At 55.7% G+C, this 56915-nt stretch carries 54 protein-coding genes and 1 riboswitch (2 of these 55 cut by a window edge); of the genes, 33 read left to right on the top strand and 21 right to left on the bottom strand.

From position 1 onward, the window contains the following. The 3 genes from L1047_RS09885 to L1047_RS09875 form a co-directional block, all read right to left on the bottom strand. Positions 1–146, bottom strand: partial view of a type II toxin-antitoxin system HicA family toxin gene (locus L1047_RS09885; RefSeq protein WP_235278687.1) — the 5' portion only. Its footprint begins 64 nt before the window's first position; 146 of the gene's 210 nt are visible here — the first part of the coding sequence; the start codon lies at positions 144–146; the stop codon falls past the left edge of the window. Next, positions 143–346 carry a type II toxin-antitoxin system HicB family antitoxin gene (locus L1047_RS09880; RefSeq protein WP_235278686.1) on the bottom strand — a complete coding sequence of 68 codons (204 nt, stop codon included), beginning with the start codon at positions 344–346 and terminating at the stop codon, positions 143–145. Before L1047_RS09880 ends, L1047_RS09885 begins: the two co-directional genes overlap by 4 nt. A 192-nt stretch (positions 347–538) precedes the next feature. Next, positions 539–4156, bottom strand: a complete 3618-nt coding sequence (locus L1047_RS09875) for a helicase-related protein (protein ID WP_235278685.1) — start codon at positions 4154–4156, stop codon at positions 539–541. A 188-nt stretch (positions 4157–4344) separates the two neighbouring features. Here L1047_RS09875 and L1047_RS09870 point away from each other — a divergent pair, with 188 nt between their 5' ends. The 7 genes from L1047_RS09870 to L1047_RS09845 all read left to right on the top strand — a co-directional run bounded on the left by L1047_RS09870 (position 4345) and on the right by L1047_RS09845 (position 11896). Further along, positions 4345–5355, top strand: a complete 1011-nt coding sequence (locus L1047_RS09870; protein ID WP_235278684.1) for an NAD(P)/FAD-dependent oxidoreductase — start codon at positions 4345–4347, stop codon at positions 5353–5355. A 227-nt stretch (positions 5356–5582) separates the two neighbouring features. Continuing rightward, positions 5583–7685 carry a CSLREA domain-containing protein gene (locus L1047_RS09865; RefSeq protein WP_235278683.1) on the top strand — a complete coding sequence of 701 codons (2103 nt, stop codon included), beginning with the start codon at positions 5583–5585 and terminating at the stop codon, positions 7683–7685. A 257-nt stretch (positions 7686–7942) separates the two neighbouring features. Further along, positions 7943–8071, top strand: a complete 129-nt coding sequence (locus L1047_RS16515; protein WP_268836295.1) for a hypothetical protein — start codon at positions 7943–7945, stop codon at positions 8069–8071. A 103-nt stretch (positions 8072–8174) separates the two neighbouring features. Continuing rightward, positions 8175–9074, top strand: a complete 900-nt coding sequence (locus L1047_RS09860; protein ID WP_235278682.1) for a PspA/IM30 family protein — start codon at positions 8175–8177, stop codon at positions 9072–9074. 84 nt (positions 9075–9158) lie between these two features. Continuing rightward, positions 9159–9755 carry a chromophore lyase CpcT/CpeT gene (locus tag L1047_RS09855; RefSeq protein WP_235278681.1) on the top strand — a complete coding sequence of 199 codons (597 nt, stop codon included), beginning with the start codon at positions 9159–9161 and terminating at the stop codon, positions 9753–9755. A gap of 51 nt (positions 9756–9806) precedes the next feature. Next, positions 9807–11129: a TAXI family TRAP transporter solute-binding subunit gene (locus L1047_RS09850; RefSeq protein ID WP_235278680.1), complete on the top strand. Its 1323-nt coding sequence runs from the start codon at positions 9807–9809 to the stop codon at positions 11127–11129. Continuing rightward, positions 11126–11896 carry a glycerophosphodiester phosphodiesterase gene (locus L1047_RS09845; RefSeq protein WP_235278679.1) on the top strand — a complete coding sequence of 257 codons (771 nt, stop codon included), beginning with the start codon at positions 11126–11128 and terminating at the stop codon, positions 11894–11896. Before L1047_RS09850 ends, L1047_RS09845 begins: the two co-directional genes overlap by 4 nt. On the opposite strand, the gene L1047_RS09840 is transcribed toward L1047_RS09845, so the two are convergent. Next, positions 11893–12483 (bottom strand): protein-L-isoaspartate(D-aspartate) O-methyltransferase, encoded by a 591-nt coding sequence (locus L1047_RS09840; protein WP_235278678.1) that lies wholly within the window; start codon positions 12481–12483, stop codon positions 11893–11895. The genes L1047_RS09845 and L1047_RS09840 overlap by 4 nt on opposite strands. A gap of 575 nt (positions 12484–13058) precedes the next feature. Here L1047_RS09840 and L1047_RS09835 point away from each other — a divergent pair. Then, positions 13059–14939 carry an AMP-dependent synthetase/ligase gene (locus tag L1047_RS09835; protein ID WP_235278677.1) on the top strand — a complete coding sequence of 627 codons (1881 nt, stop codon included), beginning with the start codon at positions 13059–13061 and terminating at the stop codon, positions 14937–14939. Between the two features lie 63 nt (positions 14940–15002). Here L1047_RS09835 and L1047_RS09830 read toward each other — a convergent pair whose 3' ends face one another. Continuing rightward, a complete protein-coding gene (locus L1047_RS09830) occupies positions 15003–15323 on the bottom strand; it encodes a hypothetical protein (RefSeq protein WP_235278676.1) in 321 nt (106 codons plus the stop codon). A gap of 155 nt (positions 15324–15478) precedes the next feature. Here L1047_RS09830 and L1047_RS09825 point away from each other — a divergent pair, with 155 nt between their 5' ends. The 5 genes from L1047_RS09825 to L1047_RS09805 all read left to right on the top strand — a co-directional run bounded on the left by L1047_RS09825 (position 15479) and on the right by L1047_RS09805 (position 19759). Next, positions 15479–15730, top strand: coding sequence for a hypothetical protein (locus L1047_RS09825; RefSeq protein WP_235278675.1), 252 nt, complete (start codon positions 15479–15481; stop codon positions 15728–15730). A gap of 63 nt (positions 15731–15793) precedes the next feature. Further along, positions 15794–17140, top strand: coding sequence for a (Fe-S)-binding protein (locus L1047_RS09820; RefSeq protein WP_235278674.1), 1347 nt, complete (start codon positions 15794–15796; stop codon positions 17138–17140). Positions 17141–17309: 169 nt separating this feature from the next. Beyond that, positions 17310–18134: an ABC transporter substrate-binding protein gene (locus L1047_RS09815; protein ID WP_235278673.1), complete on the top strand. Its 825-nt coding sequence runs from the start codon at positions 17310–17312 to the stop codon at positions 18132–18134. A gap of 2 nt (positions 18135–18136) precedes the next feature. Further along, a complete protein-coding gene (locus L1047_RS09810) occupies positions 18137–19015 on the top strand; it encodes an amino acid ABC transporter permease (protein ID WP_235278672.1) in 879 nt (292 codons plus the stop codon). Next, positions 19016–19759 (top strand): amino acid ABC transporter ATP-binding protein, encoded by a 744-nt coding sequence (locus L1047_RS09805; RefSeq protein ID WP_235278671.1) that lies wholly within the window; start codon positions 19016–19018, stop codon positions 19757–19759. Positions 19760–19782: 23 nt separating this feature from the next. On the opposite strand, the gene L1047_RS09800 is transcribed toward L1047_RS09805, so the two are convergent. Further along, the gene (locus tag L1047_RS09800; protein WP_235278670.1) at positions 19783–21003 is read right to left on the bottom strand and encodes a serine hydrolase; all 1221 of its coding nucleotides are present in this window, start codon (positions 21001–21003) and stop codon (positions 19783–19785) included. Between the two features lie 135 nt (positions 21004–21138). Next, positions 21139–21957: an RNA methyltransferase gene (locus L1047_RS09795; RefSeq protein WP_235278669.1), complete on the bottom strand. Its 819-nt coding sequence runs from the start codon at positions 21955–21957 to the stop codon at positions 21139–21141. 30 nt (positions 21958–21987) lie between these two features. On the opposite strand from L1047_RS09795, the gene L1047_RS09790 reads away from it, so the two are divergent. From L1047_RS09790 to lpxB, 5 genes are all read left to right on the top strand, one after another. Continuing rightward, the gene (locus L1047_RS09790) at positions 21988–22575 is read left to right on the top strand and encodes a hypothetical protein (RefSeq protein WP_235278668.1); all 588 of its coding nucleotides are present in this window, start codon (positions 21988–21990) and stop codon (positions 22573–22575) included. Then, a complete protein-coding gene (gene lpxC / locus L1047_RS09785) occupies positions 22572–23438 on the top strand; it encodes a UDP-3-O-acyl-N-acetylglucosamine deacetylase (protein ID WP_443081691.1) in 867 nt (288 codons plus the stop codon). The genes L1047_RS09790 and lpxC overlap by 4 nt, the downstream gene beginning before the upstream one ends. A gap of 94 nt (positions 23439–23532) precedes the next feature. Then, positions 23533–24033, top strand: a complete 501-nt coding sequence (gene fabZ, locus L1047_RS09780; RefSeq protein ID WP_235278935.1) for a 3-hydroxyacyl-ACP dehydratase FabZ — start codon at positions 23533–23535, stop codon at positions 24031–24033. Between the two features lie 241 nt (positions 24034–24274). Beyond that, complete coding sequence (lpxA, locus tag L1047_RS09775; protein WP_235278667.1) at positions 24275–25204, top strand: acyl-ACP--UDP-N-acetylglucosamine O-acyltransferase; 930 nt, start codon at positions 24275–24277, stop codon at positions 25202–25204. Further along, a complete protein-coding gene (lpxB, locus tag L1047_RS09770) occupies positions 25201–26424 on the top strand; it encodes a lipid-A-disaccharide synthase (protein WP_235278666.1) in 1224 nt (407 codons plus the stop codon). The genes lpxA and lpxB overlap by 4 nt, the downstream gene beginning before the upstream one ends. On the opposite strand, the gene L1047_RS09765 is transcribed toward lpxB, so the two are convergent. After that, complete coding sequence (locus L1047_RS09765; RefSeq protein WP_235278665.1) at positions 26411–27961, bottom strand: NAD(P)/FAD-dependent oxidoreductase; 1551 nt, start codon at positions 27959–27961, stop codon at positions 26411–26413. The genes lpxB and L1047_RS09765 overlap by 14 nt on opposite strands. Positions 27962–28226: 265 nt before the next feature. Between L1047_RS09765 and L1047_RS09760 the strand changes: the two genes are divergently transcribed. Further along, positions 28227–30005, top strand: coding sequence for a response regulator (locus tag L1047_RS09760; RefSeq protein WP_235278664.1), 1779 nt, complete (start codon positions 28227–28229; stop codon positions 30003–30005). On the opposite strand, the gene L1047_RS09755 is transcribed toward L1047_RS09760, so the two are convergent. Then, on the bottom strand, positions 29995–30498 hold the full coding sequence (locus tag L1047_RS09755) for a DUF4168 domain-containing protein (RefSeq protein ID WP_235278663.1): 504 nt from the start codon (positions 30496–30498) through the stop codon (positions 29995–29997). The two genes, L1047_RS09760 and L1047_RS09755, sit on opposite strands and share 11 nt — an antisense overlap. 701 nt (positions 30499–31199) lie before the next feature. Between L1047_RS09755 and L1047_RS09750 the strand changes: the two genes are divergently transcribed. From L1047_RS09750 to L1047_RS09740, 3 genes are all read left to right on the top strand, one after another. Further along, positions 31200–31541 (top strand): DUF3155 domain-containing protein, encoded by a 342-nt coding sequence (locus L1047_RS09750; RefSeq protein WP_235278662.1) that lies wholly within the window; start codon positions 31200–31202, stop codon positions 31539–31541. A 193-nt stretch (positions 31542–31734) separates the two neighbouring features. Then, positions 31735–31992, top strand: a complete 258-nt coding sequence (locus L1047_RS09745) for a DUF3146 family protein (protein WP_235278661.1) — start codon at positions 31735–31737, stop codon at positions 31990–31992. A gap of 185 nt (positions 31993–32177) precedes the next feature. Further along, positions 32178–33497: an AmpG family muropeptide MFS transporter gene (locus L1047_RS09740; protein WP_235278660.1), complete on the top strand. Its 1320-nt coding sequence runs from the start codon at positions 32178–32180 to the stop codon at positions 33495–33497. A gap of 272 nt (positions 33498–33769) precedes the next feature. Here the strand turns inward: L1047_RS09740 and L1047_RS09735 are convergent, their stop codons facing one another. The 8 genes from L1047_RS09735 to L1047_RS09700 all read right to left on the bottom strand — a co-directional run bounded on the left by L1047_RS09735 (position 33770) and on the right by L1047_RS09700 (position 39642). Further along, on the bottom strand, positions 33770–34258 hold the full coding sequence (locus L1047_RS09735) for a DUF3368 domain-containing protein (RefSeq protein WP_235278659.1): 489 nt from the start codon (positions 34256–34258) through the stop codon (positions 33770–33772). After that, positions 34255–34506: a UPF0175 family protein gene (locus tag L1047_RS09730; RefSeq protein WP_443081690.1), complete on the bottom strand. Its 252-nt coding sequence runs from the start codon at positions 34504–34506 to the stop codon at positions 34255–34257. The genes L1047_RS09735 and L1047_RS09730 overlap by 4 nt, the downstream gene beginning before the upstream one ends. A gap of 267 nt (positions 34507–34773) precedes the next feature. Next, entirely contained in the window at positions 34774–35118 is a 345-nt protein-coding gene (locus L1047_RS09725) for a hypothetical protein (RefSeq protein ID WP_235278657.1), read from the bottom strand. A gap of 101 nt (positions 35119–35219) precedes the next feature. Then, on the bottom strand, positions 35220–35870 hold the full coding sequence (locus L1047_RS09720) for a TetR/AcrR family transcriptional regulator (RefSeq protein WP_235278656.1): 651 nt from the start codon (positions 35868–35870) through the stop codon (positions 35220–35222). Between the two features lie 87 nt (positions 35871–35957). Continuing rightward, positions 35958–36449 carry an IS630 family transposase gene (locus L1047_RS09715; RefSeq protein ID WP_235278655.1) on the bottom strand — a complete coding sequence of 164 codons (492 nt, stop codon included), beginning with the start codon at positions 36447–36449 and terminating at the stop codon, positions 35958–35960. Continuing rightward, the gene (locus tag L1047_RS09710) at positions 36446–36970 is read right to left on the bottom strand and encodes a helix-turn-helix domain-containing protein (protein WP_235278654.1); all 525 of its coding nucleotides are present in this window, start codon (positions 36968–36970) and stop codon (positions 36446–36448) included. Before L1047_RS09710 ends, L1047_RS09715 begins: the two co-directional genes overlap by 4 nt. 159 nt (positions 36971–37129) lie before the next feature. Beyond that, positions 37130–39085 carry a bifunctional metallophosphatase/5'-nucleotidase gene (locus L1047_RS09705; RefSeq protein WP_235278653.1) on the bottom strand — a complete coding sequence of 652 codons (1956 nt, stop codon included), beginning with the start codon at positions 39083–39085 and terminating at the stop codon, positions 37130–37132. Between the two features lie 203 nt (positions 39086–39288). Then, complete coding sequence (locus L1047_RS09700; protein WP_235278652.1) at positions 39289–39642, bottom strand: MGMT family protein; 354 nt, start codon at positions 39640–39642, stop codon at positions 39289–39291. A 137-nt stretch (positions 39643–39779) separates the two neighbouring features. On the opposite strand from L1047_RS09700, the gene L1047_RS09695 reads away from it, so the two are divergent. The 7 genes from L1047_RS09695 (at position 39780) to L1047_RS09665 (ending at position 48094) form a co-directional block, all read left to right on the top strand. Beyond that, positions 39780–40292, top strand: a complete 513-nt coding sequence (locus L1047_RS09695; protein WP_235278651.1) for a hypothetical protein — start codon at positions 39780–39782, stop codon at positions 40290–40292. Positions 40293–40426: 134 nt separating this feature from the next. Continuing rightward, positions 40427–40569, top strand: a riboswitch (cobalamin riboswitch). Between the two features lie 27 nt (positions 40570–40596). Continuing rightward, positions 40597–41274: a HupE/UreJ family protein gene (locus tag L1047_RS09690; protein ID WP_235278650.1), complete on the top strand. Its 678-nt coding sequence runs from the start codon at positions 40597–40599 to the stop codon at positions 41272–41274. A gap of 94 nt (positions 41275–41368) precedes the next feature. Further along, a complete protein-coding gene (gene ndk, locus L1047_RS09685) occupies positions 41369–41818 on the top strand; it encodes a nucleoside-diphosphate kinase (RefSeq protein ID WP_235278649.1) in 450 nt (149 codons plus the stop codon). Between the two features lie 127 nt (positions 41819–41945). Continuing rightward, entirely contained in the window at positions 41946–43328 is a 1383-nt protein-coding gene (rimO, locus tag L1047_RS09680) for a 30S ribosomal protein S12 methylthiotransferase RimO (RefSeq protein WP_235278648.1), read from the top strand. 144 nt (positions 43329–43472) lie between these two features. Next, the gene (rpiA, locus tag L1047_RS09675) at positions 43473–44165 is read left to right on the top strand and encodes a ribose 5-phosphate isomerase A (protein ID WP_235278647.1); all 693 of its coding nucleotides are present in this window, start codon (positions 43473–43475) and stop codon (positions 44163–44165) included. 516 nt (positions 44166–44681) lie between these two features. Continuing rightward, positions 44682–46598 carry an NHL repeat-containing protein gene (locus tag L1047_RS09670; RefSeq protein WP_235278646.1) on the top strand — a complete coding sequence of 639 codons (1917 nt, stop codon included), beginning with the start codon at positions 44682–44684 and terminating at the stop codon, positions 46596–46598. Between the two features lie 47 nt (positions 46599–46645). Continuing rightward, the gene (locus L1047_RS09665; RefSeq protein WP_235278645.1) at positions 46646–48094 is read left to right on the top strand and encodes an ion transporter; all 1449 of its coding nucleotides are present in this window, start codon (positions 46646–46648) and stop codon (positions 48092–48094) included. Between the two features lie 182 nt (positions 48095–48276). Here the strand turns inward: L1047_RS09665 and leuC are convergent, their stop codons facing one another. Beyond that, positions 48277–49680: a 3-isopropylmalate dehydratase large subunit gene (leuC, locus tag L1047_RS09660; protein ID WP_235278644.1), complete on the bottom strand. Its 1404-nt coding sequence runs from the start codon at positions 49678–49680 to the stop codon at positions 48277–48279. A gap of 307 nt (positions 49681–49987) precedes the next feature. Here leuC and rlmN point away from each other — a divergent pair, with 307 nt between their 5' ends. After that, positions 49988–51055, top strand: a complete 1068-nt coding sequence (gene rlmN, locus L1047_RS09655) for a 23S rRNA (adenine(2503)-C(2))-methyltransferase RlmN (RefSeq protein ID WP_235278643.1) — start codon at positions 49988–49990, stop codon at positions 51053–51055. Positions 51056–51248: 193 nt separating this feature from the next. Here rlmN and L1047_RS09650 read toward each other — a convergent pair whose 3' ends face one another. Beyond that, a complete protein-coding gene (locus L1047_RS09650) occupies positions 51249–52706 on the bottom strand; it encodes an NAD(P)H-hydrate dehydratase (protein WP_235278934.1) in 1458 nt (485 codons plus the stop codon). Positions 52707–52840: 134 nt separating this feature from the next. After that, the gene (locus tag L1047_RS16660; RefSeq protein ID WP_328286047.1) at positions 52841–53485 is read right to left on the bottom strand and encodes a VOC family protein; all 645 of its coding nucleotides are present in this window, start codon (positions 53483–53485) and stop codon (positions 52841–52843) included. A gap of 125 nt (positions 53486–53610) precedes the next feature. On the opposite strand from L1047_RS16660, the gene L1047_RS09640 reads away from it, so the two are divergent. From L1047_RS09640 to L1047_RS09630, 3 genes are all read left to right on the top strand, one after another. After that, positions 53611–54306 (top strand): Uma2 family endonuclease, encoded by a 696-nt coding sequence (locus tag L1047_RS09640; protein ID WP_235278642.1) that lies wholly within the window; start codon positions 53611–53613, stop codon positions 54304–54306. A gap of 151 nt (positions 54307–54457) precedes the next feature. Beyond that, a complete protein-coding gene (locus tag L1047_RS09635; protein ID WP_235278641.1) occupies positions 54458–55807 on the top strand; it encodes an adenylosuccinate synthase in 1350 nt (449 codons plus the stop codon). Between the two features lie 149 nt (positions 55808–55956). Then, a complete protein-coding gene (locus L1047_RS09630) occupies positions 55957–56640 on the top strand; it encodes a molecular chaperone DnaJ (RefSeq protein WP_235278640.1) in 684 nt (227 codons plus the stop codon). A gap of 76 nt (positions 56641–56716) precedes the next feature. Here the strand turns inward: L1047_RS09630 and L1047_RS09625 are convergent, their stop codons facing one another. Next, positions 56717–56915, bottom strand: the end of a protein-coding gene (locus tag L1047_RS09625) for a pseudouridine synthase (RefSeq protein ID WP_235278639.1). The gene runs 401 nt beyond the window's last position; the window shows 199 of its 600 coding nt (coding positions 402–600); its start codon lies beyond the right edge, outside the window; the stop codon is at positions 56717–56719.

The following is a 56915-nucleotide window of genomic DNA, read 5'->3' as shown; positions in this document are numbered from 1 at the left end:
AGGTCTTTATTGCCGTGGATTGGGATAGAGATGCGGACTGACTCACCGGGCTTTGTGTAAATGTGATAGCTGCCCTGTACCTGAATTAATTGCCATTCCTTACGCTCCAAAATCTTGGCAAACTGCTTGCCCAAAATGGATTTCATACCGCAATTTCCATCACTCGGCTCTTCTCTGAAGCTGAAAGCATTTCGATGTCCACGGACAAACAACCCTCGATCGCCTCATAAAGATTTTCGAGCAACTCTTCAAAGCTATCTCCTTGCGTCGCACATCCTGGAATGGCAGGCACTTCTGCCCAGTAGCCCCCTTCTTCCGCCTCATGAACAATAATTTTTAACTTCATCGTTTTTTCTCCACATCAGTAAAAGTTACAGATTGCAATAAGCCAGTTCATCAGCTTCCGAGTTCCATTCTGTCATTGTTGCCGAGATTGCTTCCCAATTTTCGGCAGGTAGAGTTGCAGCTAACTTATGGGCATTCATAAAATTGACTCCTGAACAAAAAGAACCACAAAGACACAAAGGGCACAAAGTTCTTAGTGTTCTTTGTGTCTTTGTGGTTCACCCCCCCGTTCCCATAGTTCCCGCCATTCGTAGTTCACGCTACTGGCCCCAAAATCTGGCTCTCGCTGAAACGGCTGCCGCACATAGCGCACAATGCACCCCTCGCCCGGTACGGCATAGGTGCCCGAAGTCGTCTTTACTCTAAACGCATCCCCCTCTGGAAAACTGTGATCCATCGGCACCTGCACCAGCGCCAAAATAAAGTTCTCGGGTTTATTGAGCGCCGTCAGAATTTCGTTTTTAGTGACAGTAACTGTCTCTGCCCCTTCGATCCGGCCCTTCACCTCAATCAATCGAAGTCCCTCACCCCCAGCCGAGGATTCAATGTCATAACCACATTTCTGGCCGCTCACATCCTGTGGTTCATACCCCAACGCCCGTTCTGCGGCCATAACTGCGGCCATTGCAGCAAGCTCAACTCGCTTGGTTTCCCTGGCAAAGGTACTGGTTGTCGATTCCCGTTTTCCTTGTAACCGTTGCAAAAGCCCGATCGGCACTACCAGCGCCCCACCGACAACCACTGGCGGTAGAGGGGACAGCTTGCGTTCCTGCTCCAACTCAGCCAGACGCTTTTGCAAGCGATCGGCTAACTCATCTGCGCGTTGCTGTGCTCTAGCAGAGTTGAGCTTGGCATTGGGCTTTCCGGCCTGTTCCTGCAGGCGGAGTTCAGCGGCGCGTTGATCCCAATAGTTGATCTCCTTGGTCAAGCGATCTTTGACCGCTCGAATGGTTTTGTCAATGAGTTCTTCCTTGCGCTCCCGGACTTCCTGGAGGTGCTGGGGAACCAAGTGGGTAATGGCGTAGCTGGTCGCCTTGCTTTCAATATCATCGCGAAGACCCAAATGATTCAGCGCCGATTCTGCCAAAGGCTTTTCTGCTTCCTCTAATGGTCGATAGTCGAGATAGGGGGCATAACCAGCGCCAATGGTCTGACCTGTGCTGTCAATTTCGACATATTGCATTCGACGCGAGACGACCCGCCGCCGCCCATCTCGTTCGGTGCGCGCATCCTGAATCGAATGCTCCAAATACACCAACACCCGGACCGCCTCCCCCGGATCATTGTCATCTACCAGGATGGCCCCCCGCCGCAGCACATCCCGATGACGCTCTAAGGTCAAGTCAAGCACCGCATCCAGGAGGGGATGCCCCGGACAGACAAAAGCCGCCAGCGGTTTGCCAGGCACACTGATCAGTTCCTTGTCAAAACAGATTCGCTCATACCGTTTTAAGATAGCTTCACCCACTCCAATGAGGCGATCGCAATTGCGAATGACCGCCGGCACATGGGTAATTTCATAGCGTTTGGGTTCCCGCTGTCGAATCGTACTGCCCAATCGCTGGAAGGCTTCCAGGAAAAAGGAGGCAATGAAATGGGGCTGGAGTTTGCGGGCTTCCGCTCGCTCCATCTCCTGGCGGATCTGCTGAACCTTCGTCGCATCCATCGTATCCCGTGCGAGGGCGCGTTCCTCCAGTAACTCCCGCAGACGAGCCTGGTCAAGCCGATCGCTCACCACCTGATCTAGCTTGGCTTTGACATCGGGGCGATCGCCATAGCGGATCGCTTCAATCAGCAGTTCTCGCAATTCCTTACCTGCGATCGCCTTCCCCAACACATCAAACACCTGGCCACCGAGGGCTTTTTGCTCAATCTCCAACTTCTTGAGCAGCGCCAGATACACCTCCCCCTCGCGGGTTTCCGCCGCCACCAGGTTCCAAAGATGGCAGACTTCGGTCTGTCCAATCCGGTGAATCCGCCCAAACCGCTGCTCCAACCGATTCGGGTTCCAGGGCAGATCATAGTTCACCATCAAATGCGCCCGTTGCAGGTTAATCCCTTCCCCCGCCGCATCCGTCGCAATCAAAACCTGCACCGTCACGTCCTGCTTAAACGCCTCCTCCGATCGCTTACGCTCCTCCCGCCCCATCCCCCCGTGAATCGTCACCACTGCCTCCGGTCGTCCCAGTAGGGTGGTAATCTGATGGATCAGGTAGTTCAGCGTGTCCCGATGTTCGGTAAAGATTACCAATTTGCGCGACGAACCACCAAGACACAGAGACCACAAAGGGTTTTCTTCATGTCCTTTGTGCCTTTGTGGTGAAAAAATCCCCTGAATCACCCGCGACAACTCCTCCCACTTGCGATCGCACCCACTCCGCCGCACCCGCAGCGCCAGCGCCTCCAATTCCCCCAATCGCCCAATCTCCGCCTGAAGCTCCGCGATCGTCCGCGCTGCCGTCGCCAGATCCACCAGCCCTTCCTCCGCAGACTCCCATTCTTCCGCCGTCAAATCCTCCTCATCTAACTCACCACGAAGACACAAAGACCACAAAGAGTCTTCTTCGGATCCTTTGTACCTTTGTGGTTCCCTCTCCTCTTTCAACCGCTTCTCCAATCGCTCCCTTCTTCGCCGCAACGACTGATAAATCGCCTCCGGTGACGAGGCTAACCGCCGCTGCAAAATGGTCAACGCAAACCCTACCGTCCCCTTGCGCCCCTCATTTGCCAGTGCTTCTGCCCGATTAAACTCTTCCCGCACATAGTCCGTCACTCGCCCATACAGCACCGCCTCCAACTCCGACAAGGCATACTGCACCGTATGTGCCCGCCGCTCTGGAAACAGCGGTTTGCCGTCAAACTTCAGCAGATCCTCCTTCACCAATCGCCGCATCAAATCCGACACATCGCAGGTATGTACCCCATCTCGGAATCGCCCCTCAAAGCGATCGCCATCCAGCAGTGCCAGAAAAAGCTGAAAATCCTCTTCCTTGCCGTTGTGAGGCGTTGCCGTCATCAGCAGGAAATGGCGGGTCAGTGTTGACAACAACTTACCCAACTTATAACGCTTCGTTTCCTTAATTTCACCGCCAAAAAACGAGGCCGATAGTTTGTGCGCCTCATCCACCACCACCAAATCCCAATCCGTTTGCCTGAGCCTGGCTTGTAAACTCTCATCGCGACTGAGCTTGTCCAAGCGGACAATGACCAGCGGTATCTCAGCAAAGGGATTTCCCGTCCGAGCCGCTTCAATCCGGTCATTGGTCAGAATCTCAAAAGGCAGATGAAACTTGTGCGACAACTCATCCTGCCACTGCACTGCCAAACTCCCCGGACACACGATCAGGCACCGTTGTAAGTCCCCCCGAATCAGCAATTCCCGGATCAACAGTCCCGCCATGATGGTTTTCCCCGCACCCGGATCATCCGCCAGGAGAAACCGCAGAGGCTGACGGGTCAGCATCTCGCTATACACTGCCGTGATCTGGTGGGGCAAGGGTTCCACCAACGAAGTATGCACCGCTAGCAGCGGATCAAATAAGTGCGCCAGCCGAATGCGATAGGCTTCGGACACCAGCCGCAGCAACGCCCCATCCCCATCAAAGCTCCAGGGTTGCCCTGCGGTAACAATTTCCAGGGTGGGTTCGCGATCGCGAAACAGGATCTCCGTGTGAGGTTGACCGTTTGCATCCTTATAGGTCAGCTCAACCACATCAGTGCCATGCCACTGCGCATCAATCACGGTAACGTTGTGAGTCGGCAGGATGCCTTTGACGGTAGTACCACGGGTGAGATCTTCGAGTTGAGCCATAGGCTATGAGTTTCTGGGAATAGGGTCGCTGTGAAAAGTCCGATACTCACCATTTCTCACAGTGTAGATGTGCTCTATCTCCTCGTGGCTAACTATCTTGACGGTAGGAGAAACACTCTCAGCTACCCCACATCGTCGATATGGAGATCAAAGGGTTATCACAGAAGCATTGCAAGGGGATCCCATCCATGAAGTTGAGTAGCAAAAATCTAGAAGTCGCTCTAAACAAAACGTATGACGTGATCGTGGCCGGGGGAGGGGCGGGTGGCCTCTCGGCGGCAATTTATCTGGCCCGTTACGGATTGAGTTGCTTGGTGGTGGAAAAGGGCAAAGGTCGCTCGTTTTGGATGCAGGATCTGCGTAATTATCTGGGTCTGGCCCCGATAACGCCAGGGCGAGAACTGTTGCAGCAGGGCCTGGATCACGCCCTCAGCTTGGGGGTGGACTATTTGCGCGGGTTCGTGGAGGATGCCAGTGATGAGGGGGATCACTTTGCCGTCAAGGTGAAGGTGGGCAAGACCAACAGTCTCTACCCGATTTTTCACAGCAAATATCTGATTGCAGCCACTGGCATTATCGATCACCTGCCGCAGTTGCCTGATATGCAAAATGTTTATGACTATGCAGGTTATTCCTTGCATGTGTGTTTGATCTGTGATGGCTACGAAATGCGGGATCAGAAGGCTGTATTGATCGTCAATTCCGAGGCTCAAATTAACGCCGCTTTTGTGCTCAATTGGTTTACCCCTTATATTTCGGTATTGACCCACGGGTTGTGCTCGGTCAGCTCGGCGATGCGAGAAAAACTCTATGAGTATGGCTATCCCCTCTACGAAGCCCCGATCCGTCGCTTTTGTGGAGAAAACCATCAATTGAGTGGGGTAGACCTGGAAGATGGCACCCACATCGAAGCCACCACCGGCCTTGTGGCGATGGGATCCCAGTATCACAATGCCTACCTAAAAGGGATCCTGGATTTGAATTGGCAGGGGGAGAATCTGCTCACCGATGAGTGGTGTCGTACCTCCCATCCGCGCCTCTTTGCCCTGGGGGATCTGAAGCAAGGCTTGAACCAAGTGTCGATTGCTGTAGCCGATGGCACCCTGGCCGCTACGGCGATTTGGCGGGAGATCCGCCGGGCCACTCCAGGGCGTAAGTGGGAAGAACATCTGAGTAGAGCTACCCATCCGCAAGGCTAAAAATGCTGCCTCAAATACTGCTTAATTTATCTTTTTTTCGGATGGGTTGGATTGTTTACTCATTTCCTCAATTTTCGGTATAAAAAGGTCGCTAGAAAATAATTTATGCCCCTCCACTTTTAGATTAACCAAGATATTCTGCTGAGGGATCCCTACGTGCGCTGTTAAGGGCTATTCTCTCTGAGGTTGCCCATTGTTTTCTTTATTTTTGATGAGGAGTGATGCTCATGGATAATCCTCAGTTGGGATCCCAGGGATCCCTTGGGCTAATCAATCGGGGCAAACAGGGGAGAATGTGGCGATGGCTAAGTTTGGCCGGCTCCCCTTTTGTTGGACTCTTGCTGTGGGTAAATTTGGCTGAAGCTGCGACTCTTATCGTGAATTCAGCTGCCGATGTTGTTGCGGATGATGGGGAGTGTACTTTACGAGAGGCGATCTTTGCGGCCAACGGCAACATCCCTGCTGGTTCAACTCCGGGAGAATGTGCCGCTGGAGAGTTGGGAGGCGACATCATTCTCTTCAGCAGTGAGATGATTGGCCAAGTGGTGACAGTCTTTGAAGCTCTGCCAGAGCTCAGCGAAGAGCTGATCATTCGAGTGGCTGGGTCTACAGAAATCGACCGGGTTACTGTTCAAAGGGAGATCACAAACCCCAGTGAATTTCCGATTTTTCGAGTGGCTGAGAATATCACCGCTACTTTTGAGAACCTAACCCTTAGAGGTGGTCGAGCAACAGGCTATGCATCTGGAGGAGGGATCGGAGGGGGGAGCACCATCGTTGTTAGCAACAGCACCTTTATCGACAATATTGCTGGGCTTAGAGGGGGTGCGGTTGCGGGTAGATATGTGAGTGTGAGCGGCAGTATCTTCCTCGACAATAAAGCCGCCTATGGCGGTGGGGTTGGGGCCACTTTTTCGGCCACCGTGACCAACAGCTCCTTTAGGGGCAACAGCGCCCTAAATCGAGGGGGAGGGGTTTATGCTCAGGAACAGACAGCAACAGTAACCGATAGTACCCTGACCAACAACAGTGCTTCGAGTGGGGGCGGAATTAGCGCCGGAGGGGTCAATGTAGCTAGGAGCACCCTAACGGGTAATACCGCGTCCAACTCGGGTGGCGGGGTGTATGGCCGAGTGGGGGCCGCAATTGTCGAGAGTCTTGTCACCTTTAACGTTGCGTCTTTTTCTGGAGGGGGTGGCAGCGCCGACTTCATTCGGATTCAGGACAGTACCCTTTCCGGTAATTTTGCCGGAAATCGCGGTGGTGCTGCCTATGGCCTTAGGAGTGTCAGAGTGATCAACAGTACCCTGAGTGGAAACTCCACCAATGAGTCTGGGGGCGGCGTTTCTGCTCTGCAGTCTCTAGAGGTCAACAACAGTACCATCGTATTCAACCGGGCCAAGCAGGGGGGCGGGGTAAATTTCCTGAGTGTTGATTCGTTTTCTCTCGACAACAGTATCGTGGCAGGGAATACCAATAGCAGTGGGAATACTCCCGATGAAATCAGAGGTACAGCGACAGGATCCCATAATTTAATTGGTGATACAGAGACTTCTGGTGGGCTGATCAATGGCAGCAACGGCAATCTTGTCGGCATTGCTTCTGAAGATCTTGGCCTGGGGCCTCTGGCCAATAATGGTGGTTTTCAAACGGGCGTGCAGGCAGCTCGGCAAACGATTCTGACCCATGCTCCGCAGCCGGGGAGTTCTGTGATCAACGCCGGAGATAATTCCCTAATTCCTGCAGAAATTGAATTTGATCAGCGAGGGGTTGGATTTCCGAGAATCTTAAACGGCACCGTCGATATGGGTGCTCTGGAAAGTGAACTCACCCCTCCGCCACCGACCCCTTCTCCATCTCCTCCCTTACCGATGGGTAAACCCCCTCGCCCGCCGCGTCCCCCCCGGCCCTTTCGTGATGGATCTCTTGTTCAAGGTTTGGACTGGAGCATTAGCCTGCTCACCTCTGAAGGTGAACGTTCTGGGGTTGAGTCGATAACGCTAAGAGCCCAGGATCTCAAGGGAATAGCGTTTAACTTTTTCAATGGCGAGGAGGCTACTTCTACAGATGTGAAAATCTGTCTACTGCTGCCAGCCCCTCTAGAGCGTCTTGGGCTCTCCCCTTCAGATACCCTCCTCAGAGGCGCCCTTTACGTGGAAATCAATCAACAGGAGGTTGAAGACTTTGCCCTAGAAGTAGTTGCCGCTGATACCTCTTTGCCTGAAGTTTGCCAGGGATCCAATGGGAATGGCGCTCTGGTACTGGGGCTTCCTCAGGGGATCCCGGCATTGGCTGAAGGTAGCATTTTGCTCATCACCAATCCTTGGTAACGATTCTCCCTACAGCCCTTGCACGGGTTTTCTGTGATGCTGCCTGGCTTGCGTCCCCTGTGGAGCAACTGATTGGCAAGATTTGCTGTGCTAGGTGACTAGAGAAAGGGCTGTCAACGTCAAAGCTTCCACATGATTTCTTCGGAGCAGCAAATATGAACCTTAGGAAATCCCTAACTTGGATCTACCGGCTCACCTTCTCTTTCCTCCTGTTGGTAGGGGTAGGACTTATCTATAGCTGTGGCAGGAACAATTCCATGGCTACAATGCCCGATCCGATTGCTCAACCTGCTGCGACTGGGTCGATTGGGGTGAGCAGCCGTTTTGGGGATCCTCCGGTGGTCAATCAGGCCCAGACTGTTTCTCTAACCTTGCTCTGGGAATAGCGCAAAAAAAGAGGATCCATACTGTTCTGTCGGGAACGCCACCGCTAGCTGGGGGCAGTTATGATTTGCTTGACCATTCTTGTCCTCTTTCTTGGTCATTTGCATGAAGCCCACCCTTCCTCTGGCCCTGCTGTTGGGATCCCTGTTTTCTCTGGCCAGTTCACGAGCTGCCTCAGCCCAAGCCCTGCTCTCGGGTACGGTGGAGCGGGTGATCGGGGGGGATGATGTGCTGGTGAATATCGACGGCCAAACTGTACAGGTGGATCTGGTGTACATTCGCCCGCCGATTGGATCTCTGCAGGCGGAGCGACAGGCCCGCAACTATTTAGAAGAACTGTTGCCTCCCGGTACACCAGTGCAGTTGGATGTGGCCTGGCGGGCTTCCGATGGCCGCTTGTTTGCTTATGTGTATAGCAGCGATGGCTTGGTGAACTTAAAAATGCTGGAAGCAGGGCGCTCCGTGGCCCCTTGGCAGTTGCCCAATCCAGTCTTGCAAACCTGGTACAGCGAGGCACAAACCTATGCCCAGGCCAACCAGTTGGGGGTATGGCAGGCGGTGGAATCGGCTTCTATGGCCCAGGCTGCGACCCCGTTGCCGGGCGGGATCCCGGCGTGGAGTGTGGGCGGGGCGGTGGCGGTGGTGTCGCTGGGGCTACTGGCCCAACAGTGGCGGCGCAAAGGTGCGAAAACCCAGCCTCTAAAACAGGAATTGCGAAAGCTACAGGGATCCCTGGCGGAACACCTGACCGAGCAAAAACACCTGGAGCGACAACTGCAAGCGGCCAAGCAACAGGTAGAGGTCTGGGTGGAACGGGCCAAACTGGCTCTACAAAATGATCAAGAAGATCTGGCCCGCCAAGCCCTGCTGCGCAAGCAAGCCCATCTGAAAGAAGTGGAACGGCTGCAACGGTCTTTGGATGCTGTGGTGATGCGGGTAGAAACCACCCGTATTGAGCTAGCAGGACTGGGATCCCCGTCCGGTCAGGAAGACGAGCTGGACTGAATGAAACTGACTGAAGTAGAGTGTGCGGGTTCATCGCTGGAGATAATAGGAAAGTTTGCACTGTCGGGATCCCTCCCTCGAGCTATGTCTGTTTCTCCGCAACTGGCACAACTGGCCACCTGGATGGCCGGACACTTCAATAACCTGCAACAGGCGATCACAGAGCCGGTTTGGTTTGCCAATATCCATGTGTATCAATGCCCCTTGCCCTGGTCGGTCTTGGATGGGGTGGGGTTTTATGTGGAGCAACTGTACGATATTTATCTCGAGCAGCCCTATCGTCAGCGGGTGTTGCACCTGTTCGAGTCTCCGGACGGGATCCGCATTCAAAACTACGCCCTCACGACCCCCGATTCTTACAGATGTGCCGGTCGGGAGTTGGGGAAATTGGCCAGCCTGACAGCAGCGGGGTTGGAACCCTTGCCCGGATGTATCACCCAGGTGGAATGGACGGGATCCCACTATCGGGGCCAGAGTGTGCCCGGTAAGGGGTGTATCGTGGAGCGCAAAGGCAAAACCACCTATCTGTATAGCGAGTTTGAGATCGGGGCCGACTATTTTCACAGCCTTGATCAAGGGCGGGATCCGGAAACTGACCAAGTGATTTGGGGATCCCTTTCTGGGCCATTTCAGTTTGTCAAAAAACAGGATTTCTCCGGATATCTTCCTCAGTGGGGCTGAGATACTGGCAGTGAAGACTTGCGGGGTATCGGGGATCCTCTAAGCGTTGCCATGGAAATGCAGCGTCGTCGCTTTGTTCTTGCGGTGGTGTTCCTCGGCTTGGCGGGGATCGGCGGAGTGGTTTGGGGGGTGGCCCACTACTACAGCCGCAACTATGTGTTGCAATTGGCCACTGGCAGTTCCACTGGCGAGTATTACGCCTTCGGACAAGCTCTTGCCACTGTGGTCAGTCGCCATCATCCCCACATTCGCATTGAGGTTCTAGAAACCGAGGGATCCGTCCAGAACATCGAGCTGGTCAAAGAAAATAGAGCGCAACTGGCTCTGATCCAGAGCGATACCCCCGTGCGGATGCCGGTACAGGCGGTGTCGTTCTTGTTCCCCGAGTTTTTTCATCTGCTAGCCCGCCCAGAAGCCAAGATTGTATCAGTAGCAGGTTTGGCCGGCAAACGGATTGCCCTAATGCCTGTTGGCAGCGGATCCTACAGCCTGTTTTGGCCCTTGGTGGCCCATTACAACCTGGGCCCAGAAGATTTTCAGGCCCAACCCATGGGGGTGGAACAAGCCTATGCCGCCCTGCGCCAAGGGGAGGTGGATGCCCTGTTTCGCATCACCGCCCTCGGCAACCCTGCCATTCGGGATTTGGTGGGATCTGGCCAGGCCGAGGTGGTACCCATCGATCAGGCGGAGGCTCTGCAGCTCACCCTGCCCTACTTGGAGGAAGTGGAAATACCCAAGGGTACCTATCGAGGTTTTCCAGCCATGCCCACAGAAGATCTGGCCGTGGTAGGGGTACGTGCTCTGCTGGTGGCCCATGACCAGGTGGATCCCGCCCTGATCTACACCCTCACGCAACTGCTTTACGAATTTCGCAACGAGATTGTAGAACTCTACCCCCGGGCTGCCACAATCGTTATGCCAGAATCAGCGCAAAACCTGGGGGTGCCCCTCCATGCGGGGGCGCGAGCCTATTTTCTGCAGGACGAACCCAGCTTTTTGGAGCGTTATGCCGAATCTTTGGGGTTTATTTTGTCGGTATTGGTGCTGCTGTTGTCTAGCTTGTGGCAGTTCCGCTTGTGGCTTCAGGAACGCCAAAAAAATCGTGCCGACATGTACAATTTGCAGCTCTTGGATTTGGTGGCCCAAATTGAAGACAGCACCGACTTAGAAACAATGGCCCAATTGCGGCGACAACTGTTTGAGATCCTACGCCAGGTGGTTTCGGATCTAGATCAAGACCGCATTAACCCCGAATCCTTTCAGTCTTTTACCCTACCCTGGGAAGTCGCCTTCACTACCTTGCGCCACCGGGAGCGGATCTTGATGGAGGCCCCAAGCCCAGAACCCAACCCTGCTCCCAGGACTCGAGTATGACCTTCAATTTTTCAGAAGATCCAGTGCTAGGCACCTCGCGAACCCAGATCATCGCCCACCGTGGGGATCACACCCAAGCAGAAGAAAACACCCTAGCAGCCTTTACCGCAGCCATTCAGGTGGGGGCCGATCAGATCGAGCTGGATGTCCGCCGCAGCCAGGACGGGATCCCGCTCATTTTTCACGATACTGACTTGGGGGGACAACCCGTAGCAGCCTTAACTTGGGTGGAGATTCAAACCCGCAAACCCACGATCCCCACCCTTAAAGAGACCCTGTTGCACATCAAAGGCAAAATCACCCTCGATATCGAACTTAAAGAAGCGGGATATGAAACACAGGTTCTGGCCTTGATCCGCGACATTCTCACCCCAGATCACTACGTCATCACCTCCTTTTTGCCGCAGGTGGTTCAGCAGGTGAAAATATGGGATCCGCAGCTACAAGTTGGGCTGCTGGTAGACAGGAAAGACCCGGAAACCCAAGATTCACAGACAACGGAACCCACAACCGGATCCCTATTCCGATACAGTCGAGATTTAGGCGCTGATTTTCTCGCCCCTCACCACAGCTGGATTGATCCAGAATTTCTTAACTTAGCCACTCAAGCCGGGATCCCGCTCTATGTCTGGACGGTCAACGATCCTGAGCAGATGAAAGATTGTTTACAGGCTGATGCCATTCTCGGACTAATCACCGATTATCCCCAATTGGCTTTACAAATCCGCGCCGATCTTTTGCATGAATCAGGTCATGAATCGGCTTAAAGCATTGGGACAAACTGAACCGGGAAAGAGCCCTTTTGCACAAACCCTTGTGCTGTTCTGCCGAGGATCAACAAAGATTGGGATCCCTCCCCGACTGGAACCACCAATGTGCCTCCTATCGCCAGTTGATCCAGTAGAAGGGGCGGCAGAGTAGGAGGAGCCGCCGTTACCACAATGGCATCATAGGGGGCATGTTCTGGCCAACCTTGGTAGCCATCCCCCTGACGTATCTCCACATTTCGATAGCCCAAAGCCTGCAAATTTTGTTTGGCTTGCTCGGCCAAGGAAGGGATCCGCTCCAGGCTATAAACCTGTTTGGCCAGTTCCGCCAAGACTGCCGCTTGATAACCCGATCCGGTGCCAATTTCCAGCACCACCGAGTCCGATGTAATGTGGGCCGCTTCCGTCATAAAAGCAACGATATAGGGCTGAGAAATTGTTTGATTACAGTCAATGGATAGCGGACGATCCGTATAGGCGCGAGCTTGTTGTTCAGGGGGGACAAAACGATGACGGGGAACCCTTTCCATAGCCTGAATTACCCGTTGATCCTGGATCCCTCGTTGGATGATTTGCTCTCTAACCATTTGCTCTCGCTCTAAGGCAAAAGGATCAAGTGCTCTCGCCTCAGAGAGCCTGGATAAAGAGTGGGAATTGCCCTCACGAAAAGACGGAGGTGGGCCGGCCATTGGTATACAACCTCCAAGATAATGGGTTGCTAGGATCTTTCTCTTCCCCTTCTGCTATGGGTGCCGCGATCCTGCTGGCGAAGTCTTGTTTCGGGGTCATCGCACAACTCCCATACAACTCTGGAGACAAGGGATCCCTGTAGGGTCTGACTTACGATTTTCTGGAAGGCTTTGTGGGGGCTTTGATATCTCCATAACCGATGACGAAAGCCCCCCTTGCATAAGAAACGTTGACTGAGAAACGCTTTGGGAAAGCTTATTTCTATCCTGACGCACCCGGCGAGGAACTTACAGCTTTAATGAAGAGATCGTTAAGAGATCGTTGCCTACTAAAAGTTGGAATCGGGTTTGGGGATCCCGCCTCAGCCTGGGCGCGGATCGCCAGTTCGGTGACAGATCGTAAACTGTCCTGAGGGATCCCTGGGGAAAGAACCTGGTTTACTAGACTGTAAATGTGATTTACGGTACAGATTATGACGACTGCCATCGCTTCTGCTACCCCCACTGCTCCTGGGACGACGCTGCTGAACGTCTGGCAGAGGTTAGCCGAACAATTTCCCAAGCACATCGCCCTGCGGGATCCCCATGTGCAGCCGGTTTTCGAAATTACCTACGGGGAGTTCTTCCAACGGGTACAAGCGCTAGCGAGCGGGTTGCAAGCCCTGGGAATCCGCCCTGGGGATCGGGTTGCCCTGATTGCCGATAACTCCCCCCGCTGGTTGATGGCGGACTTGGCCACCATGTTTACGGGGGCGGTGAATGTGCCTCGTAGCGCCATTGCCGACCCAGAGGAGCTGGGCTACATTTTGCGCCACTCCGGCAGTACCACCTTGATCGTGCAGGATCTGAAAACCCTGAAGCGGATCCAGTCGGATGTGCAGGAATTGGGTCTCGAGCGGGTGCTGATGCTTTCGGATGAGGAACAGGCAGGGGTATTGAACTTTCCGCAGTGGCTGCAAAAAGGACGGGATCAAGTTTATGAACCCCCACGCCTAGATCGCTCCCAACTGGCCACCATCATCTACACCTCCGGTACCTCTGGTCGACCGAAAGGGGTGATGCTCAGCCACGGCAACCTCATGCACCAGGTAGAGAACTTGGGGGTGGTCGTACAGCCGCAACCGGGGAATAAAGTGTTGACCATTCTGCCCACTTGGCACTCCTACGAACGGGCTTGTGAATATTTTCTTCTCAGTCGTGTTTGTACGTTGGTCTATACCAATCCACGCTTTATCAAGCAGGATCTCAAACAAGAACAGCCTCATTTTCTCATCGCTGTTCCCCGCATTTGGGAAACTGTTTATGATGGGATCCAACGACAATTTAATGAAAAAAGTGCCCTGATGCAGCGGATTATTCGTGGGTTGATCCGGCTGAGCGAACGCTACGTACTGGCGGGTCGTGTGGCTCGGAATCAGTCGATTTTGCACTACGGGGCCAGTGGGGCTGAGCGTCTTCAGGCTCGGGTACAACATCTGCTGCTGTGGCCTGTGTACCAATTGGGGGATCTGCTGATCTACAGAAAAGTGCGGCAAGCCCTGGGGTCTAACTTTCAACATGCCATCAGCGGGGGTGGATCCCTGCCGGCTTACCTGGATCTGTTCTACGAAATCGCCGGAATTTCCATTTTGAACGGCTATGGCCTGACGGAAACCTCTCCGGTACTGTGTGCGCGGCGGCCTGAGTGGAACGTGCGCGGTACGGCGGGTCCTCCTTTGCCGGGCACCGAGTTTCGCATTGTCGATCCGGAAACCCAGGATCCCTTACCTCAGGGCGAAAAAGGGTTGATTACAGCGCGTGGCCCTCAGGTGATGATGGGCTACTACAACAACCCTGAAGCCACGGCGAAAGTGCTGACTGCGGAGGGCTGGTTCGATACTGGAGATCTGGGTTGGCTCACCCCCGACGGGCAACTGGTGATCACCGGGCGGGCCAAGGATACGATCGTGCTTTCTAATGGAGAAAATATTGAGCCGCAACCCTTAGAAGATGTGTGTCTGCAATGTCCCTACATCAATCAGATCGTGGTGATTGGGCAGGATCAGAAAAAATTGGCAGCCCTCATTTACCCCAACCTGGATGCCCTGCAAGCCTGGGCCGCCGAACAAGGGATCCCGACTTCCGAACCGGAGTTGCTGGCTAGCCCACAGGTGCGTTCCCTGATTTTGGAAGAGTTGCACACCCGCATCCGCCAGCGACCGGGTTATCGACCGGATGACCAAATTGGGGATTTTCGCTTTTTGCCGGAACCCCTGAGCGTGGAAAACGGCCTCATGACCCAAACCCTGAAGATCAAGCGCAACCCCGTGGCCGAGCGCTATGCCCATCTGCTGAAGGAGCTGTATCCAGCTTGAGATGAGCGTCCGTATCATGAGAGGGATCCTCTTGGCGTTGGCGGGACAGGCTCCCCCCTCCAGCTAGGTTTGGGATCCCCGTTGTTGCTCCAGATAGCGCTGGTATTGCTCTGGGGGAATCGCCCCACGGTAGGCACCACAGTAGTAGAGGGTGAGCACCGCTTTGTAGGCCCAATCGCTCGGCACCACATCCGGGAAGGGGCTGGGCAACGTATCGGCTTGGTTGCTGGCGCAGGCTTGCAAAATTTGTTCTGTGGTCAATTGTTCCGCCAGATCAGGAGGGAGTTCCCGCAGGTTGGCTTGAGCCAGAGCTGACCCGGAGAGGGCCAGACCGGAAAGAGCTGCTCCCACAAGGGCCCGGGCGAAGATGGGTCGTAGGTTCATCGGTTCGAAGAAGGTGAGGGACAATGGGATCCGCTAGGCAAATCTCTTCTATAGGGTAGTACGCACAAAGCGGGAGTTTGGATGTGGAAGGGTTTGCCTCTGGGAGGCTGTTCCCGGATTAAGATGCAGAGGAACCGTGGCAGAGAGTAGGGCAAATGGCGGATCCCGTGGAGCCAGAAGACAAAATCGAGTCTTTGCGGCAGGCGCTGGCTTTTTTCCTGGAAGACGACAATGTGATCGACCGCTTTGAGGCAGATGGCCTGAAAACCTTGATTTTGCAGGATGGGCACATTTCTGAAGCAGAGAAAGCCTTTTTGCAAGAGGCCATCACCTACAACAACTTCGATAGCGAAGCCCTGTCTTTGCTTAAGGAGTTGCTGCAGCGGCATGATCAACTCCCCTCCTAAACGGGATCCCTGACCCGAAAATCCCTCTTTTTTATTTTTTTATTCATGTCCCGAGAGCGCGATATGTCTGGGCCAATAGCTGTATCGGAAGGGCCAAGATTCGATGAATCTAACCCGCCAGATCCCAAATTGATCGATGCCTGCGTGCATTGCGGCTTTTGCCTAACCACCTGCCCCAGCTACCGCGTTATCGGCAAAGAAACCGATTCTCCCCGTGGGCGCATCTACCAAATGGATGCCCTCAATCAGGGTCAAATTTCTTTGTCTCCGGCTACGGTTTCCCATTTTGACAGTTGTCTGGGCTGTTTGGCCTGTGTCACTGCTTGCCCCTCAGGGGTGCAATACGACCAACTGATCGCCGCCACCCGACCGCAAATTGAGCGCAACTACCCGCGCAATGTTTGGGATCGGCTTTACCGTCAATTTATCTTTTCAGTGTTCCCCTACCCAGGGCGGCTGCGGCCTTTGTTGTGGCCCCTCTGGCTGTATCAACGCCTAGGGGCGAGCCGCTGGATCAGCAAGGGATTGGAGAAAATCTCCCCCCGTCTGGCGGCCATGGAATCTCTCATGCCCCCGCTCGAAACCGAGCAACTCCTTCCCAAGCAGTACCCTGAGCGGATCTCGGCGGTGGGAGAACGGCGCTTTCGGGTGGGGTTGATTCTTGGCTGTGTGCAACGTCTGTTTACACCTCAAGTGAATGAAGCCAGTATTCGCGTCTTGACCCGGAATGGCTGCGAGGTGGTGATCCCCCCCCATCAGGGCTGTTGTGCCGCTCTGCCCCATCATCAAGGACAACTGCAACAGGCGGAAAACCTAGCCCGCCACATGATCGAAACTTTCGCTCCCTATGAGCTGGATGCAATTTTGATCAACGCTTCTGGCTGTGGGCACACCCTAAAAGAATATGGCCACATTTTGAGCAAGGATCCCGACTACAAGGAGAAAGCCGCCCGTTTCGCTGCCCAAGTTAGGGATATTCAAGAGTTTCTGGCTCAGGTGGGGCTCACCACTCCCCTACATCCGCTGCAACCGGAACCGCTGGTGCTGGCTTATCAAGATGCTTGTCACATGCTGCATGGGCAACGGCTCAGCCAAGAACCCCGACAACTGTTGCGGCAAATTCCAGGGCTAGAACTCCGGGATCCAGTGGATGCCGCCCTCTGCTGTGGCAGCTCTGGAGTTTATAACCTATTACAACCCAAGGTAGCGGCTGAGCTGGGATCCCAAAAGGTTGAAAATCTCCTCAATACGGGCGCTCAAGGGATCGTCTCCGCCAATATCGGTTGCCGCCTACAAATCCAGAAGCACTTGGACTTACAGGGCCGGCAGGGGATTCCGATTGTTCACCCGATGGAGCTGCTGGATCGAGCCATGCAACCCCAGCAACAAGCCTTTCAGCCGGGATCCTGATTCTCCTGGATGCACCCAGAATGTGCCCAGGCTGACTCTGGGATAGGGTTTGGGCGTGCTATCCTTCTTCCCATTCACACTTTAGTTCTTTATCTAGAGCGATCTAGAGCGCGTCGCTGCCATCAGCGGTGCATATCCCCTCATCCTTTGCAATCCACCGGAGGCTGGTATGGTTCGCGAGCTCGTTCCTGTGTTGGCAGCAGTTGGTCTGGGGTTGGGGTTAGCGGTGAGCACGGCGGCCCAAGAGCGTACCCCCAACGATCCACGGCTGTTTAATCCGGGTCAACTGACGGTGGCCACTGGGGATCCCGTGTTTCCCCCCTGGATGCTCAATGATGATCCGGCGGGGGGTGAGGGTTTTGAAAATGGTTTGGTCTATGCCCTGGCCGCAGAGATGGGTTTTGCCCCCGAGGATGTGGTGTGGGTACGGGAGAGCTTTGAGCAGTCCATCGCCCCTGGCCCCAAGTCCTACGATTTTGCCATTCAACAGATTTCGGTGACAGAAGCTCGCTCCGAGGTGGTGACCTTCTCCAGTGTCTATTACCAGCCGGATAAGGCTGTGGTGGCGCTGCCGGATAGCCCGGTGGTGGGGGCCAGCAGTTTCGAGGAGCTGCGCCAAGCCCGCTGGGGAGCCACCGTCGGCACCACAGATCTGGATTACCTCGAAAACATTCTCGGCATCAGCAATGTGGCGGTTTACGACGACCAAGCGGGGGTATTTCAGGCTATGCAGGGGGATTTGATCGATGCCACGGTGGTTGCCCTACCCACAGCCTTGTTTGTAACGGCGGTGCAGGTGCCGGAGGCCAAGATCACGGCCTTGTTGCCCCCGGACGAGAATGACCGTGGCCATGGCTTGCTGTTTGAAAAAGACAATCCTTTGGTGGACTGGGTCAATGAGGCGTTGGCCGCCGTGATCGAGCGCGGTGTGGTGGAAGATCTGACCCAAACCTATCTGGTGGGGGATGAGGTGATCCCGGAGATCCGTGAATGAGGATGGAGGGCGAGCCACCTCTAGGCTCCCCTTGGAGCACAGCATTGGGGGATCCGCCCCCACCTGCCCAGAAAACCCTCAGCCTGCAAGAGCGATGGATCCCGTTGGGGATCAGCGTCGTCAGCGTGGCGGTGGTGTTTGGCAGTTTGGCCTGCTTGGTAGGCTCGTCTGAGCAGTGGCCCCGCATCCAGCGGCAATTTTTCAACGGCAGCGCCATGTTGGAGGCGTTTCCGGCAGTGTTGCGCGGCTTTTGGACCAACCTAGCCGTCTGGGGGGTGGTTCTCTGCTGTATTGCCGTCTGGGCCTTGGTGCTGGCGGTGTTTCGCTCCTTGAGTGGGCCGTGGTTTGCCCCTCTGCGCCTGTTCACGGTGGTGTATATTGACCTGTTTCGGGGCTTGCCGGCACTGTTGCTGGTGTTGCTGTTTGGGTTTGGGATCCCGGCCTTACAAATTCCAGGTTTGCCCCGAACTAGCTTATTTTGGGCAGGAACGGCGATGGTACTCAGCTATTCTGCCTATGCTGCGGAGGTGTATCGCTCCGGCATGGAGGCGGTACATGAGGGGCAACGGGCGGCGGCCAAGGCGTTGGGGTTATCCCAGTGGCAGACATTGCGCTACGCCATCGTGCCCCAAGCGGTGCGGAATGTGTTGCCCGCCCTCCTCAACCTGGCGGTAGCCCTGCAAAAGGATGTGGCTCTACTGAGTGTAGTGGGGGTACGGGATGCGGTGCGAGAGGCCCAGATCTATACGGCCCGTACGTTTAATTACTCTTCGTTGGTGGCTGCTGCGTTGCTGTTTTTGGTCACCTCCATTCCCTTGGCCCGTTTCACCGATACTATTGCCAGACGGGATCGAGACCGGCGACTGCAAAGGACACTCTAGATGGAGCGGATCCGCATCGAAAATCTGACCAAATATTACGGACAGACCTTGGTTTTGCACTCGGTCAACCTCAGTGTTCAAAACCATGAGGTCGTCTGTCTGATTGGGGCCTCTGGATCCGGCAAATCCACCCTGCTGCGCTGCATCAATCGCTTGGTGGATTTTGACTATGGCCGCATCTATCTAGACGGGATCCCGATTACGGATCCCCGCTTTGGCAACAATCAACTGCAAAAAAGAATTGGCATCGTTTTTCAGTCCTACAATCTATTTCCCCATCTAAGTGTGCTGGAAAATATCACCCTTGCACCTCGCAAAGTGCATGGCGTCTCCAAGATAGAAAGTTGGGAGCTGGCTATGTCCCTGTTGGATCGCTTTGGTATGAAGACCTTTGCCCACAGCTATCCGGAACAACTTTCGGGCGGGCAACAACAACGGGTGGCGATTGTGCGAGCTTTGGCCACACAGCCGGATGTCTTGTTGCTGGATGAAGTAACCGCTGCTTTGGATCCCGAATTGATGGGGGATGTCTTGGAGGTGATTCGGGAGCTGAAAACCAAGGGGATGACGATGATCATTGTCACCCACGAGATGGGCTTTGCTCGGGATGTGGCCGATCGGGTGTGCTTTTTGGCGGAGGGACGTATTTTGGAAGAAAACACTCCCCAAAAGGTATTCTCCCAACCAGTACACCCCCGCACTCAACAATTTTTGCAGCGGATTATTGCGGCGGGTAGGCTTTAGCCCTTCTCTGCGGGCTGGTCTTGCTAGGGATCCCGGACAACAGACCAGTATTCGTATGCGGCTTGCGATAGATTGGCGATCAACTCTTCTGCTTTGGCATCGTTGGGAGTTTCTCGCTTTACCCATACTGCTGCTAGGTAGCGGCGGCCATTGGGCAGGTCGATGAGGCCGGCATCTCCCACCACAGAGCGTAGGGTGCCAGTTTTGTGGGCGATCCGCACCTCTTGACCTAGGTTGGGGCGGAAATAGGAGGGCCGCTGGGTACGCCAGAGAATGTCCAGGAAGCGATCGCGGTTGCGGCGGTTCAGCATCCGTCCCTGTTCCACTTGGCTGAGGAGCCAAACGATGTCGCGGGGGCTACTGGTATTGGTGCCCTCCAAATCGGGCAACCACCAGGAAATTTGTGTGTGTTGTAGGCCCCATTGGCGAAACTTCTGGTTCAGAATTTCTTGCCCACCAAGACGGTCGATGATCAGGTTGGTGGCGAAGTTATCGCTGACGGTGCTCATCAGGGTGGCAGCTTCTAGAGCCGAAACCTGGGATCCGATGGCCCGGGTTTGTAATAGACCGGCCCCCCCTCCCTTCAAGTCATCCCGCAGGGTGAGCATCTCATCCATCTGCACTTGGCCTGTTTCTACGGCTTGGAAAAAGGCCAACAAAATCGGGATTTTAATCACACTGGCGGCAGGAAAAGCCTGATCCGGCCGTACCCCAGCAAAATTTCCGGTTTCCACATCCCAAAACAAAGCCCCTGCCGTCAAACCCGGTTGAGTGGCCAAAGCCACCAAATGCTCCTGCAAAACCGGGATTTCTTCTCCTCTGGGAAGGTCGGTGGGCAAAGCGGATAGAGGGGACTCGGTGGGTTCAAGGCTACCGGTGCTCACAGCCCGTTCCGGAAGAGCTGGGGGGGTGGATTGCAGCAGTTGTGACAGGCCCGCCATCATCAACCCCAAAACAATGCTCAGGCTCAAGCCACGCAGCAACACGCCTCCCAAAGACTTAGAGCGGTTCAGACGACTAGGCTGGGCCGCCCGTTGACGCAGGCGAGTGATGGCTCTTTGGCGGGAAAGCCGCAGCGGTGGAGACGAAGACGACCCCCCCCCTGTGGATGAACCTGCGTTGAGACTGGTTGAACTGGAGGAGAGTTCAGCAGAACGCGAGGGGCGGCGCTGACGACGCAGGGGATCCCGCGACGACCTCTTACTGCTGGGGCTGTTGCCCTTCCCCTCCCTTGTCCTGGTCATGAAAGCAACTTCCTCGACACAACCCTCCTGAAGCAGCTCGAGCGAGCCTGGTTTGATTAAACACACAGATACAGAAAACTGGCCTGGCTCAAGAGTGTTTTTAAGTGTAAACCCTGGTCATCCCCCGACGACCGATCAGGGTGAGCTGTTCTGGGGGGGATCCCTTTCGATCGATCCCTGTTGAGGAGCCTCTGCCTTGGGTAGCTCCTGACTCCACCGCAATTGCCGCAGGATCCCGCGCAACAGGGCCACCTCCGCTACCGTCAGGCCAGCCCGCTGGAATAGGGCACGAAACTTGAGCATCTTGCGGCGGGCCGTGTGGGGGTGTAAGTAACCAATCTGCAACAGCAGCGCCTCTAAGTGCTGGAAAAACCCTTCCAACATTCCAAAGGGTGCCAATGGCAAAGGGGGGTGAAGGGGATCAGACCTTTCACAACTGAGGGTGTACAATTCGTAACAGCAAATGCCCACTGCCTGAGCCAGGTTCAGGGAAGGGTAGACTGCAGCGGTAGGAATTCGGACTTGATGCTGACAAAGGGCCAGCTCTTCGTTGCTCAAGCCGCGATCCTCGGGGCCAAACACCAGGGCGGCAGGGCCACTTTCTAGCCTTTCTAGCAAAGAGGAGAATGCCTGACGGGGGGATTGGATTTGCCATTCTGGCGGGTAGGGTTCGATGCGCCCTGTCGTTCCAAAGACCTGCACACATCCCTGCAGAGCTTCTGGTAAAGTCTGCACTTTCTGAGCCTGATAGAGCAGATCTGCCCCATGGACGGCCATGGCGAGGGCTTCCGCATCCAGCAGATCACATTGGGGATCCACCACCACCCACTGGCTGAGACCCATATTCTTCATGACTCGGGCAATCGAGCCCAAATTGCGTGGCCCAGCCGGTTGTACCAACACAATCCGAACCTGTGCCAGTCGCTCACGGCCAGAGTCGGAAAATGGCTGCACCGCAGTCAGGATCCCCTAGAGTAGAGAAGTTTGATTCTGTCACAGTTTGTGCCTATGGGATCCCTTTGTCGTTGGCTAGGCTTGGTCTGTTTATTGCTGATTGGGGTGGGGTGGGGATCCCTGGGGATGGCGGCAAGCCCCACTAAAATTGCTCCAGAAGCACTTTCCCCAGCAGTGGAGGTCATTCCCCATACCCCACAGGCAGTGGCCCAACAACGCTTAGAAGCCATTGGCGAGGCCATGCAAACGATCCGCCTGTGTAACCGACCCAACTGTCGCTACCGGGACATTTCAGTGGAGGTCAGACCCATTTTAGGCACAGACACGGATCCCACCCTGGAGTACGAGGGTACGATCAACGCCATCATCGATCGCCCTTCTGGCAGCCTTGATAAAGCCCACTATCGGCTGCAGTTTCGCCAAGGGCGCTGGCAGTTGCTGGGGGGAGAAGAGGTCTCGGATGTCTCTTCCTTTTTCTTTGAGGGAGATACCTACGAAGTTTTCAGCACCTACAGCACCCGCAGCCGCAAAGAAAAATTGGCGGATGCCCGCAGCAGCCTGCGGGTGGGCTACCGAGAGCTGTACTATCGGGTTTTTGATCAGGGCCAAGAGCGATGAGGGTTCTGCAACACACCCTGGCCAGTCCCATCTCCCTTGAGGGAATTGGCTTACATACGGGCCTATCGGTGCGTTGTACCCTGCATCCTGCTCCTGTAGATATGGGGCGAGTCTTTGTACGGGTGGATCAACCGGGATCCCCCACCATCCCGGCCCAGTTGGGATCCCTGGCCCCGGCCCATCTTTCCACCCTGTTGCAGCACACCTGTCCAGGAGGATGTGAGGGATCTCAGGTGCAGACTGTAGAACACCTATTGGCAGCCCTCTACACTCTGGGCATTGACAACTGCCGCATCGAGGTGAATGGGCCGGAACTGCCGATCTTGGATGGCTCGGCCTTACCCTTTGTGGAGGCAATTGCCCAGGCTGGGATCCTGGCGCAGCATCAACCAACGCTGCTAGGGGTGATCAAAGAACCCGTCACTGTCTGGGCAGGAGAGGCTTTTGTCAGCGCCCTCCCTTACCCTACAGCCCGCTTCACCTATGGCATCGATTTTGCCAACTCGCCGATTGGACAACAGTGGCTGAGCTGGATAGCTACGGCAGCGGATTTTGTGGAATCCATCGCCCCGGCCCGCACCTTCACCCGGCAGCAGGATGTGGAACTGGCGCGTCAGCGCGGCTTGATCAAGGGGGGCAGCTTGGACAATGCGATTGTCTGTACTGAGACGGAGTGGTTGGGGCCGCTGCGCTATCCCGATGAGCCAGTGCGCCATAAACTGATAGATTTACTAGGAGATCTCAGCCTGTTGGGCTATCGATTGCAGGGGCATATTGTCGCCTACAAGGCGGGCCATGCGCTGCACCACCGCCTCTCGGAGCAGCTTCTCAACAGTGGATCCCTGCTGATCCATGCGGAGTGAGGCCAGTCAGGGATGCCGCTATCCATTGCCAAAGCTGCCGTGACTCAGATCAGGTTTGCCCATCGAAGTTGTGTCTTGCTCTTCCCATCTCACCATGTCCACCGACGTGACCCCCACTTCTCTGCTCTCTGCTGAAGCGGCAGCCCAATTGGCGGCAGCCCCAGCCGTTTTTACAGCCGATCAAATTCTGGAGATCCTGCCCCATCGCTATCCTTTTTTGCTGGTGGATCGGGTGGTGGAGTATCAGCCAGGGCAGCGGGCCGTGGGCTTGAAAAATGTCACCTTTAACGAACCCTTCTTCCAAGGCCATTTCCCCAACCGACCGATCATGCCCGGCGTCTTGATCGTCGAGGCCATGGCACAGGTGGGGGGAATCGTGCTCACTAAGCTACCAGATGTGGCGGGGCATTTGGCGCTCTTTGCCGGGATCGATAACATTCGTTTCCGCCGCCCGGTGCTGCCAGGGGATCAACTGCTGCTCTCTGCCGATTTGCTCACCATTCGCCAGAAGCGGATTGGCAAGATGTTTTGCCGAGCCCAAGTGGGGGGCCAGTTGGTGACGGAGGGAGAGCTGATGTTCTCCTTAGTGGATTGATGGCGGTAGAGCAACGTTCGGGGGCAAGCGGGATCCCTGGCCTGTTACCTCGTGGGCCCTGTGGGTCGTTTTTCCCAACCGGGTGCCCTAGGCGTAGGGCGAAGGCAGAAGCAGCGACTTGTCGCCAAAAGACCCTGCTAAAGTGTTGGGATAGGGGCAGGCTCGGGTGCTGAGCGGAACTAAGCCTTCATCGTCATTCGCAGGGTTGGGAGCGTAACCACATTTGCTAGCTGGGTTAGAAATGAGTTCGTTGGCTTCAGCGGGATCCACTCCCAACTCTTCCCCACGGATCCATCCTACAGCGGTGATCCATCCGAAAGCCGAGTTGCACGAAACGGTGCAGGTGGGCCCGCACACGGTCATTGGTGAGCATGTCCGTATTGCTGCTCATACGGTGGTGGGGGCCAACGTTGTGATCGATGGCTGGACAGAAATTGGTGAGGGCAACCAGATCTTTCCAGGGGCGGTGTTGGGTACCGAGCCGCAGGATCTCAAGTACAGCGGGGCTCCCTCCCAGGTGGTGATCGGCAGGGGTAACCGCATCCGCGAGTTCGTCACCATCAACCGAGCCACCAATGAAGGGGAAGCCACCCTAATCGGCGACAACAATTTGCTCATGGCCTATGCTCACGTGGCTCACAATTGTGTGATTGAAAATCAGGTGGTGATCACCAACGCCGTTGCCTTGGCTGGACATATCCACATCGAGTCGCAGGCCCGTATCGGCGGTATGGTCGGGATCCATCAGTTCACCCGCGTCGGACGGCTGGCGATGGTAGGGGCGATGAGCCGCATCGACCGGGATGTCCCCCCTTACATGTTGGCAGAAGGCCACCCGGCCCGCATTCGCGGCTTGAATTTGGTGGGGTTGCGGCGGGCCAAGTCGATGGAGGGATCCCTACCCTTGCTGCGCGAGGCCTACCGGTTGCTGTACCGCTCTGGCTTGCCTCTGGAAAAAGCCCTGCAAACCTTGCGCAACAGCAATAGCCTCCGCTCCGTGAAGGGGAAAGATCTGGTGGATGAGGCGGGATCCCTGCAGCATCTGCTGCAATTTTTGGAAGACTCCCTCTCCCAGCCCCAGCGGCGTGGCCCTTTGCCAGTTTTGCGTAAGGGGAGCCAAGGAGCCTCAGAGATGGATGGTTTAGAGATGGATGACAAGGGTAACGCGTGAGCCACCTGTTCATCTGCACGGGGGAGGTCTCAGGGGATCTGCAGGCCAGCCATCTCATCCATGAATTGCGGCATCAACGTCCGCGCCTGCGCATCACAGCCGTCGGGGGAGCGCGTATGGCCGCAGCCGGCGCCCACCTGTTGCACCGCACCACCGAGATCAGCTCGATCGGGGTTTTGGAAGCCCTCCCCTTCATTGGCCCGGCCCTCTGGACGGAATGGAAAATTCGTCGCTTTCTGGCCCAAGATCCGCCAGATATAGCGGTGCTGGTGGACTATGTCGGGGTCAATAGTCGCGTTGCCCGTCTGTTGCAGCGGCGCGGCATCCCGACCATCTACTACATCGCCCCCCAGGAGTGGGTGTGGTCGCAGGATACCCGCATCACCTACCAACTGGCCCAGCAGATGCAGCTGATGTTGGCGATCTTTCCACAGGAGGCCCAGTATTACCAAGCGGCGGGAGCTAATGTTCAGCATGTCGGTCATCCACTGCTGGATATTCTGGCGACTGTGCCCAGCCGTGCCGAAGCCAGGGCCCATTTAGGGATCCCTGCCGATGAAACGGTGGTGATGTTGGTGCCGGCCTCCCGCCAACAGGAAATTCGCTCGGTACTGCCCATCCTGCTAGAGTCCGCCCGCCTGTTGCAGGAGCGCCTGCCGCAGGTACGCTTTTGGGTGCCCTTGGCCTCGCCTCGCTTTGCGGCCCCGATCGCTCGGGCTGCCCGCCGCCTCGGGTTGGATCTCACCCTGCTGGATCCCCAAGCTCTGCCTTGTGACCCAGGCTCTGGGTCACCTTTGCCCTCTCCGGCCCATCACCTAGCGCTGGCGGCGGCTGACCTGGTTTTGGCCAAATCCGGCACCGTCAATTTGGAAACCGCCATTTTGGGGATCCCACAGGTGGTCATCTACCGCCTCAACCCGATTACCTTTTGGATCGCCCGCCATTGGCTGAAGGTATCCGTACCCTTCATGTCTCCCCCCAACTTGGTGCAGATGCGCCCCATCGTACCGGAATTGCTCCAGGATCAAGCCCAGCCGGAAACGGTGCTGGAACTGGCCCTGGCCTTGCTCACCCACCCAGAGCGGCAAGCCCAACTCCAAGCTGACTATGCCGCCATGCGAGCGGCTCTCGGAGAGCCTGGGGTACTGCGTCGGGCGGCTAAGGCCATCCTAGAGGTGTTGGATGGCGAAACGGGCTCCAAGCGGCCTAACCCGACCTAACCCGATTGACCCATCGACCCATCGCCTGCGGCACGGCTCGCCCCCCCATCGGTGCTGCGGTGGGATCCCCCTCCTCCAGATACTCGGCATCCTGGTTAACTCGCCACAAATCGTAGCGCCGTTCCCCAACCAGAATGTTGCGAGCAGCCAGTAGGCCCGTCATCATGGCGTGATCCTGGTTGTTGTAGCGGTGCATGCCATTGCGACCCGCCAGCTGCAAATTGGGCAAGACCTCTTCCAAAAAGGCACGAATGATCTGGATATGGGTTTGATAGCCGTGGTCGTAAACCGGATAGGCTTTCGGGGCCCGAATCACCGTGCCATCCAAAACATTGGCCTTCTTCAGTAGACCCAACTGACGCAATTCAGTTTCTGCCAAAACCAGCAAATCGGCCTGAGTTTGCCGCCAAAAGGGATCCGATACCGAGCAAAAATATTCCAAACCCAAGCAAGTGACCTCAGCATTGGGCACCATATCGCCACTCCAGTTCTTGAAGTTTTGAATGCGCCCCACCCGCACCGATGGATCGTGAATATAAATCCAATTGTCCGGAAACAAATCGGGTACATCCACCACCAAAACCACCGTCAAAAAATCTCGGTAGCGTAGCTGTTCGGCAGCCGCTCGCACCGGCTCCGGAGCTGCTGGCACCAAAGACCGCACCAGAGAGCGCAACGGCATGGTGGAAATAAAATGCTGCCCCGTCACCCCAAAGATCTCCCCTCGTCGGGAGCGCGCCTGTACCCTATAGATCCCGCCCTTATCCCAATCAATTTCCGTGACCTTGCGATCCAATTGCACCGGCTGCCCTGCCTCGGCCAACAGGGTTTGAATGCGCTCCCACATCTGCCCCGGCCCCAAACGGGGATAACGAAAGCGGTCGATCAAGGTTTTAATCACCCCCTCCCCGCCGGGGAACAGAGTTTTGCGGATTAAAGAGGCCATCGATAATCCCTTGATCCGTTGGGCTGCCCAATCGGCGCTGATCTGGCTACAAGGGATCCCCCAAACCTTCTCGGTATAGGTCTTAAAAAACGTGCGGTACAGCCGTTCCCCAAATTGATCGATCACCCAATCTTCAAAAGAAACTGGCTTAGATCTTGGCAATAGCCGCGCCTTTAGATAGCTGAGCAGACAAAGGGTGGTGAATACCGGCCCCAATTTGCTGAAGACATCGAAAGGGCGAATCGGATAATCAAAGAAAACACCCTGGTAAAGAATACGAGACAGCCGCTGACAAACCTGCATCTCCGAGCCAAGAATCTCTGTCCACAATGCCTCGATCTCGGCAGATTTGGAAAAAAAGCGGTGCCCGCCAATATCAAATCGATACCCCTGGTAGATGACCGTGCGGGATAGACCCCCCACCTGCACCGGATCTGCTTCCAAAACTGTCACTGGCCACCCCTTGCGATTTAACTCATAAGCGGCACTCAACCCAGCAGGCCCCGCCCCAATCACCACGGTTGACTCCAATCCAACTCCCTGCTCCGGGATCCCGTCTAGGGGTGGGACAACGTCTTCAAAGGTAGCCATAACATCTCCTCACACCGTTATGGATCCTAACGGAAAGTGAGTCAGGCTCAGGTTGATCAAAGGCTTCCTACCAAAGGGATCCCTCCTCAAAGATGCGTAAAACCTCCTATGACAATCTGGGTTTTTGCTGATACCAGATGCTTCAAAGCTCTTTTAAGCTAGACAATAATTAGATCAGTTGCTGTTAGGGTTCTGATAGTAATCGACCAGCGATATAGAGTTACCCCAGGTGCAGCCCCCTCCCATCCACACCTCTGATGATCGATTGACGAACTTTTCATCTCCGACTGTGCTGCTGGTGGATGATGACCCCTCGACACGGGTGTACTTGATGCATTTGTTGGTTCACGAAGGCTATCGAGTTGTGGAAGCAGAAGAAGGTGAACAGGCCCTCGTCCTCTACTCCCAGAGCCAGCCGCAAATCGTCCTGTTGGATGCCCTTATGCCGGGGATGGATGGATTTGAGTGTTGCCAGAAGTTACAGGTGTTGGATGCGGATCTACCCTGTTTGATGATCACTTCCCTGGAGGATCAAGCTTCTGTAGACAAAGCTTTTGCCGCTGGGGCAAGCGACTACATCACCAAACCCATCCACTGGCCGGTGATGCGACAACGAATTCACCACCTGCTCAAGGCCCGCCAAAACCTACTCAATGTGCGCCAGCAAGCGGCTCGTGAACAGGCTCTGAACCGTGTTATCCGAGCCATTCGCACCTCATTGGAGTTGGATAAAATCTTTTCGGTGGCCACTCGGGAAATTTGTCACTTGCTGGAGGCAGATCGGGTCAGCATTAGCCGCTATCAACCGCAGCAACAAGAGTGGTGCGTCATCTCCGAATATCAAACCCAAGCAGATGGCTACTTGGGCTGCTCGATTCCCGATTCTGACAACCGGATGGCGCAGCTCCTGAAGCAGGGGAAAGTAGTGACCCTTGAAACCGTCAGCCAGGCTAAAGACTGGATCTGCATCCCCTCTATGGCCAAAGCCTATCCCGGTAGCTGGCTGTTGGCACCTCTCTACGGTGGCAGCGGAAGCTCCGGTCGCGTCAGCGGGACGGAGTCCTTATCCGCCCCCCCTACCCTTTGGGGTAGCTTGTGCCTACAACTGAAAACCGCCCGTTCCGGCTGGTTGGCCACCAGTCACAATCTGATCTTGACCTTGGCGGATCACCTCTCGATTGCTATTCAGCAGGCGGAGCTGTTCCAGCAAATTCAGGAGCTCAACCACACTCTGGAAGAAAAAGTACAGGCCCGCACCGCCCAACTGGACCGACAGGTGCAGGAGTTACAGCGGCTAGATCACCTCAAAAACGATTTTCTCAGCACCGTGTCCCACGAGCTGCGCACCCCCCTTTCCAGCATCAAAATGGGGATCCGTTTGCTCAGCTCGGCGCTACTGCCCAGCAACGGGGTGGCCAAACCCCCCGACCCCGAAAAGGTGGCCCGTTACCTGGATGTTTTGAACAGAGAATGTGAGCGGGAAATCAAGTTGGTGGAGGATTTGCTGGAGTTACAGCGGCTGGAGGTGTTGATCGGATCGCAGCAACCCCACTGGCTAGATTTGAAAGAGTGGTTGCCGCCAATCACAGATCCATTCGCAGAAGTGGCCCGTAGCTACAATCAGCTCTTTAGCCTGGAGTATCCTCCCGATTTACCCCCCATCTGCACTTTGCCAGAGGTGCTGCGCGCGGTGCTGGCGGAATTGCTACAAAATGCCCACAAATTTACCCCGACTGACCAACTGATCAGCCTGAGTGTCCATAACCATCCGGATCACCTCGAGATCCAGATCCTCAACACCGGCGTGACCATCCCCCCACAAGAGCAAGAGCGGGTATTCGAGAAGTTTTATCGTGTGCCCAATCCGGATCCCTGGCGACAAGGGGGGACAGGGTTAGGGCTGGCCCTCGTTCAAAAGCGGATGAACCTGCTGCAAGGGAGCATTCACCTGAGCAGCGAAGCTGAGCACACCTGCTTTACTTTACGGTTACCTTGGGTGCTCTCTATTTCTGGCAAAGGCAAGCTAGCACAGCCTAAGGCGTAGGCGCCGGAGTGGCCGGTTCTGGAGAACCAGAAGATTCCGCTTCTTCTATCACTTCCTGTAACCGCACGCGGATCCGCTGATTGAGAACGGGGTTTTCGTTGGCCAGGGTCATCAGTTCGCGATATTGAGGCACCGTCAGTCCTTGCTCCTCAACGATGCGGCTGGCTTGGGCCTCGGTGCGCTGCATAATTTGCTCGTATTCATCTTCATCCTGAGTTTCCCGCAGTTGGGTGCTGGCTCGGCGAATCAAGGGATCCAGTTCCAGCAAAATGTTCACCAACTGCTCCACCTGGTCATCCGTGACCTGCTCTGCCGTCAGACTGGGCGTGGGAGAACCTGGGCCCGGCTGAGCTGGACTGGGGGTGGCGGCAGGGAGCGGCACCCCGGGAGAAGCAGGTGCAGTCGGGCTAGGCAGCGGGGTCGACTCTTGTGCCCAAACCGGCAGGGATCCCAGGCTGAGCCACAGACCCATCAGAAACGCCAATTTTCTCATACCCCAAACTCCCTATCCAAACTCCACAGCTAAACCTGGCCTGTAGCGGCCAAGCCAAGCCTGAAGCCAGACTAGCAAGATGTCCGTCCCCCGTCTAATCGGTTCAGCGCAGTGCTGGAAACGTATTGTAGAAATCGGGAGTTGGTTGTAAAGTCATGATGCTCTACCCGATCGCTGTGCGGCACCTGGGTGTGGCCCTACCCCACTTGGGCTGAGCAGCTCCACATTTGCAATCTTTTGCAATCTTTTGCAATCTTTACGATTCACTTAGCAGGCTCCGACCTAGCAGCAGCCCATTTGGGACTGGGTTTAGGTATATGTTCTGTTGAGTATCGATTTTTTTAATGTTAACTTAGAAACTCAGTCTGAAGAGGGTCTTCTGCACAGGCAGTTGATTTGCTTCACAGGGTGCTAATGCCACTGGTTCTTCACCCGGCTATCTTTACCTGATTTCGTCAGAGCCCTTTGTCGGCGCTCCTTTCAGGTGAGGGTCAGCTTGTTTTTGTTCGTCTAATGAACGATTTTCGAAAGGCTCTGCAGAGGCTCCGAAGGCACATTTCCACCTTCTTTCATCTAAAGTCGAGATGTTTGTTGTTTTGTAAAAAGTGGCAACAAAAAGGGGGTAGAAGTTATTGATTTTCTTAAGCAATGCTGATATATTTTGTGCGGTTGTTTAGTAATCCTTCTACAGGAGGCTTACATTGGTTAGGAGAAGAAAGCGTAAGAGTCGCCGCCGTTTGGAGGGGCGAAAAATTTTAGATCATATTCCTCAATTTAATTTGGATAGTGGTGAGGAGAAGTCGGTAACCGCTGCCCGGAAATATATTCAGGATCAGTCTATCCAGCCACCAGCACTCATCCTGGTTCGGCGAAACGAGCATACCATTGATCGATTTTTTTGGGCGGAGAAGGGACTGTTCGGGGCTCAGTATGTCGAGGAAAATCATTTCCTTTTCCCCAGCTTGCGAGCCTTACTAGCCGAGGTTGCAGCTGAGAAGCCTGAACGAAAAGCCTCCAAGACTCTTGCTACGGCTGCTCGATAAATTGACGCTCCTCATTCCCAGCAGGATGATTTTGACAAAGCAGCCCCCCTCTCTGGGGGGGTTGTTGCTAGCATTCTCAAAAGAATCTAGACCGTTCAGGCCCTTGACCTGAGCCGGTTCCTAGGATGGGTTGTTCTCAGACTCCGGTTGTGAGTCTTGTGGCACCGGAAGGGATCCGATCCGGAGAGTTTCCATGAGTCGATTGCCCCAAACCACTGCCCATGTACAAATTACCCGTTACTCCTGGCAGGAGGGTGCTATCGAGGGAGAAGTGAATGCCAATGGTTGGGTTTGGCACTTTTGCTGGTGTTTTCGAGCCGGGGAGCTCAAGGTCGAACCTTCTGTGGGCCGGGCCCTGATTCGAGAGCCCTTGAGCCGCTTTCTAGAAAAATCGGACTATTTGTTGGAGCCAGGCAGTAACTACTCGTTTGTGATTCGCAGCAGCCTCTAGAGGCTTTCCCCATCTCCAGCACTGTTGGAGCAGGTTCCGAGGGAAGGAACCTGTTAAAGTGACTGGCAAGATCGTGGATCCATAGGGATCCCCTAGAGTGGATGCGGTTGTGGGGAGGAGTCAAGATGACAGGGGCTGAGGCAAACGGCCTAAGGCGGGCATTCGGAGTATACGGTAGCCCCAAAATGGGCATATTGCTGCTGTTGGGCTTTTCTTCAGGGTTGCCGTTGTTGTTGATCAACACCACCTTGAATGCCTGGCTCACCCAAGCGGGCTTGACTACTATCGCCATTGGTTTGTTTAACCTGCTCAATTTGCCCTATTCCTTTAAGTTCCTGTGGTCCCCCTTTTTGGATCGGTTTTTGCTGCCCGCACCGGGATCCCTGCGGGGCAGTCGGCGGCGGGGGTGGATGGCTCTTACACAAGTGCTGTTGCTCCTTAGTTTGGGTTTGTTGGGTTTTCAAGATCCCACTCAAACCTGGCTAGAGGGATTGGGTTTAGAGGAGCTAGCCCAAACTTGGCCTGGTGTTACAGTACTGACCCGCCCAATTTTTGGGGTGGGGCTTTTGGTGGCTTTCTTTGGGGCTTCCCAGGATATTGCCGTGGATGCCTACCGTACTGATGTGTTGGAAGAGCGGGAGATGGGAGCAGGGGTGGCCATTTTTGTGTTTGGCTACCGCATGGCTTTGCTAGTGAGCAGTGGAGTGGGGTTGATCCTAGCGGACTATCTGCCCTGGTGGCAGGTGTACGGCATTATGGCGCTGCTGATGTCGATCGGGGTGGTCACCTCTTTTCTGGCTCCGGAACCGGAGAATAGCGCCCTGAAACCCACCTCTTTGCGAGCTGCCATCCTCGAGCCGTTTCAATCCTTTTGGCAACATCGCCTCGCTCTGGTGATCCTGCTGTTTGTGGTTTGCTTTAAGCTGCCGGATAGTCTGGCGGGACAAATGACCCCGACTTTTTTGTTGCAAACGGGGTTTAGCACCAGCGACCTGGGCATTATTCGCAGTTGGGTTGGCTTGTTTGCCACCTTGGCGGGGGCTTTTGTGGGGGGAGAGTTGGTGAGCCGCATCGGCACCTATCGCTGTCTGTTTATCTTTGCGGTCTTGCAAGGGATCGGCAATTTGGGCCTAGGGGCGATCGGGTTAGTGGGACAAAATTACCCGCTGCTGGTAGGGGCAACGATTTTTGACAATATGGCCGGGGGGATGGGCACTGCGGCCTTTTTGGCTTTTTTGATGAGTCTGTGTGATCGACAATTTAGCGCCACTCAGTATGCCTTGCTCACCAGCGTGTTTGCCGTCGGGGGAACTTTGGCAGGAGCTGTATCCGGTTATTTGGCTGCTGCGGTGAATTGGCCGATGTTTTATTTGATCACCGCGTTCACGGCTCTTCCAGCCATGATGTTTCTGCTCTGGATCGGGCCTTCCACCGGGATCCCTTTGGCAACTCCAGCCCTGGTTACCGAGAGCAGAGAACCACCGGCAGAGCCTGGGGAGTTCTAGGGAATAACGTCACCTGGGCTCCTCAACGCGAGGGAAAACCTATCACAAGGTCAGGTGCAGTGACTTGTCAGAGCATCGGGATTCTCCACGACTGGCCCTAAAGGGATCTGCTCCCTCTCAAACCAGTTCTTCACCGAGGTTGGCAACATAACGGTGAAGTGCAGCGGCGTCAGATAACCTTGAACTCAACACCAGTAGTTCTCGACCGTCCGCTGCCACGCAGTGTTAGCTGGCTTTCTCCACAGACCATCTCGGCTTATCCTTTACTAATATTAAAGCTCTTGGGCAAAGGCTAAGATACGCTGATATAGCTGAGGGCTGACGCGAAAACCGGCTTGGTTAATCAAGGCATCCATAACGGGTTGAACTTGAGGGATGAGGCTTCTTTGTTTAGCTACGAGCAGAACACCCAGGATACCAATGATAGACAGCCCAAGCCGAATAGCTTCTTGTCGTCCCAAGCGTTCATCAATGAGCAAATCATCGGCTTGTAGCTCAAATGCCAACGCAATAGCATTGGCTTCTCCGGCATCGAGTCCCCGTTCTTGTTGAAGCTGGTCGGCAAGTTCGGAGTTGGTGAGGAGTTGAGCTTGAATCCAGTTCAGTTGAAGAATGGCTGGAATGGTGGGATTGCTGGCGGCTGCGAGTTCGCTAGCAACAACGTCCGGAATAATAACGTTTTGGTAGAGGGCTTCTAGCAACCAGAGGTGACCGACAAGGGCAAGATTGGAAAGGGCAGAGGTATCGCTGACAACGATCATAGCCAGCCCCGATCTCGCAGGTGCTGAACATCTTGCTCAAAATCTTCCACATCGTAATGTACGCAAATGCCACGGTCTGCCAGCAGCTTTTGAAAGTCCATGAGTTCCATCCCAGCGATTTTGCTGGCGCGGCTGAGGGAAATCCGCTCTTGCTGAAATAGGGCAATAGCAATTTCACGAAGCCAGTCGCTTTGGTTAAAGGTTTCAGTTTGGCTGAGGCTATCAGGTAGGTTCAGAGTAATTTGCATAGGGTTGTCCTCACGCAATCACTTTTAATTTTAAGTCTGTGACTGGCATTGTGTACCTATCTTATTACCCTGAAGTCTATTTTTGCTCTGATCGGCAATTTTACGGGAAGAAGTGCAAAAACTTGGTGATGCCCCAGATAACGGGAACCAAGATTTTGGAAGTGCAGCATATTGAGATAACAAGCCCAATGTGAGTAAACCGTAACCGAGGGGCAAGGACGAAGAGCACTGGTCTCCGTCCACACCCAGTAATGCTTCAGAAATCAGCTAGAAATCGAGAGTTCTAACTATGTAGGTCAGTTTGTAGAGCGATCCGGATCCGGCGATGTCCTTGGTGCGTTCGCCACCTGCCTCGTAGTCGAAGATTTCTACGGTGCCAAGGTTGTCGTCGCTACCAAGGTCTTCATCATCGTAAAGAGTGATTCGGGTGACGGTATCAAATGCAAGAACCAGGTTTAGCGGAACCTCGTTGCCTGTTGATATTGAAAAATATCCATCATCTCTATTTGGCCAAATCTGACGACCATCCTGTTGCATCTTCACTTCGTCAGTCAAATTATCTTGGGGATTTTCGCATCTCAACCTTATAATTTTTACCGCAGCAGCAGCCATCGCTTTCCTCCTATTAGGTACAAGCTAACGTTCCGGCCGAGCGGCTGTAAGCAACTTTAGTTAAAAACAACCAATGTTGTCAGTCCGCTCCAGTCGGGTTGTTAGCTAAGATTATCTCTGACTGAGAAATAGCTTTGTAGGTAGTGTAAAGTGAGCCGTTTCGTTTCGGTCACTAGACGTTGCCGAAACGATTTTTCCTGCCCAAGGGCAAGCCATAGTAATGTACCAATTGCTTTGACCAGTACAAAGGCGATCGCCTCATAGTCAGCCCGGTCTAGCGCTGCATTGCGATGAGATAGGGACAGGATCATATCCTCCATCAGTTCAGCGTCGGCCTCCGCTTCGATGGCATCCAGTTCGGGCATCGTCCCCTGCACTTCCATAAAAATGGCGTAGTAGCCGGGATGCTCGCTGAAAAATTGATCGGTGATATCAATGATCCGATCCACGTAGATAGGCAGTGGCAGCTGCGCCATATCAACCGGATCGAGTGCTGACAGTCGCTGGTGCAGCAGCTCGCCGTAGCGCAGGGCCAACGCCTGCAAAATGGCGGCCTTGTCCGGGAAGAACTGATAGAGCGACCCGATCGACACCTTGGCACCCTTAGCGATCGCATTGGTGGTGGTGGCTCCGTAGCCCTCGGTCATAAACAACTCTGCCGCCACATCGAGAATGCGGTTGACCCGCTCCTGACTGCGAACTTGGCGCGGCTGGCGGCGCATGCCAGTCGGGTTTACTGAGCTTGCATCCATTGAGAAACATACTTTTCGGATAATACGTGATATCAATTCTCTAAATACCCGCTACACATAGAGAATCGACAATCCAATCCCACTGAGTCAGCGATCGCAGCGACTCAGCCGACAAACCCACTGGCTGATGGCGTGCTGGAGTTGGCCAACATCATCAAAGTGAACCCAAGCTAGCTCCCGCTTGAGTTCCCGCCAGACCCGCTCAATGGGATTGACCTCAGGGCAATAAGGCGGCTGAAACACCAAGATGACATTGTCCGCTATCGTCAGGTTCTGAGCCGTATGGGCTGCGGCATTATCCACCTGAATCAGATGTAAATCATCGGGGAACTGAGCCGCAAAGCTGTGCAAAAACGCCTCAAAACAACAACTGTCGAGATGAGAAAACTCGACCATCCACGAGGCACCGCTCAGCGGTTCCACGAGACCGTACAGCCACCGATACACAAACTCCCATTGAATTGAACCCATCGGCTGCACCCCAAAGCCCGTCAACTTGCGATGTTGAACCGTCAGCAGTCCGACGCGGCTCTCATCGCTGCACCAATAGCGGATTCGCCTCCTGTAGCGTTGTCTCAAGGCTGGCGGAAGCGACTGGCTGATCTGGGCTGCAAGGTTTGCTTAAAGGATTCGCACGCCCCAGGAGTCTGCTTCTTTGACACCGGACGGGGCACTTTGAGCTTCGCTTTGAGCCGATAGCGCACCGTCTTATGCACCGTCTTGTAGGGCACCCGTTGACCATGCACCGCTGCGAGCCACTGCTGCACCGCTCCATAACTGCTAAAGCCTTCTGGATCTTGCAGTTCCCGCTCTAAAGATGCCAGGACTTCACCGCTAATCGCTCGCGGTCGTCCACTGCGAGATGCTACCTCCACCAACCCTTCGAGTCCACTCTGTCGATACTGGCTCAGCCACCGAGACACGGTCGTGCGATGGCAACCGCTCAGTTGGGCTAACTGCTCAACACGCTTCGCTTGTCCTGTTTTGAGCCACCACAACACCTGTACTTTACGGCGCTGTGATGACCGTTGCTGTTGTTCCAAGACGGCTTTTAGTTCTTCTGCTGTTTCAGCGATATCGATTTTGAGGACTCCACTCATGGCGGTTAGCTCTAACGTCTTCTTATATGTAGCAAATCTTCGGAGATTTGATATTAGGCCTACCGCAACTTGCCCGCCCCAGCACTGAGCAAAAAATAAGGATCCCTACCACAGCAGGGATCCCATTCTTTAATCAAGATTGAATTGAGCAATCGCCACCTACAACACCGTATCCCGGCGAACCGAGAGATTCTGAATGCGGGTATCTTCCGCTGCCGGGGTATCGGGATCCGTAAATACGCCAATTTGCTGTAGATATAGGCTCAGAGCATTTTGTTCGCTGCCGGGGGTATCGAAGGTGATACCAGATCTGGGAGCCAGATCCACCTGATTGATATTCGAGAAGCTTTTGAAGGGATAGTCATCCCCACCGTTGGCCAAGAAGCCTAGTGTCACCATACGGAAGGTGCGGTTGGGATCCCCTTGCACCTGGCCATTTTGCACCACAACATCCCGCCCAGTGGGGGTATCGACCCGCAGCGAGAGCACCCGGGATCCCGGCGGACGAGAAGGATCGAAACTGAAGGCAAAACCACCAATTTGCGGGAAGCGCCCGGGCGTCGCACCCGGCTGAGTTTGAGCCACCCCATGCTCGGCCACCTGTTTCAGCTCACTAGCAGTCACCGTCAAGAGAGACAGACCATTATTGAAGGCCAGGGAACTCTCAATATCCAACTGGGAGATTTGCCCAGACTGCTTGCCCGCATCCGGGTTGGCCAGGGGAGGGATCCGTTGCACCGGCTCACCACCGCCACCACCCGTGGTCGCTCCAATCGGAGCGCGAATACCACCGCCATTCTTGAGGGAGATTACCGTGCTGGGGTCAATGGTTTTGGCGTAGGCCAAGTTGGCATCGGCAGTTAAGTTACCCAGGTTGGTTTCTTCAGTACGCACCTCAGCCCGCAACCCATTCAAGAAATTGGTGGTGGAGCCAAAGGTACGGCCATCCTTAGCACGGATGATATTGCCGATATCGTTGGCAACCCGTAGCACATCGGGATTGGGGGTGCCTCCCACCGCTGCTACCCCTTGGTCATCGGTGGCATAGGCCCCGCTGAGGGGATCCACAGCACTGATCACCCCATTAGCATCAAAGCTAACCACCAAGCGACCGACATAGCGGTAGTTGGAAGCCGCATTCACCACCGCCACTGGCTGCCCACTGGGAGAGATGCGCAAAATAGGGTAGTCACCGGTGCGGCGATCCGGCAGATCCGTGCGCAAGCGATCTTGGGGCTTAGCGAGCACACGGTGGGATCCGCCCGCGATAATGACATCCACATTCCGCAATTGGCTGGCCAAGTTCACTTCGTTTTGAAGCTGCTGCAAGTGGGCCAGCAGAAAGATCTTGTTAATGCCCTGAGCGGTTAGCTCATCGACAAAAGGCTGCAACACAAAAGCATTCACTTGGTCGGTCTCGTCAAAGCTGCCCTCAATGGTGACCTCAGGCCCAGGGCTAGAAATCCCTGCCAGACGAGTGGTGGTGGCCCCCACCAGGCCAATTCGCTCTCCACCCACCGTAATCACAGCGGTTTTGGCAATTTTGCCACGAATAGAGCTGGCCTCCTGGCCATTGGCAGTCAGATCAGAGCTGGACAGCTCCCCGGTGCCACTAAAGCTAAGGTTGGCACTCAGATAAGGAAAGCGAGCCCCAGCATAGCCACGCCCACTGTCGGGACGAATCAGGTCGCGGATTTGGCGAGTGCCCTGGTCAAACTCGTGGTTACCAAAGGCGGAAGCCTCAAATCCAATGGCATTGAGGATTTCGATATCCGCCTTGCCGGGAGTGCGGTTATACCGGCTGTCAAGAGAGGGATCCGTGCTGGCGTTGTAGAAGGGACTGGGAATATAGTTGTCGCCGCTAGAGAGCACTACCGTATTGGGAAATTGGGGGCGCAGGGCGTTCACCACCGCTGAAAAACGAGGGGCATCCTGCACCGCCGCCAAAGAGGCTTCTAGGTCGCTAGCATGCAGCACTTGCAGGGTAAAGGCCGGCGGCTGAGTCGATAAGACCACACCGGGATCCGTACCGATAAAGCCTGCACCGCCGCCGGTAGCCACTGAGCTACTACCGCTGCTACCACAGGCACTGGCCCAGCTGAGCAGGACACACAAAAGACCGATCCATAGGGATCTGGCCAAAGGGTTAAAACCGACCCAGACCCATCCCTTTTCAGAGGGAGATCGGGGCGCGAGACGAGATGCTTTCATAGCGATTGGTTCACTCCATCCACAAGACAAGGCGCGTTCGCGTTCACGCTACCAGGCTTGGGGTAGAGGTTTTGCTATGGCAAGTTTAAGCTTGGATCAAGCTGAGGTTAAGCTTCCCGTTCATGGACTTCGGGATCCCAGCCATACTGCTGCAAATCCACCCGCTCTTCTGAGTTAAAAGGGATCCCTTCCGCCTCCAAAAGAACTTTTTGCAGGTCATCTTGGCCCATGCGAAACGGCGAGTAAGAAATGCGTCCTTGGGCATTGATCACCCGTTGCCAGGGAATATCCGTCTCTTCCCCTTGCAGCCGAAACAGGGCATAACCCACCTGCCGCGCGTAACCGGGATAACCCGCCAGACGGGCCACTTGTCCGTAGGTTGCCACCCGTCCAGCCGGGATCCGCCGAACAACATCATAAAAACGCTGGTAGAGATTAATAGAGGGCGGTTGGGGAAGCACCTGCTGCTCCGCATCGTCTGCACGAAGGGGATTTTAGCCTTTAAGGACACCAGCATTGTTGGTTGTAGGAAACCCGTGCAAGAGCTGTATTCAAACTTGGCCGAGAATGGAAGGAGCCGTCCTAGGGTAAAGAAGCCATGAGCTATTTGATCGCAGTATTGCCGGATCGCATCGCTGCCGAGGCTGCCTATGGCGCCCTGGAAAAGGCAGGATTTTCTCTAAGTCAGCTCAATCTTTTGGGAAGAGGCTACAAAACTGCCGATGACTTTGGCCTGATCGATCCAGCCCGGTCAGCCCGTCAGCTGATGAATCGTATGGCGGTTTGGTTGGTGCCCTTTGGCTTTTTAGCGGGGATCGGGTTTAGCATTTTGAGTGGGTTAGAGACCTTTGCTTGGGCGGGATCCGTTGGCAACCACCTAATTGGTGGACTGTTGGGTGGGGCAGCAGCGGCCATGGGAAGTTTTTTTGTGGGGGGCGGGGTGGGCCTGAGCAGTGGTTCGGGAGATGCTTTGGCCTATCGCAACCGATTGAACGCGGGCAAATATTTGCTCGTTCTGCAGGAAGATGCCGATGTCCGCCTCCGAGAGGCAACTCGCATTTTGCGGCAATTCGAGCCGGAGACTCTACAGGGCTACACCGAGCGCCCTTGAAGATCCTGAGATCTCTCAACGATACATCTAATCTCAGCCCACCCAGAGAGGGGAAGTTCACCGAATGTCATCGGCGGTGACGGCCAGCTGTGATAGGGTTGCGATTGCTCTTAGGGTTTAGGGATCCAACAGAACCCAACTCCAGAGCCAGCGGTTCCGGCGGGGAGCAGCCGTCGGAGGTGAGGGGGAAAGTACGGTGCAAGACCGTCGCTGTCCCGCAGCTGTGAAGGGTGATTTCACCCCAGCCAGAATGCCCGCCGTCTGTTGCAGCTAACGCAATTTCTATTCTGCGAGGTACAGAAGTATGTCTCCATTTTGGCAGGGATCCCTGGCGGGATCTCGCGGTTCTTTTGGTTTGTGGGCCAGACCCTTCCTCAAGATTGTTGGGCTCGGGGTGGGATCCCTATTGGCCCTATCTTGCTTGGCCCCGGCGTTCGCCCACCATGCCTTCGGTGGGGAGATCCCGCAGGTGTGGTGGCAGGGGTTCCTATCGGGGTTGGCTCACCCGCTGATTGGGTTGGATCATCTGGCTTTTATTGTGGCCATTGGGCTGATTTCCGCCGGTCAAAACTGGCGCTACGGGATCCCGTTGGGGTTTGTGCTGGCGGCTCTGGGGGGAACGGCGCTCCACATTGCCGGTATCGATCTGGGGCTAACGGAACTGGGCATTGCCGCTTCGGTCGTGATCTTCGGGCTGCTGCTGGTACAGACGCGGCAGGTGCAGGGGTGGGTGCTGCTGCTGTTCGGATCCCTGGCGGGGTTGTTTCATGGCTATGCCTACGCCGAGGTGATCATCGGGGCGGGATTGATGCCTTTGCTGTCCTATTTGATTGGGTTCACAATCACCCAGTACGGGATCGCGCTGGTGAGTTTGTTGGGGGCGGAGTTTTGGGGATCCCGTTTTCCTGGGCTGAGGCGCTGGGCAGGATGGGGCATTACGCTGGTGGGGTCGGTGTTTCTGACCTTGGCGGTGGTGGGCTAACGGCATGCACTCAATCTGCTGCTCTCTTGCGCTGGGGATCCCTAATCCAGTACAAGGATAACGGTGAAGATCTGTAACAACGAGGGGAAGACACATGGAGCGCACCTTTATCGCCATCAAACCGGACGGTGTGCAGCGGGGCTTGGTGGGCACCATCATTCAACGTCTGGAAAGCCGAGGCTACCAATTGGTGGGCATGAAGCTGCTGCAGGTGAGCCAAGAGCTGGCGGAAACCCACTATGCCGAGCACAAAGAGCGGCCCTTCTTCCCCGGCTTGGTTCAGTTCATCACCTCTGGGCCGGTGGTGGCGATGGTTTGGGAAGGCAAGGGCGTGGTAGCTGCCGCCCGCAAGCTGATCGGCAAGACCAACCCCCTCGATTCAGAACCGGGCACGATTCGTGGCGACTTCGGCATTGATATTGGCCGGAATATCATCCACGGCTCCGATGGGGTGGAAACCGCCCAACGAGAGATCGCCCTCTGGTTTAGCGACTCAGAACTGGTGAGCTGGACGAGTATCGCCCAAAGCTGGATCTACGAATAGCCTCAAGCCCCAGGTTCATACCGCGATCACCAACCGTGCCCACTAAGGCGCACTAAAATAGATCAGCGCCCTGGCACAAGGCTTGAACCCTCCTTTGAGGCGAACGGCTTCTCCTGACTCACCCTTTATGAATCGATTGGACACTGCCCCTCTCATCCCATCCGCCCCAACCTCTAAATCCATTGCCATCCTGCACCTAGGCTGTGAGAAAAACCGGGTGGATACGGAGCATATGCTGGGCTTACTGGCTACGGCGGGCTATCGGGTCGATGGGGACGAAGAGACTGCAGATTATGTCATCGTCAACACCTGCAGTTTCATTGAGGCGGCGCGGCGCGAGTCGGTCAGCACCCTGATGGAGTTAGCGGTACAGGGCAAAAAGATTGTCATCTCCGGTTGCTTGGCCCAGCACTTTCAACAGGAACTCTTGGATGAGATCCCGGAAGCAGTCGCTCTGGTGGGCACCGGCGATTATCACCAGATCGTGCAGGTGATCAAACGGGTAGAGCGGGGGGAACGGGTGAATGCCGTCACCGCCGATCTGGACTATATTGCCGACGAAACGGTTCCACGCTACCGCACCACCCATGCTCCGGTGGCCTATTTACGGGTGGCGGAGGGCTGTGATTATCGCTGTGCTTTCTGCATCATTCCTCATCTGCGGGGCAACCAACGCTCCCGTTCCATTGACTCAATTGTGCGGGAAGCGGAACAACTGGCGGCCGAAGGGGTGCAAGAGTTGATCTTGATCTCCCAAATCACCACCAATTACGGCCTAGACCTGTACGGAGAACCGCGGCTGGCCGAATTGATCCGTGCTCTAGGGGAAATCGACATTCCTTGGATCCGCATGCTCTACGCCTACCCCACCGGCTTGACCCCCAAGGTGTTGGAGGCGATTCAGGAAACCCCCAACTTCTTGCCCTACCTGGATTTGCCCCTGCAACACAGCCATCCAGAGGTGCTCAAGGGCATGAATCGCCCCTGGCAAGGGCAGGTGAACGACCGGGTAATTGAGCGGTTGCGCCAGGTGCTGCCTCAGGCGGTGCTGCGAACCACGTTCATTGTGGGGTTCCCAGGGGAAACGGAAGCGCATTTTGGGCATCTGTTGGAGTTTGTGCAGCGTCATCAATTCGACCATGTCGGGGTTTTTACTTTCTCTCCAGAGGAGGGCACCCCCGCCTATGATCGTCCCGATCCAATCCCAGAGTCTGTGAAACAAGAGCGTCGGGAGCGGCTCATGCAGGTGCAACAGGGGATCGCCTTCCGACGTAACCGTGAGCAGGTGGGCCGAATCGTGCCTGTACTCTTGGAGCAGGAAAACCCCCAAACCGGAGAGTGGATGGGTCGTTCCCCCCGCTTTGCCCCTGAGGTGGATGGGGTGATGTATGTGCGGGGCGGAGGATCCCTGGGATCCCTGGTGCCGGTCCAAATTACCCGTGCCGAACCCTATGACTTGTTTGGCCAAGTGGTGGCTGCCCCAGAGGAGTTTAGTTGGAGTGGGCGGTAGCACGTCCGTGGATGGGCGGTCGGGAGATCAATGGATCAGCCTTTTGGAGATTAGCCTTTTAGCCTACACTGCTAGTGCGTTAACTTCTGTCCCAATGGAAGGATTTCCGCAGGCGAAAGGGGCTCAGCGAAAGAGGAACCGGGAATGGCCACACAAGATGAATTGAAGCAAGCTGCCGCTCGGGCTGCCGCCAATAAGGTGCAATCTGGCATGGTGGTGGGTTTGGGTACGGGATCCACCGCCGCTTTTGCGGTCAGTGCCCTGGCTGAGCGGATGCAGACGGAGGGGCTGCAGCTGATCGGGGTGCCCACCTCGGTTCGTACAGCCGAACAAGCTCGTTCCCTCGGGATCCCGTTGGCCACTTTAGAAGAGCAACCCCATTTGGATATGGCCATCGATGGGGCTGATGAAATCGAGATCGGATCTTTGAATTTGATCAAGGGGGCCGGTGGGGCCTTGCTGCGGGAAAAGTTGGTGGAGGCCAGCGCCGCAGCGCTGATCATCATCGCCGATGCCTCGAAAAAAGTGACCCAGTTGGGTACTCGATTTGCCCTGCCGGTGGAAGTGGTGCGGTTTGGGTGGAAAGCCACCTTTGCCCGCGTGGAGGCGATTGGGTGTACCCCGGTGCTGCGACTGAATGAGAAAGGGGATCCCTACCTAACGGACGAGCAGCACTACATTCTCGATTGCCAGTTTGGCCCCATGACGGATCCTGCCCAGATTGCCGATCAACTGAAGGGCACGGTTGGGGTGGTAGAGCATGGCCTGTTCATCGGCATGGCCAAAGAAGCCATCATCGCGCTCCAGGATGGGATCGAAAGCTTGGTTCCCTCTTGAGTGTTCTTGGCGCAACAGGAAAGGCTAGGCCCAACTTTATCCCAAAACATTGAACGACATTCGCAGCACCTCCACGCCCAGGGGCTTAGCCATCGCTCCAGCCTATTTTGTATTTTGTATAGAATGGTAGGGAATATCTAGGTATGGTGGCTATCCCGGTGCAATTGTGGGTTGGATCCCTAATGCTGGATGAGTAGAACGGGATCCTAGAGAATCCCTGCTCCATTCGGTGAATTTGCCATTTCAAGCCCGGTCGTCTTTTCGCTTCTTCATCTAGCCTTTCGGTGGGGATTCGAGTAAGGATAGAGGAAGTGAGGAGTGTGGCTCACCTGTGGGTGAGGGTGGTTAATCATGAATCGCGTTCAGGGGTTGGGGCATTTGCCCAATTCGCCCGGGGCCTCGTTTGGGAAAGATAGTCTAGCGTTTCAGACAGAGAGAGCAGGCAGCTTCTGGTTGCGGGCTAGTAAGTTTGGGTTTCCGCCAATCTCCAGTCTGTAGGAGAGGATGAGTCGGATCATGCCACGACGGGTTCCTTCTACGCCGCCAACTCTGCCTGTTTTGGGTGCCCTAGTACTGGCTCTCTCTGCTTGTGGCAATCTCTCTTCTTCGACCCTGCCCCCCAGTGTTGTTCCGCCCTCAGCTCTACAACCGGTTTTAACCCCCAGCCCATCTCCGCCTGCGGCGGATGCTCTGACTCTGCAACAAGCCCGTCAGGCCGGTTTATCGGTGCCAGACAACCGCATTGTGCTGTTGCTCCAAGAACAGGGATCCGACTTGGTGGCACAGCTACCGGCCTCAGAAGTGGATCGTTGGCTGGCTCGCACCTCTGAGTGGCCGGGGGTAGAAGGGATCGACCTGAGCATTACCCGGGGCTCCTATCGCCAAACCGCCACTGCCACCCTGCGCCAAGGGCAGCCTGCCACCTTCACCTTTACCCATCCCCCCGCTGGGGAAGCGGAGCTAAGTGCCATCGCCTATCGAGGCTCGACCACTCTGGCGCAAGGGAAGGGATCCCTGACCCTTTCTGCTCGGCCCAGCGGTTCTGGCGGCAGTACCAACAACAGTGCCAGTCGCCGCCTTTCCCTGTTGGTGCTCTCCGAGGTGGAAGTGCCTTTACTCCATGCCAGATCTCCAGAGGTGACTCCGGGGCAACCGTTGCTGCTCTCAGGGGAAAATCTGGAACGGGTGGAAGCAGTTCTCTTTGCTCCGGTCACCAGCCCCAATCGACCCTTAAGGGGAGAGATCCGCTCCCGCAGCGATGGCCGCCTGACGGTGATGCCCCCTTCTTCCCTGTCGGGTTCTGTCTGGGTGGCCCTTGCAGATGCTTCAGGGCAGGGCCTGGGCACGCTCGTCCTTGATTGGCCGGTGGCGACGCCTTCCCCCAGTCCCTCTCCCACACCCACCGCCACAGTAACGCCAGCTTGGATCGTAGAAACCTTACCGATCAGCAGTACTTCCATTGCCAACGCTGAAACAGAATCCCCAATCTCGGTGCAAGAGATCGGCGGCATTGCCGTGGATCCTGAGGGGTATCTTTACTTGACGGATGCAGCCCAAAACTTGATCTTTCGTCTCTCTCCCGAGGGAGAGCTGAAAGTTTGGGCAGGTACCGGCACAGCTGGCTACCAGGATGGGGCAGCTGATCAGGCACAATTCGACGCGCCTCAAGGGCTGCTCTGGGATCCCGAGGGGGGGTTGTGGGTGGCCGACAGTGGCAACCATTGCCTACGCCATATCGACAGACAGCAACAAGTCACTACCTTTGCTGGCACCTGTGTGGCCGGATACCGGGATGGGGATCCCACTCAGGCCCAATTTCGTGCGCCATTTGGGCTAGCGCTGGGGCCAGATGGCAGCCTTTATGTTGCGGATCGGGCTGACCACCGCATCCGCCGCATCACCGCTGAAGGGGAAGTCACGACTGTGGCCGGTACGGGGCAGGCGGGATCCGCGGATGGCACGGCAGAGCAAGCGCAGTTGTCTCAACCAACAGCCATTGCCGTGGAAGCCAACGGACGGGTTTGGATCGCGGATCAAGGCAACCATCGCATTCGGGTGTTATCGCCCGGCGGGCAACTGACCACCTTATCGGGGCAAGAGGCGGGCTATGCGGATGGCCCTCTGACGGAGGCCCGCTTTCAGTTCCCTAGTGGGCTGGCCTTTGATGCCACCGGGATCCTCTGGGTGGCCGATCGAGAGAATCATCGCATTCGTCGCCTCAATCCCAGAGGGCAAGTCTCTACCTTGGCAGGCCAAAATGAGCCCGGCTGGCAGGATGGCCCCGCTGCTCAGGCCCGCTTTGAACAGCCCTCGGTTCTGGCTCTGTTGCCGGATGGCAGTGTAGTGGTGGCGGATGCCGGATTGCCAGGATTGCGCCGCTTAAGCCTTGCCCCCACGGTACCAGCCACTCCCGCGCCGGTGGGAGCCCTGTAGGATATTGCTGCCTGCCTACGACCTGATTGCAACCGAGGGCTCTTGCTATGCTGCCGTTGCCCAGCTTCCGTTCCCGCGATTCCTCGACTTCCTCTTCTCAGCAAACCCTCAAAGATCAAGTGTCGCGACTGCTGCAGGAACCTGGATTGGAGTTTTTGTTGATGGGGTTGATCGTGGCTTCAGTCCTGCTCGTCGTGGCAGAAGCGGAACTGAACCGCACAGGGCTAGGTCAGCCTTTGCAGCGGTTGGGGGATGGGATCAACGGCCTGTTCGTGCTGGAGTTGTCGCTACGTTACTGGACGGCCCATCGCAAAGCCCGGTTTTTTCAGAACTACTGGCTGGATATTCTCTCGGTGGTGCCGCTGTGGCGGGGGCTGCGCCTGTTACGGTTGTTGCGCCTGCTGCGCTTGGGTATTCTCCTGAATCGTCGCCTCGCCCGGCGGGCTGGCCCCCTGTCCACCAGTCTCAGTTTGCAGATCGGCATTTTCCTGGTGATTGGGCTGATCCTCATTGGCGGCACCCTGGCCATTTACCAATTTGAAGGGGATCCTGCCGGTAGCTTTTCCAACCTGAATGAAGCCTTTTGGTGGAGCGTCTTCACCATGATTGCGGCAGAACCAATCGGAGCCGAAGCCAGCACCGGCGCAGGACGGCTGGTGACGCTGGTGGTGACCCTGAGCGGTTTGACCATGTTTGCGGTCTTGACGGGGATTGTCTCGGCAGTGATGATCGAGCGGCTGAGGGAGGCTCTTGAGGTACGCCTGATGGAGTTGGATGAGCTACGCGGGCACATCGTCATTTGTGGCTGGAATCGCAGCGGGCATTTGGTGATCGAGGAGTTGCAATCGGATGCAAAGCTGCGGGATTGCCCGATCGTGATCGTGGCGGAATTTGTAGAAACCCCGGAGCGGGATCTGCGCAAGGTCGATCGCTCCCAGCTCTACTTTCATACAGGGGACTATACCGCTTTGGACGTACTGGAGAGCATTGGCATTCGACAGGCTAGCCAGGCCATCTTGCTGGCGGATTCTACACGCCCCCGTAGTGACCAAGACCGCGATGCCCGCACTGTGCTGGCCGCCCTGACGATCGAGAAGCTCAACCCCAGCATTCACACCTGTGCCCAATTGCTGGATCGCAAGAACGATGTGCAAATGCGGGTCGCCGGGGTAGAAGATGTGGTCGTCGGCGACGAAATGACCAGCCACCTGATCGCCACCTCCACCCGCAACCGTGGCCTTACAGATATCCTGTCGGAATTGCTCACGGTGCAGATCGGCAACCAATTTTATAAAGTGCCTTTGCCGAAAACATGGGCGGGACTCACCTTTGCCCAGGGATCCCTGCGAGCCAAACAGGACTTTGATGGCATCTTGCTCGCCCTAGAACGCCGCCAAGGGGGATCCCGCACTTCCTTGGTCAATCCCCCGGCAGATACCGAGCTTTTGGAGGACGACTTGATCGTGGTGATCGCTCGACAGGCTCCCCGCGTCTAGGTCTTCTAGGTCTAGAGTTGAGCTTGAGATCCGCCCCTACAGCGGTTCTGGATCGTGCTCTGCATGACCCGAAGGATCATCCCCTCGCGCGAAACCCGGATCCCACGATTCGCTCGGCTACCACCGCATGACCCGAAGGATCATCCCCTCGCGGCAGGCTAGCGCTAATATCTTCACAGTCTTCAAAGCAATGTCCGCACATCGACGATCTTGCCACTGACCGCCGCCGCCGCTACCATGGCTGGACTCATCAACAGCGTGCGTCCGCTGGCGGATCCCTGGCGCCCCTTAAAATTGCGGTTCGACGAAGAGGCGCTGAGTTGCCGACCCACCAATTTGTCGGGGTTCATCGCTAAACACATGGAGCAGCCGGGATCCCGCCACTCAAATCCTGCCGCCTCAAAGATCTCTTGTAAGCCTTCCTGCTCCGCCTGCTGCTTTACCCGTTCCGACCCGGGCACCACAAAAGCCTTCACCCCCGCTGCCACCTGCCGACCTTTGGCGATCTTGGCGGCCTCCCGCAGGTCACTCAAGCGGCCATTGGTACAACTGCCGATGAAGCACACATCCACCGGCGTACCCAAAATCGGCTGGCCGGGTTCTAGATCCATGTAGGCATAGGCTTCTTGGGCCAAAACCCGCTCACTTTCCGACAGCTTCTCCGGCGCAGGGATCCGCTCATCCACCCCGATCCCCTGGCCGGGGGTAATCCCCCAGGTGACCGTTGGAGCAATATCGGCAGCGTCAAAGACCACCCGGTCATCATACACAGCATCGCTATCGCTAGCCAGACCCTGCCACCAAGCTACTGCCTCCTCCCAAGCAGCGCCCTGAGGGGCAAAGTCTCGTCCCTGTAAATACTCAAAAGTCACTGCATCCGGGTTGACATAGCCACAGCGAGCCCCCCCCTCAATCGACATATTGCAGAGGGTCATGCGCTCTTCCATGTTCATCTGCTCAATGGCGCTGCCCCCATACTCGTAGGCATAGCCGACGCCGCCCTTGACCCCCAACTTGCGGATGATATGCAAGATCACATCTTTGGCGTAAACCCCAGGGCCGAGGCGACCGTTCACCTCAATGCGGCGCACCTTCAACTTAGACAGAGTAAGGGTTTGGCTGGCCAACACATCCCGTACCTGGCTGGTGCCAATGCCAAAAGCAATCGCGCCAAAGGCTCCGTGGGTAGAAGTATGGCTGTCCCCACAGGCAATGGTCATCCCCGGTTGTGTCAGGCCTTGCTCCGGGGCAATAACGTGGACGACCCCTTGTCTACCGGAGCCGCTGTTGTAGAAGCGAATGCCGTAGTCCTGACAGTTGCGCTCCAACTCCTGAATCATCGCTTCTGCCAAGGGATCCGCAAAAGGACGGGCCACATTCTCGGTGGGAATGATGTGATCGACGGTGGCGACGGTACGCTCCGGGAAGAGAACGGGCAGATGGCGTTCCCGCAGCATGGCAAAAGCTTGAGGACTGGTGACTTCGTGGATTAGGTGCAGGCCGATGAACAGTTGTGTCTGCCCGGAGGGCAAAATGCGCACCGTATGGGCATCCCACACCTTATCGAATAACGTCCTCTCGCTCATCCTCCCCCTCTCCTCTAGACCCCAGGCAGATTTCTGATAGATTTCCAATGTCATCTTCGGCTGGGAGCTTGTCAAGCCGAATGGAGTATGGGACAGGGCAAACGTATACTCATCGCATACTCATCAGGCCAACAAGAGGGAGAGATAGTCTTTGGCCATCCCGCTTTGAGCGGAGGAAGAGAGAGAAGCTGGGGGATTCTTCCCTTTTTGGTCAAACATGGCTTCGGGGTTGGGTTGAGGAAAGGGGCTAGAGTGGAGAAGCCAAGCCACCATACCTCTGATCTCGCTTGAGAGTCGTTTGAGATTTATGTCCGCCCCATCCATTCCCCTGCTTGGGCAATCTTTATCCACACTAAAAGACTGGGCCATTGCCCAAGGTCAACCTGCCTATCGTGGGCAACAACTCCACGACTGGGTTTACCAAAAAGGGATCCGCTCTCTGGAGCAGGTGACGGTGTTTCCCAAAGGGTGGCGGGAGAAGCTGCAGAACTACCCGGTGGGGCGATCCCAGATGGTGCAACGGACGGAAGCCCGAGATGGCACGGTGAAATATCTGCTGGGGTTGAGGGATGGGCAGTTGATCGAAACGGTGGGGATCCCGACCAGCAAGCGTCTGACGGTGTGTGTCTCCTCTCAGGTGGGCTGCCCCATGGCCTGCAACTTCTGTGCCACAGGCAAAATGGGTTATCGTCGCAACCTGGAGCTGCATGAAATTTTGGATCAGGTTTTGACGGTGCAGGAGGATTTTGGCCGCCGCGTTAGCCATATTGTGTTTATGGGCATGGGAGAACCTCTGCTCAACCGCGATACGGTCGTGCAAGCTATTCGCAGTCTTAACCAAGATATGGGCATCGGCCAGCGGCACATCACCCTATCTACCGTCGGTGTTCCCCGCCAAATTCCCTGGCTAGCCCAGCAAGATTTGCACATCACCTTGGCCGTCAGTCTCCATGCCCCTAACCAGGATCTGCGGCAACAGTTGATCCCGTCGGCAGTCCACTATCCATTGGAGTCTTTAATCCAGGATTGCCGAGACTATATGCTCAGCAGCCGGCGGCGGGTGAGTTTTGAGTACACCTTGCTGGGGGGGGTTAATGATCTGCCAGTCCATGCCCGGCAATTGGCGGAACTGTTGCGCAGCGCCAGTCAGTCAGGGGTACAGCTGCATGTGAACTTGATCCCTTACAACCCCATCTCCGAGGCCGACTATCAACGCCCTCACCCGACACGGGTCGAAGAGTTTGTCCGACAGCTAGAGCAACACCATGTGCGGGCCAGTGTGCGCCAAACCCGGGGCTTAGATGGCAATGCCGCCTGTGGCCAACTGCGGGGATCCTTTCTGCAAAATCGCCCCGTCTCGGTGGCCACTCCCTAGTTATCGGCAGCGATTGGGCCCGCTCAGCCGACAGGTCACTCCTTCCCGTTCGCAGGATATCGTCCTTGTGTGAACTTGTGTGAAATGGAGTGCTATTCCTGTGCCCTTGACCGGGTGGAGGGTGGGTGGAAGAAAGCAGGGGGGTTTGGGCTATGCTTCGGGTCTTTACCCGCCTGCGACACGGCATGGACAACTAACCTGCTTGCTCCTGTTGGAGAGTTTGCAGCGCCTGGGGCAAATGCTCCGCTAACCGAGCTGGATCTACCCCCGTTAGACCGCGTTCTTCCACCAGTTGTAAAGCCGTCTGGCCATGCCACCACACTCCCGCGCAAGCACAACTGAGCAGGATCGATTCGTCTATGAGCGATCCCTGTCCACCCCAGCGGGCCAACAACCCCCCGATTAACCCCGTCAACACATCACCACTGCCACCACGGGCCAAAGCCGGGGTACTGGCCGGATTGAGCCAACACCGGCCACTAGGGGCCGCGATCACCGTTCGGGATCCCTTCAACACCACCACTGCCCCACTTCGGGTCGCCGCCCTTTGAGCTGCCTCAATCCGATCGTCTAAGGGGATCCCTGGAAACAGGCGTCGAAACTCCCCCAGGTGAGGAGTCAAAATTGCCTGAATCCGATGCTGTCGCAAGTGATCCACCCCTAGCTGCGCCAATCCATTCAGCCCATCTGCATCGACCACCCACGGGATCCCCGTCCAATCCCGCAATAGGACATCCAGCAGAGGCAAACGGGTTTCTCCCAAACCTGGCCCCAGTGCCACCGCCTGAAAGGGCTTTTCTGAGACCGGCGGCAAAGAGGGGATCCCTTCCCAGGCATGCACCAAAACCTCCGGCAAAACAGTATGGATCAGGGGTTTCAACTCAGTTGGCACCGCCATTGTCACCATTCCCGCCCCACTCCCGCGCGCCCCCAACCCCGCCAACACAGATGCCCCCGCATAGGCCGCCGAACCGGCCACGATCAACAGGGATCCCTGGCGATATTTGTGGGTATCCAGAGGGGGAGCCGGCGGGAAGTGAGACCAAGGCTGCAGCAACAACTGGGGGATATTCGGGGATCCCTCTGGCTTTATCAAGGCCCAGCCCGGGATGCCAAACTCGATGCGATGCAACTGCCCCACCCAAGGCAAAGCTGCCTCCTGCCATAACCCGCGCTTCCACAGGCCCAGAGCATAGGTGCGAGTTGCCCGTGTACAGCAGCCCCAGATCTGCCCCGTTTGATCGTTAAGGCCCGAAGGCAAGTCGAGGCTAAGAATCGGGATCCCGCTGGAGTTAGCCCACCCCACCGCCCCCACCCAGGGATCCGCCAACTGCCGATTCAGACCAATCCCGAAAAGAGCATCGATGAGCAAGTCACAATCTGCCAACTCCCCAATATCTGTGACAAACTCGGCCCCCAAAGCCTTGAGGTAGCGGGCATGATCTGCCGTCAGTGGCTTCAGATCCGGCTTGCCCAGCCAAACTTTTACAGTTTTTTGGGACAGTAGCAGTTCCCGACCCACCACCAACCCATCGCCGCCGTTGTGCCCCGTCCCACAGAGGATCCCAACCCGATGGGCCTGCGGAAAATCCCTTTGTAATTGGGCGAAAATCGCCAGCCCCACCTTTTCCATCAGAGCCGCAACGGGCATCCCGGCAGCAAAAAGGCGCTCCTCCACTTGCCGCATCTGCTCAGAACTGACCAATTCGGTGGCAGGATCAATTCTGGATGAAGAGACACCTTCTTCCTGTGTCTTTGGAATGGAATGCCTCCAGAAAGGGTGGCTCATAGCTCTTTCGCGTTAGCGGAGCTTAGCTCTTTCGCGTTAGCGGAGCTTAGCTCTTTCGCGTTAGCGGAGCTTAGCTCTTTCGCGTTAGCGGAGCTTAGCTCTTTCGCGTTAGCGGAGCTTAGCTCTTTCGCGTTAGCGGAGCTTAGCTCTTTCGCGTTAGCGGAGCTTAGCTCTTTCGCGTTAGCGGAGCTTAGCTCTTTCGCGTTAGCGGAGCTTAGCTCTTTCGCGTTAGCGGAGCTTAGCTCTTTCGCGTTAGCGGAGCTTAGCTCTTTCGCGTTAGCGGAGCTTAGCTCTATCACATTTCCATCCGGATCCCGTACAAACAAAGCCGCCCGACCAGAAGCACTCATCTGGACTTCATAGCCTAATTGCACAAGGCGAGTTTTCACCACATCCAGATTATCTACCCCCAAAGCCAGATGGGGATTACGCCCCCACTTTGCGGCTGTATGACCTTGATTCATGGGATCCTCTGCCACAATCAAATGAATTTGCGAGGCACCCACCTGATACCAAGCTCCTGGAAAATCAAAGGGTAAACGCTCCGCTTTCGGAATCCCGAGCACCGTGCCGTAAAAATGTTCTGCCCTGGCCAAATCCGTAACCCAAAGGGCAGTGTGCAGATGATGGTAGGTCAACATCGGTTAGAGAGCCTCATCCTCCACCCACCCATTTTGACATTCACCCTAGGGTGCAATCGCTTGCCCTCTGTCAGAAGGGACTCTGCTTTGCCATACTGCAAACAAGCCACTTCCGATAGCCTCAGATGGTACAGCAGCTTCCTCGTGCCATAGATGACGGTATTCTTTACCCCGAAAGCGACGGTCAACCGATGGCCGATAACACCAAGCAATTCCGTTGGATTGTCCGGGTTAAAGAAGGAATTGACTATTGGATGCGCCATCGCCCTGATGTTTTTGTTGCAGGGGATTTGCTTTGGTACCCCGTCAAAGGGGATCCCAACATTCGCATGGCGCCGGATGTGATGGTGGTGTTTGGGCGCCCGAAAGGGGATCGCGGTTCTTACTTGCAGTGGCGAGAAGAAGGGATCCCTCCTCAGGTAGTCTTTGAGATTCTCTCCCCCGGCAATCGTTTCAGCCAAATGCTGGAAAAGCTGCGCTTCTACGAACGCTACGGGGTAGAAGAGTATTACATCTACGATCCAGACCAGGGCACGTTAGAAGGCTTTATCCGCCAGGGAGAGAATTTAGTAGAGATCCAGCCCATGCAGGGATGGCGTAGCCCTTACTTGGGTATCTTTTTCGATTTGGTCGATGGCGAACTTCAGCTCACCTATCCTGATGGGCAACCGTTTATCAACTTCTCAGAAGCCCTAGAGCAAGCGACACAGGCCCGACAACAGGCGGAACAAGAGCGGCAACGAGCAGAACAAGAGCGAGAACGGGCGGATCGCTTGGCAGAACGCCTGCGTCAGATGGGATTGGATCCCGATGGGCTCTAGGGATCCCGTTGACCTGGGTAGGGGAGAAAAGTTAATCAATTGTTAACGTTTTTGTCACAAGCCCTCAACAGCACCGGGAGCGATGCGGTAGATTAGTGCAGCAACCCCCGCAAAGGGGATTTTTTGTGCCGTCTACGGACTGGAGAAGCTCTTGGCAAACGTTGTGGTTGTCGGTGCCCAATGGGGCGATGAAGGGAAAGGCAAGATCACAGATCTGTTGAGCGAAAAAGCCCATGTTGTTGTCCGCTATCAAGGGGGGGTGAATGCAGGTCATACCCTGGTGGTGGCGGGTCAAACCTTCAAACTGCACCTGATCCCTTCTGGCATTCTCTACCCCGATAAACGCTGCATCATCGCCAGTGGCACGGTTATCGATCCGGGGGTGCTCCTTGGGGAGATCGACCAACTACATCAACTGGGCATTTCCACCGCTAACCTATTTATTGCCGAAACCGCCCATGTCACCCTGCCCTACCATCGCGTCATCGATCTGGCAGAAGAAGAACGGCGCGGCATTTACAAGCTGGGCACCACCGGACGGGGGATCGGCCCCACCTATGCTGACAAATCCGAGCGCATGGGCATTCGGGTTGTGGATTTGATGTATCCCGACCAGTTGCGGGAGCGCCTCAGTTGGGCCATTCCCTACAAAAATGTCCTGCTAGAAAAAATCTACAACCTGCCACCCCTGGATCCGGAGCCGATTATCGAGCAATACCTGACCTATGCCGAACGGCTACGCCCTTATGTCACCGATGCGGCCTTGCTCCTTACCGAAGCCATTCAAGAGCGGGAAAACATTTTGTTTGAAGGGGCGCAAGGGACGCTATTGGATCTGGACTATGGCACCTATCCCTACGTCACCTCTTCCCATCCCGTTGCTGGCGGCGCTTGTATTGGCGCTGGCATCGGCCCAACCAGCATCGACCGGGTGATCGGGGTGGCCAAAGCTTATACCACCCGCGTGGGAGAAGGCCCGTTCCCCACCGAGCTGAAAGACGAAACTGGGGCTTACTTGGGGGCCACCGGAGCAGAGTTTGGCACCACTACCGGGCGGCAACGGCGTTGTGGCTGGTTTGATGGGGTGATCGGGCGCTACGCGGTACGGGTGAATGGTTTAGATTGTCTGGCCATCACCAAGTTGGATGTGCTGGATGGTTTGGATCAAATCAAGGTGTGCGTGGCCTACGAGTGCCAGGGCCGGGAGATTCGCCACTTCCCCAGCGATGCCCGAATCTTTGCCCAGTGCCGACCGATTTACGAAACCTTGCCCGGATGGAAATGTTCTACAGAGGGTTGCCGCTCTATTGAAGAACTGCCTCTAGAAGCCCATGACTATTTGAAGTTTTTGGCGCAACTGATGCAGGTGCCGATCGCCATCGTCTCTTTGGGGGCTAGCCGCGACCAGACGATCATCGTCGAAGACCCAATCCACGGCCCCAAGCGTGCCCTCTTATATCCCAATGGCGGTAAGCGCGTCCATGCTCTCATGCCTGATTAACCTGAAAACATCAGGTTGAACTGATTCGAGCGGATCCTAACCCATCCAACGGGATCCCGTGCTCAGTTGGCGTTCTAAGACTGTGCAGGTATGTCGCTATACTTGAGTGAGGGTAAATTATGTAATAGTTCACACATTAAGCTACGGATATGAACGACAGCATCCCATCGGCCGAGCCGGAGCAGGAGTTGGTTCTGCGGCAAGAGGAACTAGCAGCTTTGCAGGCGGATCTGTCGGAACAAGAGTTGGCCTTTGTCAACTTACAGGGGGAATTGCGGGCGTTTGAACAGAGCTATCGGCGGGTGGTGCTCAGTCGGCGGCAAGAGTTACAGCGCATCGAAGAACAAATTCATCAGTACACCCTGGCGCTGGAGGCCATGAGCCACTTCCATCCCTCTGCCAGTTTGAAGCAACTGTATCGTGAGGTGGCCAAGCGTATTCATCCCGATCTGGCTACCGATCCGCTGGAATATGAACGGCGGCAGGAACTGATGGCAGCAGCCAACCAAGCCTATGCAGTCGGAGATGAAGCGGGGTTACGGCAAGTTCTGATCGCTTGGGAGCAAAGCCCAGAGTCGGTGCGCGGGGAAGGAACAGAAGCGGACTTAGAGCGGATCAGCCGCAAGATTCAGCAAGTTCGCCGTCGCATTCAGGTTTTACAGAACGAAACAACAGCACTACAGCATTCCGATCTCTACCAGTTGATGGATAAAGCCCAAACGGCTAAGACCCACGGGCGGGATCTGCTGCTGGAGCTAGCAGCTTTGGTGGAAGACGAAATCTTGATTGCTTTACAGCGGCTGACAGAACTCCGTGCCCACCTAAAACAGTAGTGAACTAGCTACTTCTGATCCTCCGAGAGGGATCCCGGTAACTCGCGCAGCAGTTCAGAAACAAGTTCAGAAACATTCAAGAGCAGTAGTGTCGGAGCTGGGCTAGTTCTGTCTCGCTCAGGTCTTGCCACTCGCCAGGAGTGAGCCCCTGTAAAGAGAGTGGCCCCAATTCAACCCGAACCAATCTCAAGGTCGGGATCCCGACAGCAGCAGTCATACGGCGTACCTGACGATTACGCCCCTCCCGCAAGGTGAGTTCAAGCCAGGTGGTGGGG

It is taken from the genome of Synechococcus sp. Nb3U1, assembly GCF_021533835.1.
In the GTDB taxonomy this organism is placed as follows: Bacteria; Cyanobacteriota; Cyanobacteriia; order Thermostichales; family Thermostichaceae; genus Thermostichus.
Note: the sequence above shows the minus strand (reverse complement) of the source record. Positions and strands in the feature narration are given on the sequence as shown.

Coding starts and splice junctions, on each gene's coding strand:
- L1047_RS09710 (WP_235278654.1), bottom strand. CDS start 36,970: ATGAGTGGAGTCCTCAAAATCGATATCGCTGAAACAGCAGAAGAACTA.
- L1047_RS09665 (WP_235278645.1), top strand. CDS start 46,646: ATGCTGCCGTTGCCCAGCTTCCGTTCCCGCGATTCCTCGACTTCCTCT.
- L1047_RS09880 (WP_235278686.1), bottom strand. CDS start 346: ATGAAGTTAAAAATTATTGTTCATGAGGCGGAAGAAGGGGGCTACTGG.
- lpxC (WP_443081691.1), top strand. CDS start 22,572: ATGAGGGTTCTGCAACACACCCTGGCCAGTCCCATCTCCCTTGAGGGA.
- L1047_RS09765 (WP_235278665.1), bottom strand. CDS start 27,961: ATGGCTACCTTTGAAGACGTTGTCCCACCCCTAGACGGGATCCCGGAG.
- L1047_RS09835 (WP_235278677.1), top strand. CDS start 13,059: ATGACGACTGCCATCGCTTCTGCTACCCCCACTGCTCCTGGGACGACG.
- rlmN (WP_235278643.1), top strand. CDS start 49,988: ATGTCCGCCCCATCCATTCCCCTGCTTGGGCAATCTTTATCCACACTA.
- leuC (WP_235278644.1), bottom strand. CDS start 49,680: ATGAGCGAGAGGACGTTATTCGATAAGGTGTGGGATGCCCATACGGTG.
- L1047_RS16515 (WP_268836295.1), top strand. CDS start 7,943: ATGGCTACAATGCCCGATCCGATTGCTCAACCTGCTGCGACTGGGTCG.
- L1047_RS09815 (WP_235278673.1), top strand. CDS start 17,310: ATGGTTCGCGAGCTCGTTCCTGTGTTGGCAGCAGTTGGTCTGGGGTTG.
- L1047_RS09845 (WP_235278679.1), top strand. CDS start 11,126: ATGACCTTCAATTTTTCAGAAGATCCAGTGCTAGGCACCTCGCGAACC.
- L1047_RS09850 (WP_235278680.1), top strand. CDS start 9,807: ATGGAAATGCAGCGTCGTCGCTTTGTTCTTGCGGTGGTGTTCCTCGGC.
- L1047_RS16660 (WP_328286047.1), bottom strand. CDS start 53,485: ATGTTGACCTACCATCATCTGCACACTGCCCTTTGGGTTACGGATTTG.
- L1047_RS09875 (WP_235278685.1), bottom strand. CDS start 4,156: ATGGCTCAACTCGAAGATCTCACCCGTGGTACTACCGTCAAAGGCATC.
- lpxA (WP_235278667.1), top strand. CDS start 24,275: ATGAGTTCGTTGGCTTCAGCGGGATCCACTCCCAACTCTTCCCCACGG.
- rpiA (WP_235278647.1), top strand. CDS start 43,473: ATGGCCACACAAGATGAATTGAAGCAAGCTGCCGCTCGGGCTGCCGCC.
- L1047_RS09860 (WP_235278682.1), top strand. CDS start 8,175: ATGAAGCCCACCCTTCCTCTGGCCCTGCTGTTGGGATCCCTGTTTTCT.
- L1047_RS09855 (WP_235278681.1), top strand. CDS start 9,159: ATGTCTGTTTCTCCGCAACTGGCACAACTGGCCACCTGGATGGCCGGA.
- L1047_RS09805 (WP_235278671.1), top strand. CDS start 19,016: ATGGAGCGGATCCGCATCGAAAATCTGACCAAATATTACGGACAGACC.
- L1047_RS09640 (WP_235278642.1), top strand. CDS start 53,611: ATGGTACAGCAGCTTCCTCGTGCCATAGATGACGGTATTCTTTACCCC.
- L1047_RS09800 (WP_235278670.1), bottom strand. CDS start 21,003: ATGACCAGGACAAGGGAGGGGAAGGGCAACAGCCCCAGCAGTAAGAGG.
- L1047_RS09720 (WP_235278656.1), bottom strand. CDS start 35,870: ATGGATGCAAGCTCAGTAAACCCGACTGGCATGCGCCGCCAGCCGCGC.
- L1047_RS09840 (WP_235278678.1), bottom strand. CDS start 12,483: ATGGTTAGAGAGCAAATCATCCAACGAGGGATCCAGGATCAACGGGTA.
- L1047_RS09725 (WP_235278657.1), bottom strand. CDS start 35,118: ATGGCTGCTGCTGCGGTAAAAATTATAAGGTTGAGATGCGAAAATCCC.
- fabZ (WP_235278935.1), top strand. CDS start 23,533: ATGTCCACCGACGTGACCCCCACTTCTCTGCTCTCTGCTGAAGCGGCA.
- L1047_RS09630 (WP_235278640.1), top strand. CDS start 55,957: ATGAACGACAGCATCCCATCGGCCGAGCCGGAGCAGGAGTTGGTTCTG.
- L1047_RS09690 (WP_235278650.1), top strand. CDS start 40,597: ATGTCTCCATTTTGGCAGGGATCCCTGGCGGGATCTCGCGGTTCTTTT.
- L1047_RS09730 (WP_443081690.1), bottom strand. CDS start 34,506: ATGCAAATTACTCTGAACCTACCTGATAGCCTCAGCCAAACTGAAACC.
- L1047_RS09870 (WP_235278684.1), top strand. CDS start 4,345: ATGAAGTTGAGTAGCAAAAATCTAGAAGTCGCTCTAAACAAAACGTAT.
- L1047_RS09865 (WP_235278683.1), top strand. CDS start 5,583: ATGGATAATCCTCAGTTGGGATCCCAGGGATCCCTTGGGCTAATCAAT.
- L1047_RS09670 (WP_235278646.1), top strand. CDS start 44,682: ATGCCACGACGGGTTCCTTCTACGCCGCCAACTCTGCCTGTTTTGGGT.
- ndk (WP_235278649.1), top strand. CDS start 41,369: ATGGAGCGCACCTTTATCGCCATCAAACCGGACGGTGTGCAGCGGGGC.
- L1047_RS09735 (WP_235278659.1), bottom strand. CDS start 34,258: ATGATCGTTGTCAGCGATACCTCTGCCCTTTCCAATCTTGCCCTTGTC.
- L1047_RS09650 (WP_235278934.1), bottom strand. CDS start 52,706: ATGCCCGTTGCGGCTCTGATGGAAAAGGTGGGGCTGGCGATTTTCGCC.
- L1047_RS09740 (WP_235278660.1), top strand. CDS start 32,178: ATGGGCATATTGCTGCTGTTGGGCTTTTCTTCAGGGTTGCCGTTGTTG.
- L1047_RS09745 (WP_235278661.1), top strand. CDS start 31,735: ATGAGTCGATTGCCCCAAACCACTGCCCATGTACAAATTACCCGTTAC.
- L1047_RS09755 (WP_235278663.1), bottom strand. CDS start 30,498: ATGAGAAAATTGGCGTTTCTGATGGGTCTGTGGCTCAGCCTGGGATCC.
- L1047_RS09820 (WP_235278674.1), top strand. CDS start 15,794: ATGTCTGGGCCAATAGCTGTATCGGAAGGGCCAAGATTCGATGAATCT.
- L1047_RS09830 (WP_235278676.1), bottom strand. CDS start 15,323: ATGAACCTACGACCCATCTTCGCCCGGGCCCTTGTGGGAGCAGCTCTT.
- L1047_RS09695 (WP_235278651.1), top strand. CDS start 39,780: ATGAGCTATTTGATCGCAGTATTGCCGGATCGCATCGCTGCCGAGGCT.
- L1047_RS09825 (WP_235278675.1), top strand. CDS start 15,479: ATGGCGGATCCCGTGGAGCCAGAAGACAAAATCGAGTCTTTGCGGCAG.
- L1047_RS09810 (WP_235278672.1), top strand. CDS start 18,137: ATGGAGGGCGAGCCACCTCTAGGCTCCCCTTGGAGCACAGCATTGGGG.
- rimO (WP_235278648.1), top strand. CDS start 41,946: ATGAATCGATTGGACACTGCCCCTCTCATCCCATCCGCCCCAACCTCT.